Origin of the sequence: Bacteroides sp. (assembly GCF_030151085.1) — a bacterium.
In the GTDB taxonomy this organism is placed as follows: Bacteria; Bacteroidota; Bacteroidia; order Bacteroidales; family Bacteroidaceae; genus Bacteroides.
The window spans coordinates 1-57,671 of sequence record NZ_JASLER010000038.1 but is presented as its reverse complement, the minus strand read 5'-3'; the positions used below and the strand labels follow the sequence as shown (position 1 = coordinate 57,671).

At 41.9% G+C, this 57,671-nt stretch carries 34 protein-coding genes (1 of these 34 running past the window's edge); 15 read left to right on the top strand and 19 right to left on the bottom strand.

Features of this window, described 5'->3' with window-relative positions; genetic code table 11:
• The 4 genes in view from Q1W14_RS07160 to Q1W14_RS07145 are tightly spaced (at most 43 nt apart) and all read left to right on the top strand, a layout consistent with a single transcriptional unit that may run on beyond the window.
• Positions 1-529, top strand: partial view of a GH92 family glycosyl hydrolase gene (locus Q1W14_RS07160; RefSeq protein ID WP_300700246.1) — the 3' portion only. Its footprint begins 1,745 nt before the window's first position; only the last 529 of its 2,274 coding nucleotides appear in the window; its start codon lies off the left edge, out of view; the stop codon is at positions 527-529.
• Between the two features lie 12 nt (positions 530-541).
• A complete protein-coding gene (locus tag Q1W14_RS07155; protein ID WP_300700244.1) occupies positions 542-1,855 on the top strand; it encodes an MFS transporter in 1,314 nt (437 codons plus the stop codon).
• 43 nt (positions 1,856-1,898) lie between these two features.
• Positions 1,899-2,867: a glycoside hydrolase family 130 protein gene (locus Q1W14_RS07150; RefSeq protein ID WP_300700242.1), complete on the top strand. Its 969-nt coding sequence runs from the start codon at positions 1,899-1,901 to the stop codon at positions 2,865-2,867.
• A 30-nt stretch (positions 2,868-2,897) separates the two neighbouring features.
• Complete coding sequence (locus Q1W14_RS07145) at positions 2,898-5,147, top strand: GH92 family glycosyl hydrolase (protein WP_300700241.1); 2,250 nt, start codon at positions 2,898-2,900, stop codon at positions 5,145-5,147.
• 69 nt (positions 5,148-5,216) lie between these two features.
• On the opposite strand, the gene Q1W14_RS07140 is transcribed toward Q1W14_RS07145, so the two are convergent.
• The 11 genes from Q1W14_RS07140 to Q1W14_RS07090 form a co-directional block, all read right to left on the bottom strand.
• Positions 5,217-6,077, bottom strand: coding sequence for an ATP-binding protein (locus Q1W14_RS07140; RefSeq protein ID WP_300700239.1), 861 nt, complete (start codon positions 6,075-6,077; stop codon positions 5,217-5,219).
• 480 nt (positions 6,078-6,557) lie between these two features.
• Entirely contained in the window at positions 6,558-7,442 is an 885-nt protein-coding gene (locus tag Q1W14_RS07135; RefSeq protein ID WP_300700238.1) for a TraB/GumN family protein, read from the bottom strand.
• A gap of 83 nt (positions 7,443-7,525) precedes the next feature.
• On the bottom strand, positions 7,526-8,041 hold the full coding sequence (locus Q1W14_RS07130; RefSeq protein ID WP_300700236.1) for an NlpC/P60 family protein: 516 nt from the start codon (positions 8,039-8,041) through the stop codon (positions 7,526-7,528).
• Positions 8,038-8,802, bottom strand: coding sequence for an ABC transporter ATP-binding protein (locus Q1W14_RS07125; protein WP_300700235.1), 765 nt, complete (start codon positions 8,800-8,802; stop codon positions 8,038-8,040). Before Q1W14_RS07125 ends, Q1W14_RS07130 begins: the two co-directional genes overlap by 4 nt.
• Before the next feature lie 24 nt (positions 8,803-8,826).
• Positions 8,827-10,314 (bottom strand): DUF5687 family protein, encoded by a 1,488-nt coding sequence (locus tag Q1W14_RS07120; protein ID WP_300700233.1) that lies wholly within the window; start codon positions 10,312-10,314, stop codon positions 8,827-8,829.
• Positions 10,315-10,397: 83 nt separating this feature from the next.
• A complete protein-coding gene (locus Q1W14_RS07115) occupies positions 10,398-13,220 on the bottom strand; it encodes a pitrilysin family protein (RefSeq protein WP_300700231.1) in 2,823 nt (940 codons plus the stop codon).
• 74 nt (positions 13,221-13,294) lie between these two features.
• The gene (gene kdsA / locus Q1W14_RS07110) at positions 13,295-14,098 is read right to left on the bottom strand and encodes a 3-deoxy-8-phosphooctulonate synthase (RefSeq protein WP_300700229.1); all 804 of its coding nucleotides are present in this window, start codon (positions 14,096-14,098) and stop codon (positions 13,295-13,297) included.
• 25 nt (positions 14,099-14,123) lie between these two features.
• Entirely contained in the window at positions 14,124-15,050 is a 927-nt protein-coding gene (locus Q1W14_RS07105) for a diacylglycerol kinase family protein (protein ID WP_300700227.1), read from the bottom strand.
• Between the two features lie 130 nt (positions 15,051-15,180).
• Entirely contained in the window at positions 15,181-16,101 is a 921-nt protein-coding gene (miaA, locus tag Q1W14_RS07100) for a tRNA (adenosine(37)-N6)-dimethylallyltransferase MiaA (RefSeq protein WP_300700225.1), read from the bottom strand.
• A 457-nt stretch (positions 16,102-16,558) separates the two neighbouring features.
• Positions 16,559-18,112 carry an ATP-binding protein gene (locus Q1W14_RS07095; RefSeq protein ID WP_300700224.1) on the bottom strand — a complete coding sequence of 518 codons (1,554 nt, stop codon included), beginning with the start codon at positions 18,110-18,112 and terminating at the stop codon, positions 16,559-16,561.
• A gap of 311 nt (positions 18,113-18,423) precedes the next feature.
• Positions 18,424-19,320, bottom strand: a complete 897-nt coding sequence (locus Q1W14_RS07090) for an AraC family transcriptional regulator (RefSeq protein WP_300700222.1) — start codon at positions 19,318-19,320, stop codon at positions 18,424-18,426.
• A gap of 213 nt (positions 19,321-19,533) precedes the next feature.
• Between Q1W14_RS07090 and Q1W14_RS07085 the strand changes: the two genes are divergently transcribed.
• From Q1W14_RS07085 to Q1W14_RS07055, 7 genes are all read left to right on the top strand, one after another.
• A complete protein-coding gene (locus Q1W14_RS07085) occupies positions 19,534-21,393 on the top strand; it encodes an SLC13 family permease (RefSeq protein ID WP_300700220.1) in 1,860 nt (619 codons plus the stop codon).
• 114 nt (positions 21,394-21,507) lie between these two features.
• Complete coding sequence (locus Q1W14_RS07080) at positions 21,508-24,243, top strand: heparinase II/III family protein (protein ID WP_300700218.1); 2,736 nt, start codon at positions 21,508-21,510, stop codon at positions 24,241-24,243.
• Between the two features lie 97 nt (positions 24,244-24,340).
• Positions 24,341-27,148: a two-component regulator propeller domain-containing protein gene (locus Q1W14_RS07075; protein WP_300700216.1), complete on the top strand. Its 2,808-nt coding sequence runs from the start codon at positions 24,341-24,343 to the stop codon at positions 27,146-27,148.
• Positions 27,149-27,348: 200 nt separating this feature from the next.
• Positions 27,349-27,864 carry a sigma-70 family RNA polymerase sigma factor gene (locus Q1W14_RS07070; protein WP_300700214.1) on the top strand — a complete coding sequence of 172 codons (516 nt, stop codon included), beginning with the start codon at positions 27,349-27,351 and terminating at the stop codon, positions 27,862-27,864.
• 45 nt (positions 27,865-27,909) lie between these two features.
• A complete protein-coding gene (locus Q1W14_RS07065) occupies positions 27,910-31,167 on the top strand; it encodes a TonB-dependent receptor (RefSeq protein WP_300700213.1) in 3,258 nt (1,085 codons plus the stop codon).
• Between the two features lie 24 nt (positions 31,168-31,191).
• Positions 31,192-33,159 carry a RagB/SusD family nutrient uptake outer membrane protein gene (locus tag Q1W14_RS07060; protein ID WP_300700211.1) on the top strand — a complete coding sequence of 656 codons (1,968 nt, stop codon included), beginning with the start codon at positions 31,192-31,194 and terminating at the stop codon, positions 33,157-33,159.
• 145 nt (positions 33,160-33,304) lie between these two features.
• The gene (locus tag Q1W14_RS07055) at positions 33,305-35,755 is read left to right on the top strand and encodes a family 43 glycosylhydrolase (protein ID WP_300700209.1); all 2,451 of its coding nucleotides are present in this window, start codon (positions 33,305-33,307) and stop codon (positions 35,753-35,755) included.
• Between the two features lie 70 nt (positions 35,756-35,825).
• Here the strand turns inward: Q1W14_RS07055 and Q1W14_RS07050 are convergent, their stop codons facing one another.
• The 6 genes from Q1W14_RS07050 to Q1W14_RS07025 all read right to left on the bottom strand — a co-directional run bounded on the left by Q1W14_RS07050 (position 35,826) and on the right by Q1W14_RS07025 (position 49,468).
• Positions 35,826-38,387, bottom strand: a complete 2,562-nt coding sequence (locus Q1W14_RS07050) for a beta-N-acetylglucosaminidase domain-containing protein (protein ID WP_300700258.1) — start codon at positions 38,385-38,387, stop codon at positions 35,826-35,828.
• A gap of 117 nt (positions 38,388-38,504) precedes the next feature.
• The gene (locus tag Q1W14_RS07045; RefSeq protein ID WP_300700207.1) at positions 38,505-40,196 is read right to left on the bottom strand and encodes a SusD/RagB family nutrient-binding outer membrane lipoprotein; all 1,692 of its coding nucleotides are present in this window, start codon (positions 40,194-40,196) and stop codon (positions 38,505-38,507) included.
• An 11-nt stretch (positions 40,197-40,207) separates the two neighbouring features.
• Positions 40,208-43,231, bottom strand: a complete 3,024-nt coding sequence (locus Q1W14_RS07040; protein ID WP_300700257.1) for a SusC/RagA family TonB-linked outer membrane protein — start codon at positions 43,229-43,231, stop codon at positions 40,208-40,210.
• 194 nt (positions 43,232-43,425) lie between these two features.
• Positions 43,426-45,075, bottom strand: coding sequence for a SusD/RagB family nutrient-binding outer membrane lipoprotein (locus Q1W14_RS07035; protein WP_300700205.1), 1,650 nt, complete (start codon positions 45,073-45,075; stop codon positions 43,426-43,428).
• Entirely contained in the window at positions 45,072-48,473 is a 3,402-nt protein-coding gene (locus Q1W14_RS07030) for a SusC/RagA family TonB-linked outer membrane protein (RefSeq protein ID WP_300700203.1), read from the bottom strand. The genes Q1W14_RS07035 and Q1W14_RS07030 overlap by 4 nt, the downstream gene beginning before the upstream one ends.
• An 8-nt stretch (positions 48,474-48,481) precedes the next feature.
• The gene (locus Q1W14_RS07025) at positions 48,482-49,468 is read right to left on the bottom strand and encodes a FecR family protein (RefSeq protein ID WP_300700201.1); all 987 of its coding nucleotides are present in this window, start codon (positions 49,466-49,468) and stop codon (positions 48,482-48,484) included.
• A 175-nt stretch (positions 49,469-49,643) separates the two neighbouring features.
• Between Q1W14_RS07025 and Q1W14_RS07020 the strand changes: the two genes are divergently transcribed.
• From Q1W14_RS07020 to Q1W14_RS07010, 3 genes are all read left to right on the top strand, one after another.
• A complete protein-coding gene (locus Q1W14_RS07020; RefSeq protein WP_300700199.1) occupies positions 49,644-50,249 on the top strand; it encodes an RNA polymerase sigma-70 factor in 606 nt (201 codons plus the stop codon).
• A gap of 110 nt (positions 50,250-50,359) precedes the next feature.
• Positions 50,360-52,414, top strand: coding sequence for a family 20 glycosylhydrolase (locus tag Q1W14_RS07015; protein ID WP_300700197.1), 2,055 nt, complete (start codon positions 50,360-50,362; stop codon positions 52,412-52,414).
• A 53-nt stretch (positions 52,415-52,467) separates the two neighbouring features.
• Positions 52,468-53,046, top strand: a complete 579-nt coding sequence (locus Q1W14_RS07010; protein WP_300700196.1) for a sugar O-acetyltransferase — start codon at positions 52,468-52,470, stop codon at positions 53,044-53,046.
• A 183-nt stretch (positions 53,047-53,229) separates the two neighbouring features.
• Here the strand turns inward: Q1W14_RS07010 and Q1W14_RS07005 are convergent, their stop codons facing one another.
• Positions 53,230-53,850, bottom strand: coding sequence for an HU family DNA-binding protein (locus Q1W14_RS07005; protein ID WP_300700194.1), 621 nt, complete (start codon positions 53,848-53,850; stop codon positions 53,230-53,232).
• Positions 53,851-54,236: 386 nt separating this feature from the next.
• Between Q1W14_RS07005 and Q1W14_RS07000 the strand changes: the two genes are divergently transcribed.
• The gene (locus Q1W14_RS07000; protein ID WP_300700192.1) at positions 54,237-56,333 is read left to right on the top strand and encodes a BT4734/BF3469 family protein; all 2,097 of its coding nucleotides are present in this window, start codon (positions 54,237-54,239) and stop codon (positions 56,331-56,333) included.
• A gap of 139 nt (positions 56,334-56,472) precedes the next feature.
• On the opposite strand, the gene Q1W14_RS06995 is transcribed toward Q1W14_RS07000, so the two are convergent.
• Positions 56,473-57,671: glycosyl hydrolase family 28 protein (locus Q1W14_RS06995; RefSeq protein ID WP_300700191.1), on the bottom strand; the 1,199-nt coding region annotated here is incomplete at its 5' end.

The window sequence follows — 57,671 nt, the reverse complement described above, 5'->3', positions numbered from 1 at the left end:
AGATGCCTTTATCGGAAAGCTCGATTCACTCTTCACTGCCCCCTCGGCTATGGAAGGCGAATCGGTATCGGTAGACATTTCCGGTTTGATAGGACAATATGCTCATGGCAACGAACCCAGCCATCATATTGCACATCTTTACAATTATGTAGGACAGCCCTATAGAACGCAAGAAATTGTGGACGAGGTATTGCAAACGCTCTACTTCAACAATCCCGACGGACTTTCGGGTAATGAGGACTGTGGTCAGATGTCAGCCTGGTTTATTATGAATGCGATGGGCTTCTATCAAGTATGTCCCGGCAAACCGGTGTATTCCATCGGACGTCCCTTATTCAATGAAGCTACCATTCATTTGAATGCAGGAAAGACGTTTAAGATAGTAGCGCATAACAATAGCCGTGACAATAAGTATGTGCAGAGTATGGTTCTGAATGGGAAGAAATTGCAAACTCCTTTCTTTACTCATCAGGATATAGTAGAAGGTGGTACGTTGGAACTGACAATGGGTGACAAGCCACTGCCTTAAAAACTAACTGCTATGAATCAGAAAATTCATAATCCTATATCGTGGGTTCCCACTGTATATTTTGCCATGGGGTTGCCATTCGTGGTACTGAACATGGTATCTGTATTGATGTTTAAAGGACTGGGTATCGGTGATGCACAAATTGCTTTGTGGACGTCACTTATTATGTTACCCTGGACACTGAAGTTTCTTTGGAGTCCGTTTCTTGAAATGTTCAGGACGAAGAAGTTTTTCGTAGTATTAACGCAAATGGTTACCGGAGCAGGTTTTGCTCTGGTAGCTTTGGCTTTACAACTGCCGGCCTTTTTCGCTGTATGTATTGCGTTGCTGGCAGTGATTGCTTTCAGCGGTGCCACACATGATGTGGCTACCGATGGCGTATATATGTCGGAGCTGAACAAACAGGAACAGGCTAAATATATTGGCTGGCAAGGTGCATTCTACAATATAGCCAAGATAGTAGCTTCGGGCGGACTGGTATGGTTGGCAGGCTGGCTACTGAAGAGTTTCGGTGGAGTAGGAGAGGTGACGGAAGCTGTTCGTCATGAAGCTACAGTGCACGCCTGGATGGTGGTGATGCTGATATTGGCAACCGTTATGATCTTGCTGAGTTTATATCACATACGTATGCTTCCAACGGGAGGCAAAAGCGCATCCGGCACGGCAACAGTCAGAGAAACTCTACATCAATTAATGGAAGTGATCAGAGATTTCTTCCTTAAGAAACACATTTGGTATTATATCACTTTCATCATTCTATACCGTCTTGCCGAAGGCTTCGTTATGAAGATTGTTCCTCTTTTCCTCAAAGCAGAGCGCTCAGTGGGTGGCTTGGGACTTAATGAGCAGCAGATTGGTTTGTATTACGGTACATACGGTGCGGCAGCTTTTGTATTAGGTTCTTTATTGGCAGGGTATTATATCTCGCATCGGGGCTTGCAGAAGACATTATTTTCTTTGTGTTGTATCTTCAACCTGCCTTTTGTCGCTTATACCTTACTGGCGGTTTATCAACCGGAGAGCGGTATGTTAATTGGGAGTGCCATTGTGTTGGAGTATTTTGGTTATGGATTTGGCTTTGTAGGATTGAGCTTGTTCATGATGCAGCAGGTAGCTCCCGGTAAACACCAGATGGCACATTACGCATTTGCTTCGGGAATTATGAACTTGGGTGTAATGTTGCCGGGATCAATCAGTGGCTATGTCAGTGATTGGTTAGGATACGAACATTTCTTTATCTTTATCTTATTCGCTACTATTCCGGCATTCTTGATAACATATTTTGTGCCGTTTACGTATGCGGATACCCCTCATTCCTCTAAATAGGGAAGGAGTATAGTTTTGATAGTATATAAAATATAAAGCAATTATGGACAAAAAGATCAAAATGCCTTGGGAGAATCGTCCCGAAGATTGTCAGGATGTAATGTGGCGCTATTCAAAGAATCCGGTTATCGGACGTTATCACATCCCTTCATCAAACAGTATTTTTAATAGTGCCGTGGTACCGTTTGGAGATGGATATGCCGGGGTGTTCCGTTGCGATAACAAAGCGGTGCAGATGAATATCTTCGTTGGCTTTAGTAAGAATGGTATTGACTGGGAGATTAGCCACGAACCTATTCGCTTCAAAGCAGGAAATACGGAGATGATAGAGTCTGAATACAAATACGATCCTCGTGTAACCTGGATAGAAGATCGTTACTGGATTACTTGGTGCAACGGTTATAACGGACCGACTATCGGCATCGCCTATACATTCGATTTTATGGAGTTCTTCCAGTGTGAAAATGCTTTCTTGCCTTTCAACCGTAACGGTGTGCTCTTCCCGCAGAAAATAAACGGTAAATATGCCATGCTGAGTCGTCCGAGTGATAACGGACATACTCCGTTTGGCGACATCTATCTCAGCTATAGCCCCGATATGAAATACTGGGGCGAACATCGTTGTGTCATGAAAGTGACTCCTTTCCCCGAAAGTGCCTGGCAATGTACAAAGATAGGTGCCGGTTCTGTTCCTTTTCTTACTGAAGAGGGTTGGTTGATGTTCTATCATGGAGTTATTACTACCTGCAATGGTTTCCGATATTCTATGGGTGCTGCCATCCTGGATAAAGAAGATCCATCCAAGGTACTGTATCGTACACGTGAATATCTGCTTGCACCTGCTGCTTCCTACGAATTACAGGGAGATGTCCCCAATGTTGTTTTCCCCTGCGCATCATTGCAGGATGGAGATAAAGTTGCCGTATATTATGGTGCTGCCGATACAGTAGTAGGAATGGCTTTTGGCTATATCTCAGAGATTATAGAATTCGTTAAACGGACGAGTTTGTAGTAGTTAAGTATAAGACAAAACATCATAGTTATGAAACGAACAATCATTTCTTGCCTGATATCTTTCAGTCTGCTTACCGTGTCGTGGGCAGAAGAGAAGAACTTTTCTCCGGTGGATTATGTCAATCCTTTTATTGGTACCACCAACTTTGGTACTACGAATCCCGGAGCTGTTTGTCCCAATGGAATGATGTCCGTAGTACCTTTCAATGTAATGGGATCGGCGGATAACAAATATGATAAAGATGCCCGTTGGTGGTCTACTCCATACGAGTATCACAACTGTTTCTTTACCGGATATTCCCATGTAAACCTTAGTGGAGTAGGATGCCCGGAATTGGGCTCTTTGCTGCTGATGCCTACTACGGGAGAATTATCTGTCGATTATAAAGAATACGGTAGTAGATACAAAGATGAACAGGCATCCCCCGGTTATTATAGCAATTTTCTTACTCGTTATAATGTGAAGACTGAAGTGACAGCTACACCCCGCACGGGTGTGGCACGCTTCACTTTCCCTGCCGGACAAAGCCACATCCTGCTGAATTTGGGTGAAGGATTAACCAACGAATCAGGTGCTTCCCTCCGCCAAGTGAGTGATTGTGAATTTGAAGGCATGAAGCTATTGGGTACTTTCTGTTACAATCCGCAGGCTGTATTTCCTATCTATTTTGTGATGCGCGTTAACAAGTGTCCTGCTGTTACCGGCTATTGGAAGAAACAACGTCTCATGACCGGTGTCGAAGCAGAGTGGGATCGGGATAACGGTCGCTATAAACTCTACACCCGTTACCGCAAGGATATTGCCGGAGACGATATAGGAGCGTATCTTACCTTCAATACCGAAGAAGGTGAACAAATAGAGGTACAAATGGGCGTTTCCTTTGTCAGCATTGAAAATGCCCGTCTCAATTTGGATACAGAACAGCAAGGAAAGGATTTTAGTCAGGTATTGTCAGAAAGCCGTCAGCGTTGGAACGATGATTTATCACGTATCTTGGTGGAGGGCGGAACGAAAGAGCAAAAGACTGTCTTTTACACTGCACTCTATCATTTGTTGATTCATCCCAATGTTCTGCAAGACGTAAACGGTCAATATCCCGCTATGGAAAGCGATAAGATTCTGACTACGAAAGGTGATCGTTATACCGTCTTTTCTTTGTGGGATACCTACCGCAATGTACATCAGCTGCTTACATTGGTATATCCTGAACGTCAGTTGCAGATGGTACGCACCATGCTCGATATGTATCGGGAGCATGGCTGGCTGCCTAAATGGGAGTTGTATGGACGTGAAACACTGACAATGGAAGGCGATCCTTCTATTCCTGTGATTGTCGATACATGGTTGAAGGGCTTGAATGACTTTGACATCGAACTTGCTTACGAAGCTATGCGCAAGGGAGCTACACTGCCGGAAGCGGAGAACCTGTTGCGCCCGGATAATGATGATTATATGTCTTTGGGATATGTCCCCTTACGTGAGCAGTATGATAATTCCGTGTCTCATGCATTGGAATATTACATTGCAGACAATGCACTTTCACGTCTTGCCGATGCACTTGGAAAAAAGGAAGATGCACAGCTTTTCCATAATCGTTCTTTGGGTTACAAGCATTATTATAGTAAAGAGTTCGGTACATTCCGTCCCATTCTTCCCAATGGACAGTTTTATTCTCCTTTCAACCCGATGCAAGGTGAGAACTTTGAACCCAGTCCCGGCTTCCATGAAGGCAATGCCTGGAATTATACTTTCTATGTTCCGCATGATGTAAAGGGATTGGCTCGCTTGATGGGAGGCAAGAAGCCTTTTGTCGACAAGCTCCAGCGTGTGTTTGATGACGGGCTTTATGATCCTGCCAATGAGCCTGATATAGCATACGCTCATCTTTTTTCTTATTTTAAAGGAGAGGAATGGCGCACTCAGAAGGAGTTGCACCGACTTTTGCAGAAGTATTTCAAAGATGCCCCCGATGGCATTCCGGGCAATGACGATACAGGAACTATGTCAGCTTGGGCCATCTTCAACATGATGGGCTTTTATCCCGATTGTCCCGGTGAACCGTCTTATACACTTTCTACGCCTGTGTTCAATAAAGTGACTATTCGTCTTGACCCCAAACAGTGGGGACGTGATAAATTAGTGATAGAAACGGAACGTCCGTCTGCGGAATCGCTTTATATCCGTGAGATGGAGTTAGGAGGAAAGAAATTGTCCCGCTATCGCGTCACACATGATGAACTGGTACATGGTGGCAAACTGCGGTTTATACTTCGTTGATAGAGATGATGAATAGTTGATAATTAAGTCATGTAATATTTTAAATTAGCCGACTGACTTAGTTATCAACTATTTTTCGGATGTTACTGATATAAGAGGTATTTCAAACCAGAATTCAGAACCTTCTCCCAATTCAGAAACTACACCTACTTTCCCATTCATCTTTTCTGCTATCATACTACAAATTGAAAGTCCTAAACCTGCACCCTGTTTAAAGCTGTCTAATTTGGTAAAACGTTCAAATACTTGTTCCTGTTTATCCATGGGGATGCCGGAGCCTGTATCTCGTACAAAGAAACGTATTATTTCATTTGTGAGAATATCAAAGCCGATATCTATATAACCCTTGTCCGTATGTTTAAGGGCATTTGATACATAGTTGTTGATGACTTGTTTTACGCGATTGGGTACAGTATGAATGGTACAAGTTTCTGCTCCCGGCAGAAAACGAATATTTACTTGTGAAGATGCTTTCAGAACAGCTGCGGTTTGTATTTCATAAAGCGTACTGTTGACATTCATGTCTCCTTCTACAAATTCAAGTAAACCTGCTTCTATCCGTGAAATATCGAGTATGTCATTGATAAGTTGCAAAAGGAGTTCGTTGTTCTCTTCTATTATATGTATATATTCTTTCACATCTTTATCTTTTATTAATTCGGATAGGATGGAGGAGAAGCCAACAATGGCATTCAGCGGTGTACGAATTTCGTGGCTCATATTAGCCAAAAAGGCGGATTTCAGTCGGTTGGCTTCTTCTGCTTTGTTTTTGGCTTCTTGTAGTTCGGCTATGACTAATTCGGAATTAGCTATTTGACTGTGCAGATTTCTATGTTTGCGATATATCCAATAAAAGAAATAGACAAATATAATAGCAAATAGCAGGAATAGTAAATACTGCATTCCTTCAGTAATTGTGGGGTACATCATTGTGCCTTTTGTTTACTCCGTTTGCCCTCTTTAACGGATTTGTTATATATAAAAAGCGCGAGGACTGTTATTGTCTATCCGCATTCGAGGCTCTGGAAAATGCCCACATCATAAATAGACAACAGCCCTCACGCCTAAGTATATAATAACGTAGACGTGAAGAAACTGTTGCTACTATCCCATGATGTTTTTTTGAATTTTCCAGATTCCGAATAACTGGGGATAATAACTTTCGCTTCTTGCGTTTTCAATGAATCAAACCAATACTGCCTATTATCACTATGACAGGCAAGACTTGCTTACAAAAGTAGTATAATTTTTTCAGATGCTTGATAATATGGGACTATAAAAGTGACAAAATGAAATTTTGGGTGAGTATTATATAAAAGGCGTGAATACAAATACATTGTATTCACGCCTTAATGATGATAAATAACTTGTTTCTTGTTAGAGAAAATATAAGAGAGAGTAAAAATGATTTTATTTCATGGCTTCCACAGTGTAGCCTTGTTGCTTCAGTAAATTCAGAACTCCGTTTGTTCCGGGTAAGTGCCCGGCGCCAACCACAAAAAGAGTGGGAGCTTCAGTCATGATGGCGGGTATTTGGCCTGCCCATGCAATATTGCGATAGTCGAGAAGTGCCTCCATCTCTCCTGGTAGTGGATCGCAAGAATTTCCGTCACGTTCTTCCATCAAGAGCAACATTTCGTCAAGATCTTGTGCCTGATAGCTCTTAATCAATCTTTGTGCCTGTTCCACTGCTTTATCAATATCGCTTGCCGTACAATGTAGAAGCGTAGCTTGGCGTCGTAATGACTGGCTGTTCAAAAGAATGTCTATCTGTGATTGAGCTGTTTCCAGACCACCTACCTTCTTACCATTTTGCTGTGCTTGTTGCTGGAAGTAAGTATCAAGTTGTTCCTGCGGGTTGTATCCCGGTGTATGCTTCATATAAAGCAGTACGGCAAGTTGCTGACTGATGGCGGCTGGTTTCAACTGTGCCAGCATAGCAATGTCTACCATCATGTTTTCTTTTATAACTTTCCCTACTAACTCATATTGTTCCGGGGTGAACAGACTTTGCAACGTAGTATCTTTAGGCATCATCATTTGCTGTTGCATACTTTGCATAAAAGCAGGTGTCATCATATCCGACATAACCACTTCACCATATACCTGACTAGTCTCATTGATAGCCTGTGGCATAGCGGCGATGCTATCTTTTATGCTAAGGGGAGAAAGGTGGTAAGTTCCAAAAATATAAGAGGGCTTCTTTAATTCATTACCGGATACTTTCCATAAAAGCTGTGCATTGGCACTTAGTGCAAAACTGATAAGCAGTAGCAGACCTAAAAATTTCTTCATTGTATTCTTCTTATTAATTTATTTGGACTATCAGTCGGAAGTAAAGAAGATAAATCACAAGAAGAGTAATTTATTTGCAGGGATTAATGAGATATTCTTCCTCCGCGAAGCCAGTGTTGCGTATAGTATTTTTCATTGAGGTTACTTACGATAACCCCTTGACTGGTACTGGCATGTATGAACTTTCCATTCTTAAGATAGATGCCTACATGCGCCACCTTTTTTCGTGATGACGGGCTGGTAAAGAACACCAAATCTCCCTCACGCAAATTGCGGCGGGAGATTTTGTTGCTCTCTTTTAGCTGTTCGTCTGTACTTCTGGCCAGACGAGTGCGGTAAACTTTCTTATAGAGTTGTGAGACTAATCCGGAGCAGTCTGTTCCTCGTTTGCTATCTCCTCCTCCACGGTAAGGGGTACCTATCCATTCGGAGGAGTTAATGTACAACTGGTGATTGTCTTCTATACCGATGTCCACTCCCAAACGAATGGAAGCTTGTGCCAATGCTTTGTAATCAAGTCGTGGCGCAGAAGTATGGCAGGAACTAAGAATAAATAGCAGACTGACAAGAAATACTGTATAAGAAATCGGTTTTTTCATTCTTTCTGTTCCTGGGCTTCTTCCTGTTCTACTACTTCTTCTTCTATAATCTCTTCCTCAACACTGATATTAAAGTAATCTTCCAGTTCTTTTTCAGCAGAATTGTTTTCGTTTTTAATATCACGAATGATGACGCCGTACTCTAACAGTGCAATACGTGGGCAAACATCTACCGTATGATTCAGGTTGTGGCTGGAAATGATGACAGTCGCCCCATGTTCTTCGTTGTACTTCCTCAATAAATGCTTGATGACCGATTGTGAGCTTGGGTCGAGGAAGTTGAATGGCTCATCCAATATCAGCAATTGCGGATGATGAAGCATGGCGGAGATAATGCCAATCTTCTGTTTATTACCGGCGGAGAAGTTGCGGATGAATTTCTTCTGCCCTATTACTTCACCGTTCATAAAGCGTTCGAAGGGAATAAGACGTTCGTCAACTTCCTCTTTCTTCAAACCATACATCTTGCCGATAAAGTAGAAGTATTCCTCCGGAGTGAGGTAGTCGATCAGAAAACCGTCATCAATGAAAGCTCCTGTGACGTTTTTCCAATCTTCGCTCTTGCTGGTGTCGATGTCGTTAATAGTGACATTACCCTCATCTGCCTGCAACAAATCCAGTATCAACCGGAAAAGAGTTGTCTTACCGGCTCCATTGTTACCAACCAGCCCTAGCATATCACCTTGGTTAATAATATATTTATCAATATCTACGGCTTTCTTTTCGCCGAAGTTCTTTTGTAAGTTATTTATTGAGATCATAAGATTCGTATGATTAGTGATTAGTTATTGTCTGCTATCTCTAAAGCCTTCCATATTCTTGTATCGGCGCTTCATGAAGCGATGATAAACGTTCTTCAGCCAGAAGCGGGAGGTGAGTATGAAACCTAGACCGATAAAAATCAGTATCCAAGCGGTAACAGTATCTCCCCATAGCTTTGTAAGTACTACATTCAATAGCAAAGGAATACCGAGGGCAGCACCGGAGATGAGGTTCTGCAAACCGGTTCCCATGTTCTGACGATTGGTCACTTTGGAATTTAGGTCGACTGTTCGGTTATTGTATACAGCTAACTGGAACAGGCAGAAGTAAACGCAACCTACAGCAAACAAAGCCCAAGCTATGCAACTTAATACCAATAATTTTCCGGTAACCATTGCAGGTATCATCAATAGAAAAGGAATGATGATAGCAATGCTATACAGCGTATATTTAGCACGGAGCAGGGTATAAATAGATTCTTTACGGCTCATCAGCCCGTCAATATAATTACCTTCATAACTCATCAGACTGGTTAGAAACAATAGACCGAAGATTACAAAGTTATAGACCATAAAAAAGTTCTTCATTCCCGTTCCGTCGTATGCTTCGGTGAAGCTGAGAATACAACTGATAAATATTACAAGGATGACCACCATTCGCAATGACGTTTTACATACTTTGTTACGTAACAAGAGTTTTAGTTCCAAACGCATGTATTCTCCTATTTCACCGTAACGATCCAGGAATTTATATTCGGACACATGCTTCACTTTGGTATCTTCTACCTTGTTGATTTCATCGTAAATCAATCCAATCATCACGTAGCGGTTAATAAACCACATTACGACAATGGCGATAAGTACGCCGAGGTATACCAACAGATTACAATGAATGAATCCTTCGCCTAACTCTATAGAATAATCGAATAATGGACTTTTATCAGGGATAAACAAAGCTGCGGCAATACCTCCATACACTACCACGGGTAATGCCACCCACCAAATACGCTCGTTCATAAGCGTGCGGCAAAGCAGGAACCAGTAGTTATTGAATATCATCAGTAACCAAATACCGATACAATAGGCAATAACTCCCGTAACGCCATAGAATTTGGTGATAGTCAGGATGGAGAAAGGGACAAAGAAGAATAACCATATAAGATTGAATCCGTTCAGCCCCGACCGTATCAAAAGAAAGTCGATCAGACGGTTCCGTTTGATAGGTAACAGCAGATAAGGCTTAACCTCTTGTGTAGGTGTTTTCTGGAAAGGAAAACGCATGAGGAAGTCCAAAGCCATGACGAATATTAATCCGCTGTTCAGTACATGATAGGCTTCTGTAGCTCCGCCATCGAAAGCGAAAGCAAACGTACTACCAAAAAATATAAGATAACCTGCCCAGAAGATTGCCATGAAGTACATCCAGAACTTGCCGAACTTGTTCTTTTCGTACATCGGGTTTCGTTTAGCGGCCAGTTTACCGTGCTTTCGCAGTTCTAAAAAAAGGCTCATTGTGTGTAGATGAATTTGGATAATGTAAAAAAGGCTGCGCTGCTTTATTTAAGAACAACGCAGCCTTCTGTATTTGTATTCTCTTATTCTTTGTCAGGACTGACCATTGAAACCTCAATTTCATTCTTTTGCTTCAGCAGATCATCGATGAACTTCTGAATGTCTTTCACGGTGATGCTATTGATGATTTCTGTATAGTCTTTTATCGGGTTCATACCGGTGAACAAATATTCATCTATGCTATTCATCCAATAGTCGTTCTCTTTCAAGTCTTCAGCATGTTTTTTCAGCATGAATTCTTTTACCTTGTTCAAGTCGCTTTCCGTAGAACCGGTTTGGGCTACATTATTCAATTCGGCAAAAATAATCTGCATCAGTTTTTCTCGTTTGGCCGGAGATGTCTCGAAAATAATCTGTAGCATAGCTTGTTCTTTCGGATACTTGCTTAATTGACCAAAGGTATATACTCCATAAGTACCACCTTCGTCCTCACGCACTTTATTGGTATAAACCAAGTCGAGAATCTGGCTGGTCATATTCAACAGGATATCATTTCTCAGGTCGTATTTGCATGCGCCACTGATTAATACGAAATTGGAGGCTTTCGGTGTTTCTTGCTTACGAATAAAGTCGTTCTTGAAAGCTCCTTGGCGTAAGTTCACCTTATTATCTTTAAATGCTTCCCTACGGTTGATTGAAGGTAGTGCACCCAAATATTCGGCGATAACCGGTTTCATCTCTTCTACATTTACATTACCTACAAAGATAAAGGTAAAGTCGCTGGCATCTTTGTAACGATCCTGATACATGGACAATATCTTGTCGTAATTCATCTGATCGATCATGTCGGCTTTCATTCTCATTCTTCGCGGATGGTTCATGTAGATTCCGGATTGAATTGAGTCACTGAAAGCTACTCTCGGATTCATTTCCGCATTTTGCAAAGAAGCTTTGCTACGGTTCTTGTAGGAAGCAAAAGCATCGTCGTCACGGCGTGGAGCAGTAAATGTCAGATAAGTTAACTGCATCATTGTCTCGAAATCTTTCGGTGAGCAACTGCCGGTTACTGTCTCGGTCTTGTCACCGATACCATAGCTCACGGAAGCCTTCTTTCCTGCCAGAACTTTTTCAAGGTCTACAGCGCTAAAGTTACCCAGACCACCTACGCTCACAGCGTCCAGTCCGTTGATATTGATAATTTCCGAATCGGGGAACAATGAACTACCACCCAGGCTGACACCCTTCATGCGAATTTCGTCTGCCTTAAAGTCGGTCTTCTTGATGATCACTTTCACTCCGTTTGATAATGTCAGCATAGTGGTGCCGAATATGTCATCAGTCTTTTCTGATACAATTTTGCCGCCTTTAGGAGCTTCTGCCATTAAAGGCTCATCTGATACTTTATCTACGTATGCAGTCAGCTTTTCAGCTTTTACATCTGCAAGTATCTTCTTGATAGCGTCTTCCGTAGGCAGTTTCAAGCCTTCTTTTTCCGGGCCCAATATGGCTACTACCTGATTGTTGTCCGTTACGAGGGCGGGCATCATTTGGTTCAGTGCGGCAACCGGAATATTCGGAGCTATCTGATTGATGATGGCATACTCGCTTTCAATACCCGGGATGGGTTCATTATCAAGAAAATGACGAACATATTCATTCACATATTCTTCGTTTTTGCGCTTGTCACGTTCATTAAAAGCAGATTCCAACTGACGCAGATATTCAGCACGGGCACGGTTGTATTCGGTTTCAGTAAAACCAAATTGACGTGCACGTTCTATTTCGCGAAGCAAAGTGGTGATTCCATTTTCTACTGCATCTTCTTTGCAAACAACCATTCCAGTGAAGGCATCTTTGGTTTTTGCAACAAAGAAATCATCATCGTAAGTTCCTGCATATATATAAGGAGGATTGGCTACTTGCATCAATTCGTTCAAGCGGGCATTCAGCATGTTGCTGATAAGGGTGGTTGCATAGTTTTGAATCAAATAGTCCATGGTTCCTTTTTGATCGTCCGGAGTAGCATCATGCTTGTTGAAAATGATGGCTTGAATGTTGGGTTGTTCTTTATCCTGAGCAATCAATATGATGGGTTCCTTATTATCGTTTACAGGAAAATATTCACGTTTGGCAGCATTAGGTTGTGCCGGGATGTCTGAGAATATTTTCTTTATCTGAGCTTCGATGGCATCTACATCGATATCACCAACCACCACGATACCTTGCAGATCGGGACGATACCATTTTTCGTAATAATCTCTTAAGGTTTGAGGCTTGAAGTTCATTACTACGTCCATAGTTCCGATAGGGAAGCAGTTCGCATATTTGGTACCTTCAAACATCACTGGCAACATCTTTTCTTGAAAACGCATCATGGCACTCATGCGTGAACGCCACTCTTCGTTGATAACGCCACGTTCTTTATCTATCTCTACCGGATCGAGGGTAAGGTCATTACTCCAGTCGTGCAGAATCAGCAAACAAGAATCGATGGCTCCCGGAGTAGTGACAGGCACATTGGAAATATTGTAAACGGTTTCGTCTACCGAAGTATAAGCATTCAGATTTTCACCGAACTTTACGCCAATACGTTCCAAGTATTGTTTTAAAGCATCACCGGGGAAATGGGTCGTTCCGTTAAAGCACATGTGTTCCAGGAAGTGTGCTAAACCGCGTTGATCGGCTTCTTCTTGTATCGATCCTACTTTTTGGGCAATGTAAAAGTCTGCACGATTGGCTGGCAGGCTGTTTTTGCGGATATAATAAGTCAGTCCGTTGTCCAGCTTACCAATGCGGACATTCTTGTCAACTGGGATAGGGGGCATTTGCATCTGCGCAAGTACCTGTTGGAAACTGCAGCATAATAGGATTGCTACAATCCAAAAACCACGAAAAAGATGTTTCATAATTCTCTGATTTTAAGTTATTCTTGTCCTATCTGTCGGAGCATAGGATTATAAATCACAGTCTGATAACAAAATTATTCTTTTATTGCTTCGCGTATACGTACTAATTTTGTTAGCAAACCTTCTAAAAGATCGAGTTTTAACATATTGGCGCCATCGCTTTTGGCTACGGCAGGATTCTCATGGGTTTCAATAAACAATCCGTCCACACCTACTGCTACACCGGCTTTGGCGACGGTTTCAATCAATTGTGGCATACCACCTGTAACGCCACTGGTTTGGTTAGGCTGTTGCAGCGAATGGGTTACGTCCAAAATAACGGGGAAGCCGAAAGTCTGCATTTCAGGAATTCCGCGATAATCAACCACCAGGTCTTGATAACCAAAGGTGGTACCACGTTCTGTAATCATAACATTATTGTTTCCTGCTTCTACAATTTTCTCTGCGGCAAAGCGCATGGCGAATGGAGATAGGAACTGTCCTTTCTTGATATTTATTATTTTACCTGTTTCAGCAGCTGCGACCAGTAAGTCTGTCTGCCGGCAAAGGAAAGCCGGTATTTGCAATACGTCTACATATTCAGCGGCCATTATTGCTTCTTCGGCGGCATGTATATCTGTAACAGTAGGTACTCCAAAAGTATCGTGTACTTTCTTCAATACTTTCAGGGCAGTTTCATCACCGATACCCATAAATGAATCCAAACGCGAGCGATTGGCTTTACGGTAAGAACCTTTGAATACGAAAGGTATTTGCAGTTTCTCTGTGATCGTTACAATACGTTCGGCAATACGCATTGCCATGTCTTCGCCTTCAATGACGCAAGGTCCTGCCAGCAAAAAAAAGTTTCCTGCAGGGTTATGTTTCAGTTCAATCATGTGGTTAATGTTTAATGATTAATCATTAGTTTGGTATAATTAGTGTAATTGCTTCGTGCATCACCCCAATGTCCAATGGAAAATGGCGGTCAAGAATACGTCCGTCCAAATCGACGGAAGCATTTTGTGCACGTAGCACTTTTACTTTTTGAGTGCGATAGGGCATTACTACTTTGTGGTTCAGGATTCTTCCTTGAATGAGCATCCACATACCAGAGAAGAGTTGTAACAGTTCCGGACGGTAAATCACGGAAACGTCCAGCCAGCCGTTATAAGGCACTGCACTAGGAGCTTGTCCGTATCCCCAGGCACTACCGATGCAGACAGTCATGATACGTCCGCGTATGTGCTCACCATTTATTTTAAGATGCATACGATAAAGTTTACGCTCAAAAATCATGGAGATAAATGCCATGAGGTAGGAGAGGAATTTTACTCCCCAAAAACGTTTGGTCTGGTCGGTAATCTTTACGATACGGGCACCTAGTCCAATGTTGATAGCATTAAGGAAATAGCGCGTCAAATGTTTTTCGCCATCATAGTAATAACAGGTACCTACGTCTATCCGGCGGCGGCGGTTATTGATGATACAATCTACTGCTTCCTTATATTCTGAACTCATCTCCCAATATTTGGCAAAGTCGTTGCCGATACCGTTAGGGATTATGCCGATGGCGATATTCTCTTTATCTGCTGCATTGGAGTGCATAATACCATTGATGGCATCATTGAGGGCACCGTCGCCACCTACGACTACAATCGTGCGATAACCGTTGTTAGCAAGAATTCCTGCCAGGCGTTCTACCGAGCCAAACCCTTCGGACTGCACGTAGTCGTAAGACACACCTTTGCTGTCCATATATTCTTTGATTTCTTTCCACCGTTTCTGCACTTTCCGCGTTCCGGCTTTGGGGTTGTATATCACCCCCCACTTTTCGGGTTCTACACTCATATCTAGCTCCTTTCAGTAAGTCTTTCATTTTCATTTAGCTCGGCTCCAAAGATAGTGCAAATTGAAGACAAAACGTTCAAGCTCGCTTGAAAAAGTTTTGTTAAGATGCAGCCTATCTTATTCAAAGATACTAATTCTCTTTGAGTTTTGACTTTACAAAGTCAATCTTTTCTTGCATCGGCCAGCAGGCATCCATCCAATGAATTGTAAATCCGCGTCGTTCCATTCCGCGGAACCAAGTCATTTGCCGTTTGGCAAACTGGTGGATGGCAATTTCCAGTTCATGGAACATTTCGTTGTATGTCAGTTTACCGATGACGTAAAGCGTCAGGTATTTATATTCCAGTCCGTAATAAATCAGGTCATCCGGTGAGATACCTTGCTCTATCAGATGTCGCACTTCATCCACCATTCCTTCGTCCAGGCGTTGGTGAAGTCGGCGGGTTATCTTCTGCCGACGCAATTCCCGGGCGATGTCTACGCCTATGATGAGGCTGTTCAACTGGGGAAACGCACGTTCGTCCACTGGAGTATGAGCATAATACTCTTCTATTTCAATGGCTCGAATGGCACGCTTGGCAGTATCTACGTCCGTCGAATTATGCAGACTTTTGTAAGTAGCCAGGATTTCCGTTAGCTCTTCCAATGACTTATCTGCTAGGTGAGTACGCAATTCCGGATTTTCGGGTACAGGTAATAACTTGTAGCCTTTCAGTACGGATTCAAGATACATTCCGGTGCCACCACATACAACGGGTAGACAGCCTTTTTGTTTAATAGTCTCGTAAGCATCAAGAAAATCACGCTGATACTCGAAAACATTGTATTTATAACCGGGTTCGGCAATGTCGATGAGATGATAAGGAATCTGTTTGCCATTGACGGTATAGTCAGCTAGATCCTTACCCGTACCAAGGTCCATCCCCCGGTAAATTTGTCGTGAGTCGGCGCTGATGATTTCTGTATGGAGTTCTGCTGCCAGTGCGGTAGCAAATGGAGTCTTCCCGGATGCGGTGGGTCCTAATATGGCGATTAAATCATAGTCAGGCATATACAAGCATTTATTAATCTGACTACAAAGGTAACAAATCTAACTAATTCCACCCCATAATTGTAATGCGTTTTGTGTCCGATGATGTGAAAATAGTCTAACTATTAGTTCTTGAAAAGAAGAAGATATAAGAAGGTCGCTATGGATATTAATAAGAAACTTCCTTTATCCTTATTAAAAACTGGCTTTGCATAGAGATAAAAGTCCTCTTTGTTATAGAGAAATCTATAATCAAAGCTTTTGATTATAAAACCAAAGCTTTTGATTATATAACCGAAGGCTCTGATTATATAACCGGAACCTTTGATTAAAGTTTGTCTTATACTCAAAGCAACTTTTATATCTATATAAAGCAACTTCTCTCTTAACCGTAAGTGATTTTTATATTAATGCCTAACAGATCGAAAATATGGCATATCCATGTAGTTCCATAGGAAGAAGAATTATCAACTGTAATTTAGAACGGGATTTTGAACCAGAAACAAGAACCTTCTCCCTCTTTCGAATCTACTCCGATAACCCCGTTCAATCGTTCTATGATGACGCGGCAAATGGCAAGTCCAAGTCCTGTTCCTTTGGCAAAAGAGTTCAATTTGACGAAGCGTTCAAATACTTTGTCTTTTTGATCGGCTGGGATTCCGATACCCGTATCTTTCACGTAGAAGTAGATTTCATGTGCTTCTTCATTTATCCGGTATCCTAATTGGATGGAACCTTTCGGAGTGAATTTCAGTGCATTGGTTGCCAAGTTGATAATGACCTGGGATAGACGCTTTTGGTCAGTGTTGATAATGCAATGATCTGCTTTTTCCGCAAAAATGACCTGTACATCAGGTGATGTGTTTTTTGCTTGCATCTGGCGGCAGATTCGATTCATGAGTTCGTTGACGTCTACCGATGTAGGGCTGAAGTCGATTGTGCCGGCTTCTATTTTCGAAAGGTCAAGAATGTCATTTATCAGTTGTAATAGCAACTCATTGTTGCTGGATATAATTGCCGAAAAATCCGCCTTTTCTTCTTGGCTAACTTCAGTCTGACACAACATATCAGAGAACCCTACAATGGCATTGAGCGGAGTTCGTATTTCGTGGCTCATGTTGGCTAGGAACGCTGATTTGAGGCGGTTGGATTCTTCTGCTTTTTCTTTTGCTTCCTGCAACATTCGGTCTATCTTCATTTTTTCGGTGATGTCTTCAAAACGAAGTAATCCTCCGATGATTTCTGTTTCGTTTTTATCATCGAAGACAGGGGTTGCCGTTACCTCAAAGTCCACATCGTCTATACGGATATGATGACGTATGATTTTGCCCGATGTAATGGCTTTCTTGAAAGCGCATGGCTCACAAGGGCAATCGCGAAGGGCGCTTGTCTGAAAACAAATCTTTCCGGGTATATATCGTCTTCCTTTTACCAAGTTGCAAATATGTGTGGTTTCTTCCCATTGCACTTTATAGTTCTTGTCGATGTAAATGAGTCCAAAGTTGATACTTCTCAATGCTAATTTCTGTTTTCTAATAGCTTGTTCCAATTGCTCTTTGGCGGTAATCAGTTCTCTTTCGTAGTTCTTTAGTTGAGTTATCTCCCAACGGATTGCAAGCAACCACTTTTTTTCTCCATTTTGCATGATGATTGATTTTGCAATAATCGTGTCGTGAGATACTCCGTCTGGGGTGATATATTTTTCTTCTCCATGATAGGTAACCCCTGCTTGTACTAATGCGAGGTCGATAGTGCGATACTTTTTACCTTGTTCTTCACCATATATTTCGAAATCGGAACGTCCCAACGCTTCTTCACTGTTTATAAATGACTGGGTAGAGGCTTCTTTGTTCCAGTAGGAATATCGAAAGTCGTTCTGGATATCTTTTACAAGGACAGGAAAGGGGAGATTATCGAGTATTTCAAATGAGAAACGATTAGAATGATTTGCTTTATCAATAGCTTTACGTAGGTTATATACCCAGAGTAGCAGGATACAGATGATGAATATTAAAATAATAATGATTGCCATTTTTATTATATGCGTAATTGTGAATTGCGAATATATGAATTGTTACGCATATTCCCAAAATAATTGAAGGATATTCCAAATAATAGGACATTGCCTACTATTGCTTTAAGATATAGACTATGAAAAAGGATGTAAAAACAGGATGTTAAATTCTTAAACGATGTTATAGAACATGCTTTTTTCTTTGGATAATTTGCAAGTATGTCAAAAGTCCGTATCTTTGCAATGTGTTTTTCATAGTATTAGATTTAAGGTTAACAAAGGTTGGAGTACAGCGGTACTCCTTTTTTTATGCCCTAAAGCGCCATTACTCAGTTTGCCTGCCTGTATTCGTTAGGCGAATGTCCCGTTACTTTCTTGAACAACCGTGTGAAGTGCTGCGGGTATTTAAACCCTAATTCATAAGCCACTTCGCTAATAGACTTGCTTGGGTCGAATATCTTTTCTTTCGCTGTATCTATCAGTTTCAATTGAATATGTTCTTGAGGCGATTTACCTGTCTCTTTCTTTATCAAATCTCCGAAGTAATTGGAAGAAAGGTGTAACTGCTCGGCACAATATTGTACGGAAGGCAAACCGATATCCTGCGGCTTATCAGACTGGAAGTAGTTGTTGAGTACATGCTCGAATTTAGTAAGGATATCTTTGTTCGCATTGCTGCGGGTAATGAACTGACGGTCGTAGAAGCGCATACAGTAGTTCAGTAATAACTCGATATTGCTCACAATAAGGTTCTTGCTGTGCTTATCGATGGAGTGTTGCAACTCTGTTTCTATATTGTGCAGACACTCCAGAATGGTTCTGCGTTCCTGTTCGGAAAGATGCAATGCTTCATTGGACTCGTAGGAGAAGAAGGTATAATCATTTATGGCACGTCCCAGTGGGGTACCTCGTAGCAAGTCGGGGTGAAAAACCAGGGCATAACCTTTGGGCTGGAATCGTTCACCGTTGCTGGTGAAGCCGGCCACTTGTCCGGGAGCAAGAAAGACTAGGGTACCTTCCTGATAGTCGTAGAAGTTACGTCCATAGTGCATGTCGCCACACTTCACATCTTTCAGAAAGATGGTATAGAAACCGAAACGTTGACGGCGGTGCAACAATGGTTGGCTTTTAGACATATCTATCACGTTGACTAACGGGTGTAAAGTTTCTTGTCCCAAATGCTCGTTGTATTGGCATACATGGTCAAATATCAGCATATCTTCCATATCCTTATCTATATTATTGTGAGATTGATACAAAGATAAGCTTTTTCTGCGGATAGTGAGAATGTGAGAAGGGTAATCTGTAATAAAGGTAAGAGATCAGGTAATTTGTATAAGTTAACGGTTTGAAGTGGGGTGAATATGGATAAAAACTCCTATTTTTGAACCATAAATCGTACATTTTTGTTTTTAACATACACATATATCTGTTTATTTATGCTAATCACTTTAATCATTCTTGTTCTATCTGCTGTATTTTTTGTGTCAGGTAAGTTCCGTTCGGACATTGTAGCCTTGTGTGCTTTAATTGGTTTATTAGTTTTCCAGATACTTACTCCGGAAGAGGCTTTATCCGGTTTCTCCAATTCGGTAGTTATAATGATGGTGGGATTGTTTGTCGTAGGAGGTGCTATTTTCCAGACAGGATTGGCAAAGATGATAAGTTCCCGTATTTTAAAATTGGCAGGTAAAAGTGAATTGAGATTATTCTTGCTCGTCATGCTGGTTACTTCGGCTATTGGAGCTTTTGTCAGTAACACGGGAACGGTGGCTTTGATGCTTCCTATTGTAGTAAGTTTGGCGGTGAGTGCCGGAATGAATGCAGGAAGACTATTGATGCCTTTAGCCTTTGCCAGTAGCATGGGTGGCATGATGACACTCATCGGTACTCCGCCGAACTTGGTTATCCAGAATGTATTGACGGGAGCAGGATTCAAACCTTTGTCTTTCTTCTCCTTCTTGCCGGTGGGTATTATTTGTGTTGTGGTAGGCACATTGGTATTACTGCCTTTGACGAAGTGGTTCCTTTCTAAAAAGGGGAAGAAGGATGACGGTGATTTGTCCGGTAAGTCATTGAATCAGCTGGTGAAAGAATATGGATTGTCCAGTAATTTATTCCGTTTACGTGCCGGCAATGACTCCCTATTGATAGGGAAGACGATGATAGAGTTGGATGTACGCCGTAAGTATGGATTGAACATTCTGGAAGTACGTCGTGGTGAAGCTTCGCAGCATAAATTCCTGAAAACGGTTACTCAGAAATTGGCATCGCCCGATACCACGGTTTGGGTGGGAGATGTATTATATATTACGGGTGATGTAGCTAATGTAAACCGTTTTGCTCAAGATTTCCTTATAGAGATGCTGGATGGACACACCACGGAAGAAGCGGCAAAAGTGGATAAGTCTCTTGATTTCTATGACATCGGTATTGCTGAGATTGTATTGATGCCTTCATCGGGTATTATCAACCAAACGGTGAAGGAAGCCGGGTTTAGAGATAAGTTTAATGTAAATGTACTGGGTATTCGTCGCAAAAAAGAATATATCTTGCACGATTTGGGTCGCGAAAACATGCATAGTGGTGATGTTCTACTGGTGCAAGGAACGTGGCAGGACATTGCACGATTAAGTAAAGAAGATACAGACTGGGTAGTACTGGGGCAACCTTTGAATGAAGCTGCCAAAGTGACGTTGGATTACAAAGCTCCGGTAGCAGCGGCTATCATGTTGTTGATGGTGGTCATGATGGTATTCGATTTTATTCCTGTCGCCCCGGTGACTGCCGTAATGATAGCCGGTTTATTGATGGTACTGACGGGGTGTTTCCGAAATGTGGAAGCTGCCTATAAGACCATAAATTGGGAAACCATTGTGCTTTTTGCCGGAATGTTGCCCATGTCGTTGGCGCTCGAGAAAACCGGTGCTTCGGGTTATATTTCAAATACGCTGGTAAGTGGTTTAGGCAGTTATGGTCCAATTGTACTGATGGCAGGTATTTATTTTACCACTTCCTTGATGACAATGTTTATCAGCAATACCGTGACAGCTGTGTTGATGGCTCCCATTGCCCTTCAGAGTGCTATACAGATAGGAGTGAATCCGATTCCATTCTTGTTTGCAGTAACAGTTGCGGCAAGTATGTGTTTTGCTTCTCCATTCTCTACACCCCCTAATGCGTTGGTGATGCCTGCAGGACAATATACTTTTATGGATTATATAAAGGTGGGACTTCCCTTACAGATTATTATGGGTGTGGTGATGATATTTGCATTGCCACTATTATTTCCATTTTAAACAGGCTTGATAGTTTTTTCTTTTTCGTAAAGAAATGGAAGAAAGGAGAAAAAGTAAAGGTATTGATTGAGTGTAAAGAATGTCTGATACGTATTTAAAGGAAAACACTAACCCATGAAAAAGATATTTTTACTCATTGCAATCTTCATTTGTTCACTGCTACAAGCTCAAGTGAATACACTTACTATGCAACTTTCTCAGGAGCATCCGCGATATCTGACTGATACTGGTGGAAAGAAAGAAACATTGAAGTTGATAAAGAATGAGTCTTGGGCAAAGGATGTTTTCGAGAAACTGAAAGAGAGAACCGACACTTATATTCGCTTGACCGATACGCAACCAGACTGGCTGCTTTCACGTCTTTCTATGTACTGGAAGTCTCATGCTACGGATGTATTTATAAAAGGTGAAAGTTTTGATCATGCTGGTGGAGAGAAAGCTCCTGTACCTACCGTACGTTATACGGGTACACGTGGTACATTTGCCACCCACGGGCGTCCGAAATTGGAAGACGTTGTACCTTATGACGATCAGGATGGTAACGTAACTTTCTGTAATAATTCTTTGCCGGGTAATCCGATGGAGAGTGTACACCCTTCGAAGACTGGTCGTAATATAGAGAATGTGAACCGCGAAATCATGGGTATTGCCCGTGATGCTGCTTTTCTATATTGGTTGACGGATGAGAAGAAATATGCAAAGTTGGCGGTTGGGGTATTCGATACGTACATGCAAGGCATATATTACCGCAATGTTCCCATAGACTTGAATCACGGTCATCAGCAGACATTGGTGGGCATGAGCTCTTTTGAAGTAATTCACGAAGATATTTTGACCGATATTGTGCCTCTTTACGATTTCCTGTATGGCTATCTGTATAGTAACTATTCCGATAAGATGGATATCTATGCCGGTGCTTTCAAGAAATGGGCTGATAATATTATAGCGAATGGCGTACCTCATAATAATTGGAACCTGATGCAGGCGCGTTACGTTATGAATATCGGCATGATTCTGGAAGATAATAAACTATATGCCGATGGTAAAGGTCGTGAATATTATATAGATTATGTGCTCAATCGTTCCAGTATCCGCCAATGGAGTCTGAAGAAACTGGCGGATTATGGCTATGACTCCCAAACTGGTATCTGGGCCGAATGTCCCGGCTATAGTAGTGTAGTGCTGAATGACTATACCAACTTTACCAATCTTTTCGATCATAACCTTGGTTTTGACCTTACGAAAGAACTGCCCATCATTCCGAAGGCTGTAGCCGCCACTCCTCAACATCTATTTCCGAATCGAATGATTTGCGGCTTCGGTGATACCCATCCTGGTTATCTGAGTACGAATCCAATTGTGCGTATGATAGAGAATGGCCAAGTCAACGGCAAGAAAGAGCAGGAAGATTATTTCACTGCTCTGTTGAAATGTATTGACCCGGAAGTCGGAAAAGTGGGAGAGAAGCCTGCCCGTGTTTCAATCAACTCTTTTTTTGATGATAAGCCGTTGATTCTGAATCCTAAGATACAAGCCGGAAAGATCGAGGACTATGTTTCTCCTCTGTTTTATGCTCCCAATGTTTCTTGGTTGATACAGCGTAACGGTATGCATCCCCGTCATAGTTTGATGATATCAATGAACGGTAGTGAAGGAAATCACATGCATGCCAATGGTATTTCTATGGAACTTTATGGCAAGGGTTATGTACTTGGTCCCGATGCCGGTATCGGGCTGTATTTGTATAGTGGTCTCGATTATGCAGAATACTATTCGCAGTTCCCTAGTCATAATACAGTATGTGTCGACGGGATTTCCAGTTATCCGATAATGAAAAGTAACCATGCTTTCCGTTTGCAGTCTTGTTTTCCCGCTCCGTTGGCTCAAAAAGGGGAGTTCTTTCCTGTTACTTATAGCGAAGTTTATTTCCGTGAGCCGGAAAGTTGTGCGGACCAAACCAGACTAATGGGCATTGTTACCACCACACCCGAAACAGGTTATTACGTTGATATCTTCCGCAGTCGTAAAGTCGGGGGAGGTGATAAGATGCACGATTATTTCTATCATAATTTGGGGCAGACACTCACATTGAAAGGTAACGATAATTCTGACTTGAATTTAAAGCCTACCGAGGAGCTTTCTTTTGCAGGTGCCCATCTGTATGCCTATTCTTATATATATGACAAGAAAGTATCTGAAACCGATAAAGATGTAAAAGCAACTTTCAACATGGCAATGAAAGACGGTGATGATATCTCTATGAATCTTTGGATGAAAGGCGAACCAGAAAGGAAAGTATTCACAGCTTTGTCTCCTATGACGGAAGGTTATTCGCGTACGCCGGGCATGCCTTATGATATCAAACAACAACCTACACTTACCTTTGTGGCAAGACAATCAGGAGAAGCGTGGAACCGTCCATTCGTAGCTGTTTATGAACCTTCATCAGTAAAAGAACCGGGATGTATCGCTTCTGTTACTTATCCTGAAGTGCAGTGTCTGGAATCGGGTAGTCATGTCGGTATATTGGTTAGGCAAAAAAATGGTCGCACTGATCATATTATATCATCCGATAATCCTGCTCATGTTTGTATAATGGGGCAGATGAAGATGACAGCAACTTATGCACTTTGGGGAGAAGGAGAACAATCTCAAAACACATTGTTCCTGGGAAATGGTATACTCTTGCAAACTCCTGTAGTTAGTATTTATTCGGACACTCCGGTTAATGTTCTTTTGGAGCGGAAGGCAGATTATTGGCAGTATACATCTTCGGGCGCTTGTTCAATCCTTATGGATGGTAAAGAATATAAAGTCACTAAAGCAGAAAAAGGCAAATTATCGCTTTAATAGATTAATGTATTTTTGCTTTTTTTCTTTTAGAGTAAGACTACCCAAGTATTTTTCATTATATTTGTTGCGCTTGTTTAGAGGAGACATAGATTTAATGAAAAACATACAAAGATACATACTTATTCTTTTTTTGTTACTATCCACATTATCAGTTTACTCCGATTCGTATGCCTTTCGGGGATTGTCTGTGGCGGATGGGCTTTCTGATTTGTTGGTCAATGTGATTTATAAAGATACAGATGGATATGTATGGCTCGGTACGGGAAGTTCGCTTGAACGTTTTGACGGTGTACATATCAAGCACTATCAGATATCCGGTACTAACGAAAAGTTGAAACGCATCAACGCCATAACCGGCATGTCCGATGGGCAGATATGGATGGGAAACGGTATGGGACTTTGGCGTTTGGACAAAAGACAAGATACATTAGTACGCATTGTTCCTGAAAAGCTCGACTGCCAGGTATATTCTCTTTTAGAAGATAATAATACATTATATATTGGTACGGAAAAAGGACTTTTCATCTATCAGGCAGGCAAGTTGGAGCAAGTGCTTCTGGATAAGAATGCATTTTCTGCTGCGAATACTGTAACAGGGGTATGTAAGGGAGAAGGTAACCTGCTGTGGATGACAACCGGAAACGGACTTTATTCACTGTCTATATCCGACCGTAAAATAGCGGCATATCATAATATAAAAGGAGACAAGAACATTTGCGCCTTCAACCATATTACCAGGCTTGGTACTATGCTCTATCTAGGTACTATGGATCAGGGTATTATATCTTTCGATACTCGTACCTCCCAATTCAGTCATTTTGTCAATGTAGGTTGCAACGTTATTTCTTCTTTGTCCGGTGACGGAAAGAATACACTTTATGTCGGTACCGATGGAAATGGTGTTCACTTCATTTCAACTGACCGGAAGGAGATTATCCGCTCTTTCCGTCACGAAACCGGTAATGACGAGGGACTGCGTTCGAACTCTATTTACTCCCTTCTAGTAGATCGTGAAGGCATTATATGGGTAGGCTTTTATCAGTATGGTCTTGACTACACTCTCTATCAGAATGATTTATTTTCAACTTATGCCTTTCCTCCTTTCTTTGATTCAAAAGATGTCCCTATTCGTTCCATTGCTATTCGTGAACACGAAAAGCTGATCGGCTCACGTGATGGACTGTTCTATATTGACGAACAAAAACGACGTTTCAAGAGTTTTAAAACTCCTCAGATGCGTTCAAGCATGGTTTTTTGTACTCGATTCTATCAGGGTGAATACTATATAGGCACCTATGGGGGAGGCATGTATGTTCTGAATCCCGTAACTCTTGCTTTGCGTGACTTTGCTCCTGATGAACCGCTTCCTTTCCAGAAAGGACATATCTTTTGCATTACGGAAGATACTAACAGACAATTGTGGATCGGTACTTCAGCAGGGGTGTATTGTTATAAAGACGGCAAGCAAGTGGCATATTACAACAGTGGTAATTCTAAGTTACCCGAAGGTAATGTATATGAAATCCATTTCGACTCTACCGGCAAAGGATGGGTGTGTACTGAAAATGGTATGTGTATTTGGGACCCTTCTTCTTCCAAACTGCGTACAGACATTTTTCCCGATGGTTTTATTCAAAAAGAGAAGATTCGTGTGATCTATGAAGACTCTAAGCATACTCTTTACTTCTTCCCCGATAAAGGAGCTCTTTTTATATCAGACTTATCTTTGAATAGTTTCCATTATTTGCAGCCGGGCACTCCTTTGGAAGGTAGAGATGGACTATTCATTATTGAAGATAAAGAAAATTGGCTGTGGATGGGAACCAGCAACGGACTATTCCGCTATGATAAGAAAGATAATTTCGTACCTTATAACTTTGTAGATGGTATTCCTAGCTCTACCTTTACACTTTGTCCTCCGGTGTATGACGAAGCAGGTGGAATATGGTTTGGTAATACGCGTGGACTACTGTATCTTGATGTCACTCGGATGGAACGGGAGAATAAATGTTTTTATCCTGTAAAGATAACCGATGTCTATGTCAATGGAAAGCCTTCTGTTTATTCGATAACCAAACTGTCCGATAATGAATCGGAGATTTCTCTGGAGGCATCACAAAAGAACATCACTTTCTGCTTCTCTGATTTTTCTTATACTTCTCCCAGTTATATGTCATACGAATATCAGTTGGATGGTGAAGATGATAACTGGATAGCTATGACCGGAACATCGGATGTAACCTATTACAATCTTTCTTCCGGCATCTATACTTTCAGAGTGCGACTGATGGGGCAACCGGAGTCTGAATTCCGGCTTATTGTCAGGATAGCTTCGTTTTTTGAGGCATGGTCTGGTGTGGGAATTGCTTTTATTCTGTTATTGGGTGGTTTGGGTTGGTATTTCATGCAACGCAGAAAGAGTTCAAATAGCAGCACAAGTAAGATTCCAGTTGCTGAGGTATCGGTAGAAATGCCTGAAACTGAAAATCCTGTTGGCGAACGACCGGCTACTGAAGAGAAATATAAAACGATTAAAGTCAGCACTGAGGAATGCAAGCATCTGGTAGAACAACTGGAAATTCTTATGAATGAAAAGAAATCCTATACTAATCAGGATTTGAAGGTTGCTGATTTGGCTGGGATGCTACATACAACAGCTCATACGTTGTCTTATCTATTCAATCAATACCTTAACCGCAGTTATTATGATTATATTAACGACTACCGTATTGCAGAGTTCAAACGCCTAGTCGAGAAAGATGAATATGCCAAATACACTTTAAGTGCTCTTGCCGAATTATGTGGTTTCAGCTCCCGAGCTTCTTTCTTCCGTTCTTTTAAGAAAGCTACCGGAATAACTCCTAATGAATATGTTCGCAACATTGGGAAAAGTAACGAATAACTTCTTTAGAGTCTCAAATTATTAATTGATACTATGAGTCTTAAATTATTAAAGCGCTAATATATAGCGTTTTAATATTCTTGTGGTCTAAGCAAATTAGATGAGATTTGTTAGCTACAATAAAAGCATGATTTCTACTTTTTACCTTCTATATTTGCCATTGTTAAGCAAACGTAAAACCATTAACCAAGGTCTGAAACATGAAAGACAATTCGATAACATCCACTCCGCTGATAGCTGAATCTTATACTGATTATCATCAATCGGTTTATCAATACATCTATTATAAGATAAATAGTAAAGAGGAGGCCGAAGACTTATCCCAAGATGTATTTCTTCGCCTGATGGACTATAACCAGATGTTGCGTCCTGAAACAGTAAAGCATTTCATTTTCACGATAGCTCGTAATTTGGTGACTGACTATATACGCCGCTATTATAGGAAGCAAGAGATGACTTCGTATATGTATGATACAGTGGAGCATAGTAGTAATGAAACGGAAAGTCGGATTATCGCAAATGATTTATTGAATCAGGAAAAAGCTCGAATGGCATTATTACCTCTTCGTCGCCGTGAAGTATATGTTATGAGCCGTTTCGAGGATAAATCTATTCAAGAAATTTCTTCGGAACTTAATTTATCTTTCCGTACAATAGAAAACCATTTGTTTACTGGCCGTAAAGAAATACGTGAGTTTATAGCACAATGTATATAATGAAATAGTAATAACGAGATCATGTTAATTTTAAATTGTAATTTTATGAAGAATGATTTTCTAAGATTCTCATCGAAGAGAATATTGTTCTCTACAGCGATGGCTTCCATTCTTTTTGCAGGTAGTCCGCAAACAGCTTTTGCAGATGTGAATGAGGTACAGACTGTTTTGCAGACTGGTAATGTGAAGGGACTAATTGTAGATGCCAATGATGAACCTATTATTGGCGCTAGTATTCTGGTGAAAGGTACAAGTGTAGGGGTTATCTCCGATATGAATGGTAACTTTTCGGTCAGTGCTTCGCCCAATGCGACTCTTGTGATTTCTTATATTGGTTACCAGACACAGGAAATTGCTTTAAAGGGAAAAGCAAATATCAACGTAACGCTGAAAGAAGATAGTGAACTGTTGGATGAAGTGATAGTTGTAGGTTATGGTACTCAAAAGAAGGCTACTTTATCTGGTTCTGTATCTCAGGTTAGAGGTGATGAAGTGCTAAAAGGTAAAGCTACAACTTCAGTTGCAGCTGCTTTACAGGGAACTATTCCGGGGCTTACTATTACACGCTCTTCTTCACGTCCGGGTAATGAAAATACCTCTATTTCTTTGCGTGGTGGTATGTCTGTTAATAAGGATGCCAATCCCTTGGTTTTGATAGATGGAGTGGAAGCTTATATGTGGGAACTTTCTCAAATGAATCCCAGTGACATTGAAAGTGTATCTGTATTGAAAGATGCTTCGGCAGCCATCTATGGTAATAAAGCAGGTGCGGGTGTAATATTGGTAACTACTAAACGTGCTAAAGAGGGTAAAGTTAATGTAACTTATAATGGTAGTGTACATGCTAATATTCCGGGTAAGCGTTTTCCTATTGCTGATGGTGTAACTTGGGCTAATATGTTTATTCATGCTACTGAGAATGATGCATTGGCTCGCGAGGACAAAACTCCGCAATGGTGGATGTGGTCTGAAAATTCATGGAGAACCGTAGCACAAGGTCAGATTTATGAAGGCGTGGAGAATGCGATGTGGAGACACCTTGACCCATCGGTTGATGTATTTGATGCTATTTATGGAACCACTTGGGGGCAAAATCATAATATTACCATTAGTGGTGGTAATGAAAAATTGAGAGCGGTTACTTCATTAGGTTATTCTAAGGACCGTTCTTTGGAAAAGGTTGTGTTTGATGGTCAACATAAATATAATTTCCGTTCCAATATTGATTATCAACTGAGTAAGTACATCAAGACGGAGTTTAATTTGTCTTATGACAAGAGAACGGTAAGTACTCCTACGCAGGGTATTGGACAAGGAGTACAGGACTTCTATCTTTTCCCGTTATATAATGAATTCGGACAATTTTACGATACTTTCTCAGGAGAACGCAATGTGCTTTCTCAATTGATAGAAGGTGGTCGTACTAATGATACGGAAGAGATACTTCGTTTAGGTGGTAAACTGACGATAGACTTGGGTAAGATAACACAAGGGCTTTCATTCAGTACCAATGCAAACTTCCGTATCCGTAAGCACTTGAAGTTGGAACGTCAGACGAGGGTTACAAACTATGACTGGGCAGGAGAATCTAAAAACGGAACTCCAGTAGCAGGCGCAACGACTGGCGAACCTTATAAATCTTCTGCCGATAAGGACTGCTGGGTAAAGAATACTTTTGAAGATGCATTCTATCAGACTTATGGCGGTTTCCTTAATTATACTCGTTTGTTTGGTAACCATAATGTAGCAGCTATGTTTGGTATGACAGCGGAGAAGACTGAATACAAGAAGATGTATAACTTCCGTAAAAATATGCTGAATGATGAATTGGATGATATTAATACTGGTGATGTAGCTACTTCGGAAGCTACAGGTGGCAGTAATCACAATGGTACGGTTTCATATATCGGTCGTCTGAATTATGATTATAAAGGTATTTATTTATTAGAAGGTCTTTTCCGTCGTGACGGTTCTTCCAAGTTCTACAAAGATAATCGTTGGGCAAACTTCCTTGGTGTATCGGGAGGTATTCGTCTCTCTGAATTCACTTTCTTAAAGGAAAAGGGTATCTTCGATAACTTGAAACTCCGTGCTTCGTATGGAGAGGCTGGTTCACAGACCGGTATCGGAGATTATGACTACATTTCGACTATTAAACAAGGAAACACCATCCTGGGTTACAATGGTCAGAAAGTTAGTACAGCATGGATTGACGGTATGTCTTCCAGAAATCGTACTTGGGAACGTGTCAGTACCTTGAACTTCGGTCTTGATTTTGCTACTCTTAATAACCGTTTGTCCGGAACATTCGAGTACTATGTACGAAAGAATAATGATATGTTGATTTCAATTACCTATCCTGCAACTTTAGGTGCCGGTGCTCCTAAAACAAATGACGGAGGTTTCCGCGCCAATGGTTGGGAATTAAACCTACAATGGCAGGATAGAATAGGTCGGGATTTTCAATATAATGTAGGCTTCACATTGGCAGATGCCAAAACCAAAGTGACAAACTATAACGGTGCCGCTGTACATAGTGTGGGACTTAATAATAAGGTGGGTGGTACTGCATGGCAAGAAGGAAAACCGTTGAATGCCATTTACGTATATAAGACTGATGGCTATTTGCAGAATGATGCTGAAGTTAATGCTTACTATCAGGAGATAACGAAGAAAAGTGGAGGTATTCACCCTGTACAAGGTTCGGCAGATCAGTTGATACCAGGCTGTGTACGTCGTGTGGATGTTGATAAAGATGGTAGAATTACCACGGATGACCTTGTATATTTTGGTGATGCTAATCCTCACTATGAATTTGGTATCAACTTGGGAGCAAAATACAAAGGATTCGATTTCTCCATGTTCCTGCAAGGTGTCGGACAGATGTATGTGTTGCGTGAAGGTTGGTTAGGAAGTCCATTCAATGCTATTTATACCAACCAGAATGAAACCTTCTGGGGAAATACATGGACACCTGAGAATCCAAATGCTCGTTATCCCATTATGTGTGGTTGGATGGGTGGCAAACGGAATGACTGGAACTACAAACAATACAATGATATTAATGTCGTGAACAGTTGGTATGTACGTGCCAAGAATGTTTGTTTGGGCTATACTATTCCTAAGACTTTGCTTTCTAAAGTAGGTGTAGAAAATCTCCGTGTCTATGTTTCCGCTGATAATCTTTTTGAATTCTCTAATGTGAAGGACGGTTTCGATCCGGAAAGTAAAGCAGCGACTAATTCAGGAAATATGGATGTATTTGCACGTACACTGTCATTTGGTATTGACTTGACATTCTAATTAACCATCAAATAAAGAACGATTATGAAAAAGAATAATATATTTATAGCATTGTTGGCTGGTGCATTGTTGACAACCGGTTGCAGCAACTTCCTGGATTTGGATCCGCTCGACCAACAAACAGAAGCCATCTACTTCAATAAAAAGAGTGATTTTGTTGCTGCTGCCTTGAAATTGCATGAAGATATTTTTGCATGGGAAGTAGCTGATGCTAATAAGGGAGTAATAGAAGGTTTGGGTTTTGACGGTGGAACAGATACAGGAGGCGGTAGCACGGGTCTAGGTTCTACTCCGACTTCCGATACTTATTATACTACTGTATATAGATGGATACGCCGTTGCAACGATTTGATTGCAAAGGGTGAGAAATATACCAATCAAGATGAGATTGCGGGTTCAATAGGGCAGGCGTATTTCTTCCGTGCATGGCATCATTTTTTTCTGGTACAGCGATATGGTGGTGTGATTATAGCTACTAAATCACCTGATACGAACGATGCTGCAATCTTACAGGGTAAACGTGCATCCCGTTATGAGGTTATCAAACAGGTTCTTGATGATTTGGATGCAACTATCGTTAAATTGGCAGGGACTACCGTTGCAAGTACCTCTAATGATGGGCAAGTAACTTTGGAGGCAGCCAAAGCTTTCAAAGCTCGTGTATGCCTTTATGCTGGTACTTGGGATAAATATGTTGGAGAGAAGACAGACGGTGACGGAACAAAATTCGGTGCCGGTACCCACAAACCGGAGGGATATCCTTCTGTGGAGAGTTTATTGACTATGGCAAAGAACTTGTCGAAGGAAGTTATGGAAAATAATGCTTTCGCCCTATGGAAAGGGGTTGAAACAGTGAAAGGTACTGGCAATGATGATATGTATGCGCATTGTAGTTATTACTATCTCTTTAATTTGGAAGGTGGCGACTCCAATCCTGCTGGTATGGATAAGAGTACCAATAAAGAATCTATTTTTCGTTCGGTATATGATGCTACAAATCGTCCGTCCAAGTTGTTCTTTACTCATACTTGGTATGCAGGTATGACACGTAAATTAGCCGATATGTACCTTTGTACTGATGGTCTACCGGTTCATCTCTCTCCCTTGTTTCAAGGCTATACTGACTTTATGTCCGAGATGAAAAATCGTGACTGGCGTTTTCGCGCTGTACAGAATGCTGCTAAAACGGATTGGAAAGAAGAGTTCTCTTGGAGTTGGGGATATGGTATGTATGGTTCCGGTGCTAATTATAGTACTGATATAACTACTTTAGCTCCTGGTACATATATGAATGTACCTAATTATCGTTCTCTGGCCGGAGGTAGTGTCGGAAGCCGTAAGTATCGTACAGAAATGGCTAGCGTTAAAACCAATGGTGCTGAAGCTCCGGACTGTATGCATATTCGCTTGGCAGAAATGTATCTAACTTATGCTGAAGCAGTCTGTGAATTGGGCAATGGAGAAATTTCTGATGACGATTTGAATAAGTCTATCAATAAAGTTCGTGAACGTGCGGGAGTAGCACCACTGAATACTGCTTTACTTGCCGGAGCCAATCGCATAGCCGATGAAAAAGGATATGGACATCTTACTATGTTAGGTGAAATACGTCGCGAACGTGCTTGCGAATTATATGCCGAAAGATTACGCTTTAACGATCTTTGCCGATGGGGAATAGCAGAGAAAACTCTTTCTGGCCAACCAACATGCGGTATTTATCTTTCTTACAAAGGTAAAGACTCTTACATCAAGACTTTAATAAGTCCTATTGATAATAAACCTGTGTATAGTGCTGAGGCATTCCCAACTGCGGTTATTTTGCAAGAACGTGTAGACTTTCCTGAATATGCCGGTTTAACTCCAATGGAGCCGGGATGCGTTATTGGTAGTACTATAGTAGACCGCCAATTCAAACAGAAAGATTATTTGCAGCCAATACCTACAGATGAAATACGTCTCAATGGTAATTTATTGCAGAATCCGGATTGGTAAATTAATTACTCAATAGTGATTGACTTATTGAGAAGTATCGGTTAATCTTTATAATAATAAATAGGAGTTATTGCTTCAATTAGAAGCTAACTCCTATTTATTGCTTATTTTGTATCACTGTTCTCAAAATGATAAAATATTAAATATGAAGAAAATATTATTGATTACTTATGTCTTTACCATTATAACCACACTGGCAGCACAAGACTATCCCAAAGCAATTCTGCCAGGTGATTATCCCGATCCTACGGTTATGCGTGAAGGAGAAGACTATTACATGACTCATTCTCCTTTTTATTATGCACCTGGTTTTCTTATCTGGCATTCGAGGGATTTGATAAATTGGGAACCGATTTGTCGTGCAATGCCTGAATATGAAGGTTCCGCTATGGCACCCGATTTATTGAAATATAAAGGCAAATACTATATTTATTATCCGGCGGCAGGAACCAACTGGGTGATATGGGCAACTGACATCAAAGGTCCGTGGAGTAAACCAGTTGATTTGAAAGTTAGTGGCATTGACCCTGGACATATAACTGATGAGAATGGCAACCGTTATCTATATGTCAATGAAGGAGAGGTAATTCAGCTGACAGAAGATGGGCTTGCTACTATTGGAGAAAAGAAGCAAGTATATGATGGATGGAAATATCCGGAGCAATGGGAAACGGAATGCATGTGTTTAGAATCACCGAAGTTGAACTATCACAATGGCTATTATTATCTGACTTCCGCACAAGGAGGAACAGCTGGTCCGGCAACTAGTCACATGGTTGTTGCCGCTCGTTCAAAGAGTATTCTTGGACCTTGGGAAAACTCTCCTTATAATCCGATAGTGCATACTTATAGCTCAACAGACAACTGGTGGTCGAAAGGACACGGTACATTGATTGACGATGTGAATGGAAATTGGTGGATAATATATCATGCTTATGCTAAAGGTTATCATACCTTGGGGCGTTCTACTCTAATAGAACCTATCGAATGGACTTCTGATGGATGGTATCGCACGAAATCGACTGCTAAGCCTATAAAAGTCTCACAGAAGATAAAACACGGATTGCAATTATCAGATGATTTTGATAGACCCCAATTAGGACTGCAATGGACCTTTTGGCAGGAATATGCTCCTGCCTCTCTGAACTTTATTAATCAAACTTTGATGGTGAAGGCAAAAGGAAATACTCCTGCCAATGCCCGTCTGCTGCTGACTACCGTTGAAGATAAGAATTATGAAACACAGGTCACAGTCAATGTCGGTGTAGGGAATGTAGCTGGGCTTGTCTTATTCTATAACGAAAAAGCCTATTCAGGTATAACATCCGATGGAAAGAAATTCACTATTTACCGGGATGCTGAAAATAAGTTTGAAGTACCCAATAAAATAGGTAAGAAGTTCATAGCCAAAATCCAAAATCAAGGAAACAGGATAAGAATACAAGTCAGTAAAGAGGGTACCGAATGGATTACATTAGTCGAAAACCTAAATGTATCATCATTGCATCATAATAATTATAAAGGCTTTTATGCCTTGCGCATCGGTTTACTTTCTGCCGGTAAGGGAGGTGCAGATTTTAGTCGGTTCCGTTACCGTAACGCCATTCCTCAAGAGAAAGATATGAGTGCTTATTTGATGGTTTGTCACAAGGATGAAACGCATGGTCTTTATATGGCTGTCAGTCACGATGGGTATACATTTACTGCATTAAATGATGGTAAACCTGTAATGGCCGGAGATACAATCGCCTATCAAAAGGGAATTCGCGACCCACACATCTATCGTGGACCCGATGGCGCTTTTTATTTGGCTATGACCGACTTGCATGTCTTTGCTAAGAGGGATGGTTACCGTGAGACTGAATGGGAGCGTGATGGTAAAGTATATGGTTGGGGTAATAACCGTGGACTGGTATTGATGAAATCATGGGATTTGATAAACTGGAAACGTACTAATATTCGTTTTGATCAAATGTCAGCTGCCATGAGTGAGATAGGTTGTGCATGGGCACCTGAGGTGACTTATGATGAACACAAAGGCAAATTGATGATATATTTCACTATGCGCTTTAAGAACGAGGCGAATAAATTATACTATGTATACGTAAACGATGACTTTGATACCATTGAAACCTTGCCTCAAATTCTGTTTGAGTATCCCAATGAGAAAGTTTCGGCTATTGACGGAGACATTACCAAGGTCGGTGATAAATATCACTTGTTTTATGTAGCCCATGATGGACCTGCGGGCATAAAACACGCTGTTTCGGATAGAGCTAACGGAAATTTTGAGTTCGATCCCCGTTGGTATGACTATGAACCGAAAGCATGCGAAGCTCCCAACGTATGGAAACGAATTGGTGAAGACAAATGGGTGTTGATGTACGACGTTTATAGCGTAAATCCTCATAACTTTGCTTTTATCGAAACCTCAGATTTTGTTAACTTCAAAAATTTGGGGCGTTTTAACGAGGGAGTAATGAAAACTACTAATTTTACAGCTCCCAAGCATGGTGCTATCATCCAAATAACGACATCGGAAGCCGAGAAGTTAGAGAATTACTGGGAGCAAGTAAAGAATTACACTCTATATTAAAAGAGCAACTCATATTCAAACGGAAAGCCCTTTCCATTTGAATATGAGTTGGTTATTCCTTGGAATGAAGTTAAGAAGGAATAAAGATAATTTCAAATATCTCTATAGCTCCATCAATTTCAACTTTCTCTGTTCCCTTTGCAAAATCTACTTTTATGAAAGGAGTGCTTAGTGTTGTTTCTGCCAGCAATTTATGATCAGAGGAATATTGAAGTAGCTTTAAAGGTCCTTTTGATGAATTCGGTTTGAGTAACAGAGTGCATCCTGAAATATCTTTGGGAAGCGTGAAGGATAAAACACCATTGTTGATGTACGAAGTAGAAGGATTTTTATCAAATGCCAAGAGAGCCTTTTCTAAGTCGTCAGCCTCAATGTGAAAGTTCAGGTTCTTCACTTTTATCGGATTTATTTCAAATGAGCGGACAGCAGCCCAGTTACTCTTTGTTGATGAAAGTCTCTTTAGCCGGACATATCGGGCTTTCACGGGAGTCCCGCTCCAGTTTATTACATACTGTTTTTGGAGGCTGTCAGTAAGTGCAGTCCAGCTTTTTCCGTCTTCCGAATACTCTACTAGAGCGTTGTCAAAGTAATCTACATCGTCCTCCGAATTCCTGCCTTGCAGAATGGAAATTTCGGAAATCTCTTTTGCATTGCCGAGATCAGCGCCAATCCAGCTCTGGTTGTCCTGCGAAGTGCCCGAAGTGTAGAATGTAGTAGTGTCATTGTCAAACATCAGTTTGCTCTGAATAGTACTGAGGTTTTTGAATGAACCTATTGCCCTGTAAGAAAGAGGAAGCTCTCCCGTCAGTTTTACATAGAACTTTTTCAATAAATCGTCCATTGCATTTTCATAGAACGATTGCATTTTCATTGTACCGGATTTGTGGGCATTGAATGCTTTACGGTCTTCTTCCGTCATCAGATTATTAATGTATGCAGTCCAGAATGTTGTATTGTCAGCTTTCGTGTAAAGCTCTATCAAGTCCAACACTTTCTTTCCTCTGGTACCGAGTTTGCCAAACTCCACGAGCCAGGGACGAAGTTCATTAAGGAGTATCTTATTTGCACATTTATCTTCCATCTCTGCGGGAGCCTTTTCTATTTTTTCAAACTCTCTTTGCAGGTTGTTGAATTCTTCTTTAGTGTAGCTATTTATTCTGAACGTCTCTGTTTCCCACGATTCAGCTCTCCGGTATCCGGTTTCCGTATCACACGAATGAATGGCAAAAGTTCTGTACGCTTCTTTTGCTTCAGGGGTGAGTTCGGCAATGCCGCGTTCCCAGTTGTCGATAGGGTTGTATCCCGCTATGTTCCAAGCATAATCGGCTACGCCGTAAAGTGCCAGCTTGGAGGCTTCACCGTGTTCCATCGGATTGCTGATTAATCCGCAAAGGTCATTTGAGGTGAGCGAGGTGTCGAGACCATAGGCAGGACCTTGCATGATGATATGACGTGCATAGTCGGTAACGGGGAAGTTCCACCAATATAGTGCGGGGCGTTTGATTCGGGAGTTTACCCAGTCCATTGTCTCTTTGGTAAGATCGCTGCACACAACATCGCCAGTCCAAAATACATTGATTGAGGGATCCAGAGTATTACCATATATGCTCAGGCTTCCTTGTGGGGTGGGGTTTGCCCAAAGTTTGGAATAGTCTGTCGGACAAACAATGAGAGGGGACACATCCCCTTTTGCTTTCACAAAGTCTCTATTCAACCTGTTCAGCAACTCGGTCTGTTTCGTTGGGTTTGTACCTTCGCCTTCGATATCGTCAAAAAAGATGGCGAACGAATGTACACCGAGATCATACATCAGGTTGAATTTATGAACCAGATTATTGTAGTCGGTATCATTCCACTTGATATCCTGTCCCGGATGAATGGCCCATACAAAGTCTACTCGATTACGATTACAGGCAGTCACCAGTTCTTTGATACTTTCGGCTTCTTTTTCGGGATAGGGGAGACGCCAGTTGGGACAACTGTGATAGGGGTCATCTTTTGGACCATACAAGTAGTAATTCATTTTGAATTGACCGTAAAAGTCTATAAGCGATAGCCTTACTTGGTGCGACCAAGGTGTACCATAAAATCCTTCTACAACCCCTCTATACGGAAGATCGGGGTAATCATTGATTTTTAAATGCGGCAGTTTGTTGTTTGCTGAAATGGGACTTTTCATTATTTGGCGAAGAGTCTGTATTCCGTAGAAAGCACCCTTTTCATCATATCCGATAATGGATATACCTTTTCCGTCAATGCTGATTGAATATGCGCCTGAAATGCTTTTTACTCCCGATTTGAGCGAAACCTTTTCTCCAAAGTCGATCATAAGTTTTGTTCCTCTTTTACTAAGATTCGCAAATCCTAGGTCAGAAGAGAATTTTCCTTGTATATCCTTTAGGTTGATGCCTTTTGATATATCAAGCTTGCCGCCTTCCACAAGTTTAATATTGTGAGGGGTGGGATTAATAATCAATCCTTTGTGATCTATAACTTTGCCGGGAACCATAAGAATATCTTGAGATTCTGACCTTTGTGTGTTTAAATCAATGTCCTGTTCTTGTGCCACAAGATTGCTACACATAAATAGAGTGACCGCTAATAGGGTTAGATTTTTCTTGTAATTTATCATGATGTGATAGATTCGTTTATACATAATGCCTGATATATATGAAGCGTATCTCAACCGTACGATTGAGATACGCTTATTCAACTTAATTGGTCAGGTTAAATAATGAGTTTCGCAGTGTTAGAAGTTGCCTTTATCAGCATTGTCCCACCACAGGTGCGTTCCGCCTTTATCTCCGGAGATACCATATTTGCTCGAATTCTCAGCATCCAAAAGTTTAAGTCCAGTTTCCAGTCCTTTGGCATTGGCGTCATAAGCTTGGCTGCTATAGATAACTCGGCGTACACCTTCTGCCGTTTCTACACCTCCATTACTCTCGTTTACAAATGGAGGGAGGAAATGCGGATAGCCTGTACGGCGCTGTTCCGCCCATGCCTCAGTTGACAATGGGAATAGCGCAAGCCACTTTTGGGTAATGATGCGTTCAAGCTTTTGTTCATTGGTGGCAGCCTCATCCCATTTTACACTTAGTTTATTTACGGCAGGCGTGCTCAAAGTAGAGGTTACCGGATCTACAAAGTCAATTTGAGTGGTAGTGCCATTGATATAGGCGTCAATCGCTCCATCTTCATATTTTTTTACTCCTGAATAGTCACCTCTATAAGCTAACTCGTTTTCTGCAGAAACCCGAATACCCTTTTCGTATAAATCTTTCACACTTTCGGTGCCGATATCCCATCTTAACTTAGCTTCTGCCAATAAGAAGTATGATTCAGCGGCTTTCATGATTGGCAATGGCATGGAGTAAGAAGAACCTCCGTTACCTTGAATCCAACCGGAGAAGTTGCCCCAATCGTTTGGTTTGGCAGGCAGACCGCTGGCAAAGCGGATTCCAAGATACTGAGTATTTTTAGGTACTACTACTGTGCTGCCGTTCTTATCTTTAACATCTCCTGTGTTTTTAGTCATATACAACGGTTGTCTCGGGTCTTTCATACCACTCATTAGGGTTACTAAATTAGCATTGAATCCACAATCCCCCCATGCAAACATCAGCCACATTTCATTTTCTAAGCCTTTACTTATTAAGATGTCCTTGTTTACGGTAGCCAGGGTGTTTGTGGCTGCTTCTGTAGCCATTGCCTTTAAATTCATGTCAGTACCGGCTTCAGCTTCCCGTTTAGAGAGCCGTAAAGCCATACGAAGCTTCATAGTATTGGCAATCTTTATCCATAGTTCGGTATCTCCGTTACACCAACAGTCAAAGGTTTTCAGCTTTACTATTTCATCGGCGCTCATGGCTTTGATATCTATCATGGCTTGATTCAAATCATTGAACATAGCCTTATACAAATCCTTTTGACTGTCAAATTCGTAGTAAGCTTCGTTCTTATTCTGGAGGATGGAACTATATGGTAGCGGACCGTAAGCATCCGTTGTCATCAGGGTTCCGTAGGCTTGTACGACGCGCATTACACCTGCCAGACCTTTGTTGCCATCTACGTCGCATTGTGCAATGATGCGGCGTGTGTTATTAAAGATATGTAAGTAGTAGTTTTCGTACATACCACCACTATGTCCTCTATTTTCACCCATGTCTCCGTTCGTGAAATTACCGTTGGGAGTCATAAAAAATCCACCATAAAGGTCAATCGTTAGGTTAGTCCAAAACTGGAACATATTCTGTTGTGGAGGATAACAGTAAGTCATTGGCTCAGTACACTGTGCCGCAAAGGGCAAGTCTGCCGGGTTCACCTGGATGTTGCTGGTGTTCAGACTTTCAAAGTTATCAGTACATGAGGTGATAACATTCGCTCCAAAGGCGGCAAATGCAGTCAATAAGGTATATTTTAAAATAATTGTTGGTTTCATTATCGTAGGTATTAGAAGTTAAGTTTCAAATTAAGTCCAAAACTGCGTGCTGTAGGTAAGGCAAACATATCAGCGCCTTGCATACCATTGGTTATACCTGCTGATACATCCGGGTCCATAGGAGCGTCTTTATAGAAGAAGAACAAGTTGCGTCCGATGAGGGCGGCAGTCAAATTCTTGCCAAATCCGAACAAGTTACGGAACGTATAGCCGAAAGTCATTTCACGCAAACGGATGTTAGTGGCATTATAAACATAGTTTTCTACGGCGTATGGACTGTTGAAGTTGTTATTACCTGTGGTGCGATAATATTTCTCAGCGTCAAATTTTACTCCGTCTACCGTTAAGCCTCCGGCATCACGTGCATCGCCTGAACGTTTGGAAACTCCCCAACCGTCTAATGCGGCTTCGGTCATGGCGAGAACTTTTCCTCCCAATTTGGCATCAATCAAGAATGACAAGGTAAAATCTTTGTAGCGGAATGTATTGCTCCATCCCATGTTAACTTTGGCATTCATGTTGCCTGCATAGTTGAGTTCTTCAGATGAGTCACCGCTGACAATGGGTTCTCCTTTCTCGTTTTGCAAGGGTTTTCCGTTATCATCGCGCATGATGTGGCGTACATATAAATCACCGTATTCTCCACCTTTTTTCAAGATGACTTTAGCGCCGCCGAAATCGGTTAATGTCAGTCCGTTCGGAAGATCATCCACCAGTTTCATGATCTCATTCTTATTGTAAGCGAAATTGATATTGGTGCTCCAGCTGAAGTTGTCTGTAAACTGTTCAAACCATCCGGCTGTAACTTCTATACCTTGGTTCTGTACATCTCCTGCATTGACATAGCGGTTTCTTAACCCTGATTCGTAAGGAGCGGCAATGGTGAAAAACTGGTTTTTAGTGTTCGTCTTATAATAAGTAATACCTAAGTTGAATCTGTTCTGGAAGAATGTTCCGTCGAAACCTATTTCCAATGAATTGGTCTTTTCAGGTTTTAAAGTTCTGAATGGTGCTTTCTCTGGCGGAGTGATGGCACCCTGAGAACCTAAGGTATATAAAAGATTGGTTACATAAACAGGCACGTCATTACCTACTATAGAGTAGCTTGCGCGGAATTTGAACAAATCAACATTTTTACCCATGTTGATGAACTTGTTGAGCAGGGCACTTACACCTACCGACGGGTAGAAGAAGGATACGCTTTCTGTATAAGCCAAGGCGGAAGACCAGTCATTACGTGCGGTTACATCGAGGAACAGGCCATCATGATAACCAACCTGGGCAGTGGCGAATATGGAATTCAATCGTTTATTGGTTATCCAATTGTCGTCTTTGCTTACGGTTGACATATTACCGTAGTAATTGTTAGGAGTAAAGATGTTGGGATAATAGATATTACCGGCACCGGGGCTGGTAAAGATAGATCCTTCACCCCAAAGGTCAACATGTGCAGTCTTGGTTTTTGTGAAACTGGAACCGGCTGTTGCTGAAAGAGATATTTCATTGAACTTATGGTTGTAGCTAACCAGGAAGTCACCGTAGAGCTGGTCGCTGAAGTAGCGATTGTCTTTCATACGGCCCATCGGATATAAGTTACCTACACTGGATGCGTATGCATTGTGTACGAAATGTTCTTCGCCACGCTCGTAACGCATGCGGCCTTGTACGTTCAAGTCGGGAGTGATATCCCATTTGATGTTGCCGCCGAATTCATAACGGTTACGGTCGGTTACAGGAGTCTGTCGGTTCAACATCCAATAGGGGTTACCGAATTGTTGTTGCTTCACATTCGTCCAGTTTTGTACATAACATGCGCGTTCGTTGTCATAGACTTCATACTGATTTTTGTAGCCGTTCCAGTCTTCACCTCTAGGAAAGAGATAGGCACCGGTCAGCGGATTCCACAAATAACCCGAGGCGGGTTGATTGGCTATGTGCTGGTTGGTAAATTTGGATGAGAAGTCCACATGAATGGTTTTCAGGACATTGAATCCTACTTTCGCATTCAGGTTGTGGCTGCGATAATCATTTTCCGGTGTTACACCTTTTGAATAGACATTGGCGTATGAAAAGTAAGCCTGAATATTTTCGTTGCCGCCGCTCAAAGCGATTGAGTTATTGGTGGTAAGACCTGTACGGAAGAACTCTTTTGCGTAATTGGGCGCTGACTTGCTTAGTTTTTCTCCCCAGCTGAAAGTACCGTTATCGCTCATACCGTATGTGTTTTGGAATTCGGGTAGTATCATCGGGTTTTCTATGGTTGTATTGCTGGATACGTTGATGGATACTTTGCCCGACTGTGCCGATTTGGTAGTAATCATGATGGCACCGTTGGCTGCCACAGCACCGTAAAGAGCTGCTGCCGACGGACCTTTCAGCAATGTCATTTGTGCAATGTCATCCGGATTGATGCCGGACATGGCATCACCACCGTCGCGCTGACCTCCATAGTTACTATCTACTTGTGAACTTGTAATGTTCATCATCATCGGAACACCATCTACTACGATAAGGGGCTGGTTGTTACCACTGATTGACTTGTTTCCACGGAACAGGATTTTGGAAGAACCACCTGCACCGGTAGAGTTGGGGGTAATGGACAAACCGGCACTTTTACCTTGCAGAGAGTTAATCATATTGATGCTCTTGATGTCGTTCACATCTTTACCACCAACCGTCTGTGCCGAATAAGTCAGTGTCTCAGATTGTCTTTTGATACCCATGGCGGTAACTACGACTTCACCCAAAATCTCAGAGTCATCCTCCATTATTATATTGAAGGAGGTCCGGTTCTTTACCGGGATGTTCTGTGTTTTATATCCGATATAGGATATTGCGATAGTAGCATCTTTGGGAACACCGGTCAATGAGAAGGCACCATCCAGATCGGTGATTACTCCATTGGTAGTACCGTTAACCAAAACGTTAGCTCCAATAATGGGGTTTCCTTGTGAATCTTTGACCGATCCTTTGATTGTAGAGTTTTGTTGGACAACATTTGCAGCAACATTTTCTGTCGCCGTGTCAGCATGCATTGGCGATGCAATCATTGATAGACAAAATAAGAGCGCTCCGCCCTTTAGCAAAGGTAACCATTTGAAAGATCCCTTTACGCTTTCGTTTAAATGTTTTTTCATAACATATTACATTAGGTTTAATTACAGGCAAAGCTTCAGACCTTGCTTCCTATGTAATACAGATGACAACAAGAGCGTACTAAACGGAGTATCTACTTTTTTTCATTTTCTGATGGAAAGTTACCTTTTTCCGCTATATCCCACCATAGACGGGTTCCTCCGGTATCGGCTCCTTTGAGGTATCGGATGGCTTTCTTTACCTCTTCACCATTGGTGTTATACTCTTTGCGGGTGAATGGCAAGCGGCGTATCTGCGTTTCGGTATCAATGAGTCCGCCGCTCAGGTTATACACTACCGGGAATAAGCGGGGGTAGCCTGTACGTCTGAATTCAGTCCAAGCTTCAAAAGAATCCGGGTAAATAGCCAGCCACTTTTGGGTAATGATACGTTGCAGTTTTTGTTCTTTCGTATCGTTTTCGTGCCATGTTACAGAAATGTTGTTGATGCCCGGTGTGTTATAGAATGAGTCGTGATAATCTATATAGTCGGCAGCTTTGGTTCCGTTGTCAGGAGCATTGGCACCACTCAGATACTCATCGGCATGGCTTATTCCGTATGAATTAAGAGCAACCCGGACTCCTTGTTCATAACAGTTTTGGGCACTTTCGCCCATTTGCCAATCACGCAATGCACCTTCGGCACGTAAAAACCAAGCTTCGGCAGCATGCATCACCGGGCGTGGGTCGTAACTTTGATAAGTAGAGGATGAGAAGTTCAGGTATAGTAATGGAGATTTTGTCTCGATAAGAAGTCCTTGGCGGATGCCTACGCAGGTTGAGTCGGCCTTTAGCGTCATTTCTCCTTCGTGATTCACGATTCTTCCGGTACGGGTGAACCATTCTTGCATGCGTGGATCTCCATAACCTTTTAAGATGGATTCAATGGAGGCATTCATGCGTGAGTCTCCGTAAATGACGTCCACCGTCCAGATAGGATTTCCGCCGGAAAGTAGTATGTCGTCCGAAGCGTCCATGAATACACCATATTTATTATTGACGGCTTTTTCTGCCAATTCTTTGGCACGTGCAGGCTCAGCTTTTACCATGTGCATCGCTATCCTGAGGCACAAAGTATTGGCAAGACGGAGCCATTTGGTATGACTACCTCCGCATAGCCTGTCGAACTTTGCCAATCCTGCCAATCTTTCGGTTGACGGGTTACTATCTAAAAAATCTTCCAGCCACTGGATCGATTGGCGTAATTCGTCTATCAAATCAGTATAAATATCACGGTCGGAATCGTAGTATAAAGTTGCTGCATGTTCTTTGATGCTGCGATAATTTGCGGGCCCGTAGGTATCGACTACTTGTAGCATACCCATTACTTGTACGATTAGCGTCACTGCTGCATAATCATAAAATTCCAGTTCTTTACAGATGGGAATGTAGCGATTGGTATAGGGAAGTACGTTTAAGAAAAAATTTTCGAAAGGCCCATGATTGAAATCTTCACGAAGGCGGTAGTTTCCATTATGATTATTACCGAAGTTGTGTGGAGTTGTATAATATCCGGCAAAAATATCCACATGCAGGCTCCTCCAATATTGGTACATATTGGCATCGCTGGGAAAGAGGTTTTCTTGCGGAAACTGGAGCTTGTTTTCAAGACCGATTTTCATGTCGTCCACTCCATTGGGATTCGTGTTTATCTTTTCGAACCCACTGGTGCATGCCGATAAGAGTAATACTAATAATAGTATACGGCAGCTCAGTTTTATTCCAGTCGTTTTAAGTGTTTTCATAGGGTAAGTTTTAGGTTGATTCCAATGCTTCGTTGGATAGGCAGATTAAAAACATCCAGTCCCTGCCAACCGTTTCCGGTAGAACCGGATACACTCGGGTTGCAGGGAGCAGACTTGAATAGAAAGCATAAATTGCGTCCTACGAGGGATATTGCCAAATGCTTGCCGGGGGCGAACAGGTTTCTGAATTGATAGCCTAGCGAAACCTCTCGTAATCTGAAGTTGGTAGCATCATATACATATTCGGTTCCTACATAGCCTACGTTATAAGCGGTGGCTCCCACGATATGGTAGTATTTCTCAGCATCAATTAAGGTACCGTCCCCTCTGGGTATACCTCCTTGCTTACGGGCTTCTTCGGTGCGGGCGGACACACCGTAACCGTCGAGCATGGCTTCAGTCGTCGAAACTACTTTACCTCCTATCTGCCCGTCAATCAGTACATAAAGACTGAAATTTTTATAAGTGATCAGATTACTCCATCCTGCATTTATATCCGAATTCAGATTACCTATATACACATCCGGCTGGTCTGACTTTACCGGTGCCCCATTCTTGTCCAGGAGTATCACGCCATCGTCGTCTCTCTGTAATTGCCGGGTATAGATGTCTCCGTAAGATCCGCCTTTCTTCAAGATACTTAAAATGCCGCTACCGTCCTGAAGCAAGAAGTTGTCATTCTCCTTGTATAGCTCTTTGATGCGGTTTTTGTTATAAGAAAAATTTATACCGGTTTGCCATTCCCAGTCGTGGGGGAAGCTGTGAAGATAGCTTGCTGACACTTCAGCTCCCATATTCTGCACATCACCGGCGTTCACATTCCGGTAACGGTATCCTGAACCCCAGGGAGCTTCGATTGTGAAGTACTGGTTTAAGGTGTTTGTTTTGTAGTATGAGAAATCAATGTGCAGTCGGTTGTCCAACAGGGAAAGTTCAAATCCTCCTTCTATAGATAGTGTGCGTTCCGGTTTCAAATCGGAGAAAGGAGCACTTGCGGGATAAGAGATAGAAGTATCTTTGATGACCGGACGCTGTGAAGTGACGTAAGCCGGCAGACCATTTCCTACTACCGAATAGGAGGCACGGAGCTTCAGGAAGTTGATTGTCCGCTTCATAGCAGGGAACACTTCACTCAGTAAAACATTGGCACCTATCGACGGATAAAAATATCCCATGTGCTTGTTGTTCGTAAAAGCCAGGGTCGACGACCAGTCATTACGTGCCGTGATATTGAGATAGGCTAACTCTTTATAGCCTATTTGCAACATCCCGAACAAAGAGTTGAGGCGTGTGTGCGAATACTCTTCCACAATCTCAGGGCGGTAATAATTGTTTTGAGTGAAGTTATTCACAAAAAAGGCATTTCCACCGTTGGGTACCTTGTATATTTTGCCTGTCTCTGCATCTTCAATCTCTATCCATTCGAATTTGGTGTTGCCTCCATCCGTAATAATCCCTTTTTTCCCTTGCTGCACGTCACTGAAGCTGGAACCGGCAGTTAATGAAAAAGAGAAATCAGATAAATGACTTTCGAAGTTCAGCATAATATCACCATATAGATGTTTATAAGAATCATCGATATTTTTATAACCTCCCATTTCATCTTTCCAACTGGTTGCGTAACGTTCTACTCTGTATTCGATTTTGTCGTTTTCATATCCGAGGCGTCCTTGTATATTAAGTGTAGGCAAGAATTCATATTTGGCAGTAGAATTGAAAGTGATGCGATGGCGACCTTCATCCTTTTTATTGCGATGCAGCAACCAATAAGGATTTTGATTATGTTCTTCAAGCTGGTTCCAATTTTGCACGTATATTTCCTTCTGCGGGTCAAACCGTTCGAATTCATTCTTATAGGTGGAGAAATTACCATTCCGTGGAAAAAGATAGAGTCCTGTGAGAGGATTGCTCAACATGCCACCGTAGTGCTTGTTGACCGTATTCTGATAGGCGTATGTGCTGCTCAGGTTCAGCGACAGGCGATTGTCGAATCCCTGATAACTTTGTCTGATGGCAATATTGTGACGTGTGAAACTGTTGGTTGGTATAATTCCTTCTGAAAGTACGTTTCCGTACGAAAAATAACTTTGTGAGTGTTCCGTACCACCATCAATAGATAGGGAGTTGTGCAGCGTATATCCGTTTCGGAAGAAGGCATCTATATTGTCAGAGGCTTTTTCCGTCATTTTACTACCCCAACTTTGTGCTTGTAGGCTTTCTGGGCTGAGTTGTCTGGCACCGTAACTTTGTTGTATCTTCGGTAGCGAATAGGCAGTCTCCATTGTCATGTTGCTGGATACGTGGACCTGTATTCCTCCCACATTGCCTTTCTTGGTAGTGACCATGATAACTCCATTGGCAGCTACTGCGCCATAGAGTGCTGATGCGGATGCCCCTTTCAATATACTGATACTGGCTATGTCGTCCGGGTTGATGGTGGAAAGTGCATCTCCTCCATCATTACCTCTGCCATAAACAACTTCAATTCCATCGCCATAGCTATTGTTAGCCATGGGGATACCATCAATTACAATCAGTGGATTATTGTTACCTTGGATGGACTTGTTACCCCGAAGCAGTAGTTTGGTTGATGCTCCGGCACCGTTCGAGTTGGAAATAATAACCAATCCGGCAGTTTTCCCTTCGAGGGAGTTGATGAAACTTACTTCTTTAGCTCGTGTAAGTTCGGTTCCGGGCAGTGCTTGCAGAGCATATATCAAACTTTTGGATTTCTTTTCGAGACCCAAGGCTGTGACAACAACTTCATCGAGCAGGTTCAGATCTTCTTTGAGTACAACATTTACCGTCTGTTTTCCATCAACCGAAACATCTTGAGACAGATACCCGATGTATGAAAATGTTACAATATCTTTATCAGTCGGAATATCCAAAGTATAGTCTCCCGCTTCTTCGGAAATGACTCCTTTTCCTGTCTCCTTAATGGAGATATTCACTCCTATCAATGGGACATTCTGCTCATTGACCACTTTTCCTCTGATGGTTCGTGTTGGGGTGGAGGATGTCCGGGTTTGTTTGTTATTTCCAGTATGCCTAATGGAGAGTACGATATGTTTGTCGACAATGGTGTAAACGATGTTAGTTTCGTGAAATAACACATCGAGTGTCCGGGTTATTGTTTCATTCCGGATGTGACATGTGACTTCGCGATTCGGGTTGATGTCATCAACATTATACACGACAGATAGCTTCGTCTGCTGGTTGATGAGTTGGAAAACTTGGTATAAAGGAACTTTGTTCACATCTATAGTCAGACGCGAAGATTGTGCAAAAAGTAATTCCGGTATCAAAATTACCCATAGAAAGACAGTAAATTTAACCAGCGTTTTACTCTTTTCACCCAACTTCCAAACAGAATGAAAGCACAGGTATTTTCTCATATATTAATTTAAGGTTTACGGGCAGAAAGCGTCACCTCATTATCTTTAATCCGATAGTCAAAGCTTTTGGTAAAACTAAGAATTGACAGCACTTGGCTAATGTCATCGGATAAATCGAAATCACAAGTGAACCTCTGCTGTTGTAATTTTATATCGTCTATCTTAATGAGCACATTGTAATGTCTCTCAAGAGTTTCTGCTATTTCTTTTAAGGTTGTTTGGTCAAAGTGCAAAGAGCCTTTTATCCAACTGATTGCTTCATTCGCATTTTCAGTATGTTTCAAGTTGGTTTCCAGGTTTAGCAAATTGACGGATAGCTGCTCATTGGGAGTCATACATATCTCTTTTTTGTCCTTTATGGGCAAACTTACTTCGATGGATCCTTCAAGTAAAGTCGCCTTTAGACTGTTTTCTTTTTTATAGTTGCGTATATTAAATTTTGTACCGGTCACTTTCGTCTCTATGTCATGGCAATCTACTATAAAGGGACGATGTGTATTCTTCTTTACTTCAAAGTAGGCTTCTCCTTCCAGACGCACTCTTCTTTCTGAAGAGAAGATGGATGAGAGGTATTCTACGCTTGTTGAAGCATTGAGCCATAATTTTGTGCCGTCCGGCAGGACTGCCTGTGCCCGTTGTCCCGGTTCGGTAGAAATTATATAGGAAGAGTTCTGCTGGTAAAATATGCCTAAGGCACCACCTGTACAGATTACCCCTATTAAAAAAGCAGCGATATTGACTGCATAACGCTTCCAACCGACTGTTTTCTTCGTGACAGATTGTTTTTGTTTGAGCTTTTTCTTGAAATCGTCAAGGGATTTGTCTACATCGACCGCTTCCATTGCCGCATGGCGATCACCTACGAAAAGCACACAATACAAGTCTTCGAGTTCTTTTCTGTTGTCCGCTGATGCTTCACACCACTCTTCTACCTGGAGGCATTCTTCCTGGTCAGTTTCGTTTTTTAGGTATTTTATTAGAGTCGATTCATCCATTACTTTCTTTGAAAAGGGTGTTTGTAGTTTTGATACTACACCCAGCTCTTATATATGATACATTTGAGGAGGCAAAGATACTAAACTGCAATCAAAAAAACATATTAATTTAAAAATCATTTTGTTGATAGTTCTATTTATAGTATGTTTGTAGAACTGTATATGAAATGAACGAATGACCAAAGTTAACCTAAAATTGAATATTGAAGATAATGATGTTATTATCACGGCTTTAAAAACGGGAGATGAAACTGCGTTTGATGAGGTGTATCGTTATTATTTCAGAGCTTTATGTGGTTTCTGTTCGCAGTATGTTGGTGCTGCCGAAGCCGAAGAAATAGTGCAGGATACGATGATGTGGCTATGGGAAAATAGAACGAGCCTGATTCCTCATTTAACACTTAAAACCCTCCTCTTTACCATAGTAAAAAACAAGGCACTTAATAAAATCTCACATTTGGAAACAAGACGGAAAGTGCACGAAGATATTGCCCAAAAATATGACGAAGAATTCTCCTCCCCCGACTTTTATCTACATAATGAATTGTTCCAATTGTATGGAACTGCTCTTGAAAAGCTACCGCAAGAATTTAAGCAAGCCTACGAAATGAACCGCAATAAGCAAATGACGCATAAAGAAATAGCTGTAAGCCTGAATGTATCTCCGCAAACGGTAAATTATCGTATATCCCAAGCACTGAAGATATTGCGGATAGCATTGAAGGATTATTTGCCATTCATATTCTTTATATATGATTTTGCCTTTCATTTGAAATTCTAGCAAGAACTACTTACTTATGAACTTTTAATTAATTCATTATTGCTTCTTAGTACATCTGCTCGATCATTTGTATTATATAAAAGGTATTAAATATGCATATACAATTTATTATGAAACAATTGTCGATCGTTTTTTTCTATGTGCTAGCGATGTTCTCTACTGTTACTGCTGCACAAGTAGGGGATGTTTATATTATCCCGCAGCCTCAAACTATGCGTGTGCAAGCTGGTGACTATCTTTTGACGGGGCAGTCCACTTTTACTTGTAACTTGAGCGGTACCGATAGAGATGATTTTGTTCGTTATCTGGAGAACTCTCCGTTAGCTCTGCAATATCAGAAGAGTCCGGCACCGGTTACTTTCCGGCTAATCCCGTCGGTTTCTTCAGAAACGAGCGAAGAAGGGTATCGGTTGGTGATTACTCCGCAAGGTATTGAAGTAGAATCGACTTCCACGGCAGGATTATTTTACGCCTTCCAATCGTTGTTGCAGTTGGCACAGCCCGATATTGTATCCGGTTATCGTTTTCCTTTGGTAGAAATAGAAGATTATCCTCGCTTCTCTTACAGAGGATTGCATTTGGATGTATCCCGTCATTTTCGCACAAAGGAGTTTGTCAAAAAACAATTAGATGCTTTGGCACGATATAAATTGAATCGTTTTCATTGGCATCTGACCGACGGAGCCGGGTGGCGTATAGAAATAGAGAAATATCCGGAGCTTACTCGTAAAACGGCTTATCGCCCTTTCCCCGACTGGAAAAGCTGGTGGCAAGGTGGACTAACCTATTGTACAAGTGATGACCCTGAAGCTCAAGGTGGTTATTATACTAAAGAGGATATTCGGGAAGTAGTGGAGTATGCACGTCAGCGCCATATTACAATTATACCTGAAATAGAAATGCCGGGACATTCGGAAGAAGTGCTTGTGGCTTATCCTCAGTTGGCTTGTGAGGGCTTGCCTGCCGGAGGAGAATTGTGTCCGGGAAGAGAAGAAACATTTACCTTTTTGACTGATGTACTGACGGAAGTGATGGAACTTTTTCCTTCCGAATATATTCATATCGGTGGTGATGAGGCTTCTACTGCTCATTGGAAACAATGTCCTCTCTGCCAGAAACGCATGCATGCCGAGGGTTTGAAGGACGAAAGTGAACTACAAGTCTACCTGATTTCCCGAATTGAAAAGTTCCTTCAGGCCCATGACCGTAAGCTCATAGGATGGGATGAGGTGTTGAGTGGAGATTTATCGAAAGATGCTGCCGTAACAGTATGGCGTAATGAAGAGAAAGGTATTGAAGCAGTACGAAAGGGGCTTTATACTGTGATGTCACCGGGAAGCTATTGTTATTTGGATAGCTATCAGGACGCTCCGGCTACACAACCGCTAGCAATAGGAGGATACCTGCCTTTGCAGAAAGTCTATTCTTTTGAACCGGTTCCGGCGCAACTTACTTCAAAAGAAACAGCCCATATTTGGGGTATACAGGCAAACGTATGGACGGAATATATGCCTACTGCTGAGCATGTGGAATACATGATTTATCCTCGTCTGCTGGCTTTGGCAGAAGTGGCGTGGACTCAACCGGAGCAGAAAGATTGGACGCGTTTTCATGCAGAGGCTTTATCTGAAGTGGATAAATTGAGGAATCTTGGATACCATACATTCGATTTGAAAAACGAAGTAGGTGAACGACCTATTGCACTTGGTGTGGACAATCATAAGGCAAAGGGGAAAAAGGTGAACTATATTACCCCTTATTCCGATCATTATGCCGCAGGAGGCAATTCTGCATTGACCGATGGGTTGCATGGAGGATGGACTTACGGAGACCAGCGTTGGCAAGGATTTTTGAACAGTGATGTGGAACTGGTGATTGACCTGGAAAAGCAAGAGAAAATACATTGGATATCCGCCGACTTTATGCAATTGATAGGACCTTACGTCTGGCTGCCTAAAGAAATGACTATTTCAGCTTCTTCTGACGGAAAGGAGTTCGTAGATTTGAAGGATATTATCACAGAACTTCCGGTGACCGACGAGAAGTTGACCATGCAAACTTATGCTTGGACAGGAGAGTGTGATGTTCGCTATATTAAGATAAAAGCGAAGTCGAACGGCATTGTCGGGGGATGGTTGTTTGTTGATGAGATTGTTGTCAGATGAGCGCTGACCTTTAAACGTTCATGACATCAAAAAGAACATTAATAGTTATTTATATGAAGAGTGAAAAAGAAAAGATGCTTGCAGGTATGGTATATGATCCCTGCGACAGTGAATTGCAAAATCGTTGGCACGAAGCAAAAAGGCTTCAGAAGGAGTTTGCTCAAACCGATACTACCGATACGGAGAAACTTAATGCTGTTCTGAGTAAACTACTCGGCTCCAGGGGTGAAAGGGGATGGGTGGCAGCACCTATCTTTGTAGACTATGGCGAAAACATACATCTAGGAGTCAATGTAGAGATAAATATGAATTGTACTTTTCTGGACTGCAATACAATAACCATAGGTGATAACTCAGGGATAGGTCCTAATGTACAGTTTTATGCTGTAGGACACCCTGTTGATGCTGCCGAGCGTCTTTCGGATAACGGAGGATTGTGGAAATCCTATTCCGCACCCATTACGGTGGGCAAGAACGTATGGATTGGCGGCGGAACAATCATTCTACCGGGAGTAACCATTGGTGATAATACCACGATAGGGGCGGGAAGTGTAGTGACGAGTAATATTCCGTCGGATGTGGTTGCGGTAGGAAATCCATGTAGGGTAATAAAACAGCTGAAGAAACTTTGACCGGTATCAAGCCGAACAAGGCAGGCTGAATCTAAGTTTTGTGTGAATTTGCTCTCATGCTCTCATAGATTCTCTGCATCTCCCTATTCATCGGTATTTGAGGCATGATAGCAACTATGATAGCAGGTATGAGAGTAACTGTTTGCTCTCATGCCTGCTATCAATTGAAATAGAGGTAACTGTTTAATTATTACCATAATACCCCTTTGTAGGTACATAAATCGGTTGCATCAATCCACCTACATTTTCCAGCTTTTTGTCATCACGTAGCCGTCGAAGGTGACGCATGGCAGTAGATCTTACCATGCCGCAGAGACTTTGGAAGTCTGTTCTTCTTAAAAACTGATGGGTTTTGAAGTAATTTGTCAGTCGCAGGTCAATCTCTTCGTTACTGATGCGTTTGAATTCGAGGCTTCCTTTCAGACACTGCACTTTGAGGACTCCGAATTCATTTTTCAGGGTTTGATCTGCACGGAATTTGATAGCTTTCAGCTTCACTTTTGTTATTTTCCGTTTGGTTTCGGCGGTTACGCGTTCTGTACTGGTCAGGCAGGGATAGAAATAACCAATGCCGTCCAAATGCACTTGTCTGCCTTCTGCAAGTTCTTCGCCCATAATGTGCGAAAGGGCGTCGAGCACAGCGCTGACGTCGGTTTCTGATAGTGAACAACGTTGCTGGATGCGGCGACGTAGTACATCCGTACCTGTAGAGCCGTTCAGCTTGATGCGCGGATGCAGGGTTTTCTCATTTTCTTTTTTGTCGGAGGGTTTCGGGTCCTCGTACCAATCAAATAGTATTGCCATATCTTTAGGTTTTAAAGTACACATATTTCTTGGGCTAAGCAACGGTGTGGAATACATCAGTGGCTTATGTCTCTTTTGTTCATCCCATATATATCTTCTGTTCAGCTCTTTAGATTGTTAAGAGATTACATTTGTGGATCAATTTATTTACTGCAATGGATAAATTCGTTTACAAATGAAGACTTATCTATTCACATTAGTGAGCCCTTTTAAAGACCTAGTAAAGATACAACAAACACAGGGCAAAAGCAAATGAATAGCCTATATTTATCAGAAGAAATAATAATATTTTATTCCGTGAAATGCTTGCTTTCCGGGCGTTTATGCTGTATCTTTACAAGAAGTAAGCGGCATGCCGCAATAGTAAATTAACCGATAGCCAACAAATGAAAATTACCTTAATCAGAGAAGAAAAAGAGACTGGTAAAGAGATGCTCAGCACCTGCGAAACAGACACATTGTTCGAGAAAATCAAGACAGAAACAAAATCCGGATATATCACTGCCTTAAGAGAGATACTGCCCGCCTTGGAGGGCACTCATTCCCGATACGAACATATTGATAAACTTCCACGCATTTATCCTGCCATAGAATATACTCGTACCAAAGAGGGAGAACGGCGGATGAAGCAGTATAACGGTTTGGTACAACTAGAAGTAAACAAACTTTCCGGGCGCTATGAAGTGGAGTTAGTGAAACGCCAAGCGGAACTCTTGCCACAGACCTTTGCCGCCTTTTGCGGTTCAAGCGGACGAAGTGTGAAGATTTGGGTGCGCTTTGCTTTGCCCGATGATGAAGGACTGCCCACTAAAGAACCCGAAGCAGTACTGTTTCATGCCCATGCCTACCGCCTTGCTGTGAGGTGTTATCAACCCGTCATTCCATACGACATTACTTTAAAAGAACCAGTGTTGATGCAAAGTTGCCGTATGACTTTGGATGAAGCTCCTTATTATAACCCCGATGCTGTGCCTTTCTGCCTTGCTCAACCGCTCACGATGCCCGATGAAAGTACTTTCCGTCAGCGGAAACAGGGTGAGAAGAATCCGCTTGAACGCATGATACCCGGATATGAGACAGCCGAAACATTCACATTAATGTATGAAGCCGCTTTGGGACGTGCACTTCGCGAAATAGAGGATTGGAAGCGTGGAGACGATTTACAGCCGCTACTTGTCTGCCTTGCCGAACATTGTTTCAAAGCCGGCATACCCGAAGAGGAAGCGGTGCGTCAGACATTGAATCATTATCATCGCCAGGCAGATGAACAGACAATCAGGTTGACTTTGCACAACCTTTATCAGGAATCTAAAGGCTTCGGACAGAAAAGCAGCCGGACAAAGGAGCAGGAAACAGCTTTTTTGTTGGAAGAATTCTTGAATCGACGTTATGAATTCCGTTATAATACTGTGCTCGATGACTTGGAATACCGTCAACGCGACTCTATTCATTTCTACTTCAAACCTGTGGAAAAGCGCGTGCGTAATAGCATTGCCATCAGTGCCTTGAAAGAAGGTATCAGTGCATGGGACCGTGATATTGACCGTTTCTTGAATTCGGAATATGTTCCTCTATACAATCCGGTGGAGGAATTTCTGTACGACACCGGGCATTGGGACGGAAAAGACCGTATTCGTGCATTGGCCGATTTGGTTCCGTGTAACAATCCGCATTGGCGGGAACTGTTCTACCGTTGGTTTCTCAGTATGGTGGCGCATTGGCGTGGACTCGATAATCAGCATGGAAACAGTACTTCGCCTCTGTTAGTGGGAGCGCAGGGCTTTCGTAAATCTACGTTTTGTCGTATCTTGTTACCGCCTGAACTTCGTTTCGGCTATACCGATAGTCTCGACTTCAAGAGTAAGCAGGAGGCGGAACGCTATTTGGGACGTTTCTTTCTGATAAATATTGATGAGTTCGACCAAGTGAACGTCAGTCAGCAAGGATTCTTGAAGCATCTGCTACAGAAACCTGCCGCCAATTTGCGAAAACCATACGGCAATACTATCCGTGAAGTGCGTCGGTATGCTTCTTTTATCGGGACAAGTAATCAGAAAGATTTACTGACCGATCCTAGTGGTAGCCGCCGTTTTATCTGTATCGAAGTGACGGCGCCTATTCGTACGAATGTTACTATCAACTATAAGCAACTCTATGCTCAGGCCATGGATGCCGTCTATCATGGCGAGCGTTACTGGCTAAATGATGAAGATGAGGCTGTTTTGAAACAAACCAATCGGGAATTCGAGCAAATTAGCCCATTGGAGCAGCTTTTTCATTGTTATTTTCATTCATTGGATTCAGAGGAAGAAGAGGGGGAGTGGCTGACGGCAATGCAGATTATGAATTATCTACAGACAAAAACGAAAGATAAACTGGCTATCAATAAAGTAGCTGTGTTTGGCCGTACGCTGCAGAAATTGAATATACCTTGCCGAAAGTCGATGAAGGGGACGGTATATCATTTGGAAAAGTTGGGATAAATTATTTTTGGCTATGAGAGCAAAGAGTTGCCCTCATAGCTGCTATCATGTCTTTTATCCTCATAATAAATGAATTAGGTGTATTATGAGAGCATGAGAGCAAAATGATAGTGAAACTTTTTCTGAGGTTAGAGTTGTTTTATTCTTTAGTAAACACAATATCTTCCACATGTTCCCCTACAAAGAAACGTGCCATATCTCCGGTTTTGTACCATTTCGGCTTGGAGGGCATATCTTCATAAATCACTTCACCGTTTATCCGGAGACCCTCAAAGCGGATGTTCTTCACTTTCCGTTCTTCATTATATCCGGCAATGATGGATAGTTCGGCATTCGTTCCGTTGTAAGTGATGTTCTTGAATAGTACGTTTTCAATGCCTCTGCCCGGAGCCTTGCAATATTTCTTATTGAAGCAGATGCGCATGCAGATGAGTTGTCCCTGACGGAAATTCTCTACCCGGATGTTTTCAAAACGTACGTTGCGCACCAGATTGTTGTCTCCTGCATTGATTGCCATACAACCTTGATAGTCCACTTGCTTTTCCCGATGGTCAAGAATATCAATATTGATATAGTTCAGATCTTCTAATATCTCATTTCTTTCGATGTCACCATGCAGGCCGATGAAGATAGGGTGGGCTACATCCGCCCAAAGGGTGGAGTTCTGCATAGTAATGTTTTTACATCCGCCGGCAAAGCCGAGACGAGTAGCGTAAACAGTGGTGCAATCATCGGAATTGCGGCAGAATACACCATCGAAGAGTACGTTATTGCTGGCAAAGACATTCATGCCGTCCCCCCAACCATAGGAACTTATGGCTTTCACGTTGCGTATAGTTACGCTGTCCGAGCCTCCGGTAGGGCATTGAGTGGTTATGAATCCTTCTGCCTGTATATTCTTGGAATTTACAATTCTGACTCCTGCTCCGCGACCTTCGGGGTGGATTTCTCCTCGTCCGAAGACTTTTACGTCTCTTGCATTTACTACCTGAATACAACCTTTCACGATAGCCCCGCCTGCAATATAAACAGTCTTGCCGGAGGGGACGTTCAACGTATCACCCGGCAGTTGGTGTATTCCCGGAGCAAAGTAAATCAAATTGCGGTCTTTCAATTTCTTCGGCTTGTTGCCGTCTATCGGGTTGGCAAACAGATGGAGGTTATGGAAGATGTCTCTGTTTACTTCTACAGATAGATTACGGGGACGGTTCAGCTTAAATGTCAGGGTATTGCCCTTTATTTGCGGAGTGATTTCGTAGGACAACGGGCGCACTCTGCCTGTATTGATAACCCCTTTATTGGAAGTAACAGATACTTCTATCTCACCGTCGAAGTCGA

Bases quoted from the DNA above. Each gene is read 5' to 3' on its own strand.
- Q1W14_RS07155 (WP_300700244.1), top strand. From the start codon at position 542: ATGAATCAGAAAATTCATAATCCTATATCGTGGGTTCCCACTGTATAT.
- Q1W14_RS07150 (WP_300700242.1), top strand. From the start codon at position 1,899: ATGGACAAAAAGATCAAAATGCCTTGGGAGAATCGTCCCGAAGATTGT.
- Q1W14_RS07145 (WP_300700241.1), top strand. From the start codon at position 2,898: ATGAAACGAACAATCATTTCTTGCCTGATATCTTTCAGTCTGCTTACC.
- Q1W14_RS07140 (WP_300700239.1), bottom strand. From the start codon at position 6,077: ATGATGTACCCCACAATTACTGAAGGAATGCAGTATTTACTATTCCTG.
- Q1W14_RS07135 (WP_300700238.1), bottom strand. From the start codon at position 7,442: ATGAAGAAATTTTTAGGTCTGCTACTGCTTATCAGTTTTGCACTAAGT.
- Q1W14_RS07130 (WP_300700236.1), bottom strand. From the start codon at position 8,041: ATGAAAAAACCGATTTCTTATACAGTATTTCTTGTCAGTCTGCTATTT.
- Q1W14_RS07125 (WP_300700235.1), bottom strand. From the start codon at position 8,802: ATGATCTCAATAAATAACTTACAAAAGAACTTCGGCGAAAAGAAAGCC.
- Q1W14_RS07120 (WP_300700233.1), bottom strand. From the start codon at position 10,314: ATGAGCCTTTTTTTAGAACTGCGAAAGCACGGTAAACTGGCCGCTAAA.
- Q1W14_RS07115 (WP_300700231.1), bottom strand. From the start codon at position 13,220: ATGAAACATCTTTTTCGTGGTTTTTGGATTGTAGCAATCCTATTATGC.
- kdsA (WP_300700229.1), bottom strand. From the start codon at position 14,098: ATGATTGAACTGAAACATAACCCTGCAGGAAACTTTTTTTTGCTGGCA.
- Q1W14_RS07105 (WP_300700227.1), bottom strand. From the start codon at position 15,050: ATGAGTGTAGAACCCGAAAAGTGGGGGGTGATATACAACCCCAAAGCC.
- miaA (WP_300700225.1), bottom strand. From the start codon at position 16,101: ATGCCTGACTATGATTTAATCGCCATATTAGGACCCACCGCATCCGGG.
- Q1W14_RS07095 (WP_300700224.1), bottom strand. From the start codon at position 18,112: ATGGCAATCATTATTATTTTAATATTCATCATCTGTATCCTGCTACTC.
- Q1W14_RS07090 (WP_300700222.1), bottom strand. From the start codon at position 19,320: ATGGAAGATATGCTGATATTTGACCATGTATGCCAATACAACGAGCAT.
- Q1W14_RS07085 (WP_300700220.1), top strand. From the start codon at position 19,534: ATGCTAATCACTTTAATCATTCTTGTTCTATCTGCTGTATTTTTTGTG.
- Q1W14_RS07080 (WP_300700218.1), top strand. From the start codon at position 21,508: ATGAAAAAGATATTTTTACTCATTGCAATCTTCATTTGTTCACTGCTA.
- Q1W14_RS07075 (WP_300700216.1), top strand. From the start codon at position 24,341: ATGAAAAACATACAAAGATACATACTTATTCTTTTTTTGTTACTATCC.
- Q1W14_RS07070 (WP_300700214.1), top strand. From the start codon at position 27,349: ATGAAAGACAATTCGATAACATCCACTCCGCTGATAGCTGAATCTTAT.
- Q1W14_RS07065 (WP_300700213.1), top strand. From the start codon at position 27,910: ATGAAGAATGATTTTCTAAGATTCTCATCGAAGAGAATATTGTTCTCT.
- Q1W14_RS07060 (WP_300700211.1), top strand. From the start codon at position 31,192: ATGAAAAAGAATAATATATTTATAGCATTGTTGGCTGGTGCATTGTTG.
- Q1W14_RS07055 (WP_300700209.1), top strand. From the start codon at position 33,305: ATGAAGAAAATATTATTGATTACTTATGTCTTTACCATTATAACCACA.
- Q1W14_RS07050 (WP_300700258.1), bottom strand. From the start codon at position 38,387: ATGATAAATTACAAGAAAAATCTAACCCTATTAGCGGTCACTCTATTT.
- Q1W14_RS07045 (WP_300700207.1), bottom strand. From the start codon at position 40,196: ATGAAACCAACAATTATTTTAAAATATACCTTATTGACTGCATTTGCC.
- Q1W14_RS07040 (WP_300700257.1), bottom strand. From the start codon at position 43,231: ATGCATGCTGACACGGCGACAGAAAATGTTGCTGCAAATGTTGTCCAA.
- Q1W14_RS07035 (WP_300700205.1), bottom strand. From the start codon at position 45,075: ATGAAAACACTTAAAACGACTGGAATAAAACTGAGCTGCCGTATACTA.
- Q1W14_RS07030 (WP_300700203.1), bottom strand. From the start codon at position 48,473: ATGAGAAAATACCTGTGCTTTCATTCTGTTTGGAAGTTGGGTGAAAAG.
- Q1W14_RS07025 (WP_300700201.1), bottom strand. From the start codon at position 49,468: ATGGATGAATCGACTCTAATAAAATACCTAAAAAACGAAACTGACCAG.
- Q1W14_RS07020 (WP_300700199.1), top strand. From the start codon at position 49,644: ATGACCAAAGTTAACCTAAAATTGAATATTGAAGATAATGATGTTATT.
- Q1W14_RS07015 (WP_300700197.1), top strand. From the start codon at position 50,360: ATGAAACAATTGTCGATCGTTTTTTTCTATGTGCTAGCGATGTTCTCT.
- Q1W14_RS07010 (WP_300700196.1), top strand. From the start codon at position 52,468: ATGAAGAGTGAAAAAGAAAAGATGCTTGCAGGTATGGTATATGATCCC.
- Q1W14_RS07005 (WP_300700194.1), bottom strand. From the start codon at position 53,850: ATGGCAATACTATTTGATTGGTACGAGGACCCGAAACCCTCCGACAAA.
- Q1W14_RS07000 (WP_300700192.1), top strand. From the start codon at position 54,237: ATGAAAATTACCTTAATCAGAGAAGAAAAAGAGACTGGTAAAGAGATG.